At 71.7% G+C, this 57,671-nt stretch carries 45 protein-coding genes and 2 pseudogenes (1 of these 47 running past the window's edge); 25 read left to right on the plus strand and 22 right to left on the minus strand.

Translation table 11 applies throughout. From position 1 onward, the window contains the following. Positions 1–349 precede the first annotated feature (349 nt). Positions 350–967, minus strand: a complete 618-nt coding sequence (locus ABZU53_RS13710) for a DUF4126 domain-containing protein (protein ID WP_355066038.1) — start codon at positions 965–967, stop codon at positions 350–352. Between the two features lie 71 nt (positions 968–1,038). On the opposite strand from ABZU53_RS13710, the gene nucS reads away from it, so the two are divergent. After that, the gene (gene nucS, locus ABZU53_RS13715; RefSeq protein ID WP_039908963.1) at positions 1,039–1,698 is read left to right on the plus strand and encodes an endonuclease NucS; all 660 of its coding nucleotides are present in this window, start codon (positions 1,039–1,041) and stop codon (positions 1,696–1,698) included. Between the two features lie 4 nt (positions 1,699–1,702). Here the strand turns inward: nucS and ABZU53_RS13720 are convergent, their stop codons facing one another. Next, the gene (locus ABZU53_RS13720; protein WP_354856936.1) at positions 1,703–2,362 is read right to left on the minus strand and encodes a class I SAM-dependent methyltransferase; all 660 of its coding nucleotides are present in this window, start codon (positions 2,360–2,362) and stop codon (positions 1,703–1,705) included. Positions 2,363–2,441: 79 nt separating this feature from the next. After that, a complete protein-coding gene (locus ABZU53_RS13725; protein ID WP_355066040.1) occupies positions 2,442–3,938 on the minus strand; it encodes an aldehyde dehydrogenase family protein in 1,497 nt (498 codons plus the stop codon). 256 nt (positions 3,939–4,194) lie between these two features. Between ABZU53_RS13725 and ABZU53_RS13730 the strand changes: the two genes are divergently transcribed. The 6 genes and pseudogenes from ABZU53_RS13730 to ABZU53_RS13755 all read left to right on the plus strand — a co-directional run bounded on the left by ABZU53_RS13730 (position 4,195) and on the right by ABZU53_RS13755 (position 9,876). Next, positions 4,195–4,611 (plus strand): FHA domain-containing protein, encoded by a 417-nt coding sequence (locus ABZU53_RS13730; protein ID WP_354856940.1) that lies wholly within the window; start codon positions 4,195–4,197, stop codon positions 4,609–4,611. 106 nt (positions 4,612–4,717) lie between these two features. Continuing rightward, a complete protein-coding gene (locus ABZU53_RS13735; protein WP_355066042.1) occupies positions 4,718–5,803 on the plus strand; it encodes an alpha/beta hydrolase in 1,086 nt (361 codons plus the stop codon). Between the two features lie 125 nt (positions 5,804–5,928). Then, complete coding sequence (locus ABZU53_RS13740) at positions 5,929–7,719, plus strand: 3-hydroxybutyryl-CoA dehydrogenase (protein ID WP_355066044.1); 1,791 nt, start codon at positions 5,929–5,931, stop codon at positions 7,717–7,719. Between the two features lie 40 nt (positions 7,720–7,759). Continuing rightward, a pseudogene (locus ABZU53_RS13745) lies at positions 7,760–7,990 on the plus strand (sigma factor); the annotation flags it as partial. A gap of 694 nt (positions 7,991–8,684) precedes the next feature. Further along, positions 8,685–9,008: a hypothetical protein gene (locus ABZU53_RS13750; RefSeq protein ID WP_231640156.1), complete on the plus strand. Its 324-nt coding sequence runs from the start codon at positions 8,685–8,687 to the stop codon at positions 9,006–9,008. A gap of 70 nt (positions 9,009–9,078) precedes the next feature. Then, positions 9,079–9,876: an alpha/beta hydrolase gene (locus tag ABZU53_RS13755; protein ID WP_354856948.1), complete on the plus strand. Its 798-nt coding sequence runs from the start codon at positions 9,079–9,081 to the stop codon at positions 9,874–9,876. Positions 9,877–9,879: 3 nt separating this feature from the next. Here the strand turns inward: ABZU53_RS13755 and ABZU53_RS13760 are convergent, their stop codons facing one another. The 3 genes from ABZU53_RS13760 to ABZU53_RS13770 form a co-directional block, all read right to left on the minus strand. After that, complete coding sequence (locus tag ABZU53_RS13760) at positions 9,880–10,974, minus strand: AI-2E family transporter (RefSeq protein ID WP_355066211.1); 1,095 nt, start codon at positions 10,972–10,974, stop codon at positions 9,880–9,882. Positions 10,975–11,124: 150 nt separating this feature from the next. Beyond that, a complete protein-coding gene (locus ABZU53_RS13765; protein ID WP_354856950.1) occupies positions 11,125–11,313 on the minus strand; it encodes a DUF397 domain-containing protein in 189 nt (62 codons plus the stop codon). Further along, the gene (locus ABZU53_RS13770) at positions 11,304–12,113 is read right to left on the minus strand and encodes a helix-turn-helix transcriptional regulator (RefSeq protein WP_354856951.1); all 810 of its coding nucleotides are present in this window, start codon (positions 12,111–12,113) and stop codon (positions 11,304–11,306) included. Before ABZU53_RS13770 ends, ABZU53_RS13765 begins: the two co-directional genes overlap by 10 nt. 304 nt (positions 12,114–12,417) lie before the next feature. Here ABZU53_RS13770 and ABZU53_RS13775 point away from each other — a divergent pair, with 304 nt between their 5' ends. After that, positions 12,418–12,729: a hypothetical protein gene (locus tag ABZU53_RS13775; protein ID WP_355066213.1), complete on the plus strand. Its 312-nt coding sequence runs from the start codon at positions 12,418–12,420 to the stop codon at positions 12,727–12,729. An 89-nt stretch (positions 12,730–12,818) separates the two neighbouring features. On the opposite strand, the gene ABZU53_RS13780 is transcribed toward ABZU53_RS13775, so the two are convergent. The 4 genes from ABZU53_RS13780 to mce form a co-directional block, all read right to left on the minus strand. Then, positions 12,819–15,050, minus strand: a complete 2,232-nt coding sequence (locus ABZU53_RS13780) for a hypothetical protein (RefSeq protein WP_355066046.1) — start codon at positions 15,048–15,050, stop codon at positions 12,819–12,821. A 177-nt stretch (positions 15,051–15,227) separates the two neighbouring features. After that, positions 15,228–16,490, minus strand: a complete 1,263-nt coding sequence (locus tag ABZU53_RS13785) for a cell division protein DivIVA (RefSeq protein ID WP_354856954.1) — start codon at positions 16,488–16,490, stop codon at positions 15,228–15,230. Positions 16,491–16,775: 285 nt separating this feature from the next. Further along, on the minus strand, positions 16,776–18,131 hold the full coding sequence (gene ccrA / locus ABZU53_RS13790) for a crotonyl-CoA carboxylase/reductase (RefSeq protein WP_354856955.1): 1,356 nt from the start codon (positions 18,129–18,131) through the stop codon (positions 16,776–16,778). Between the two features lie 404 nt (positions 18,132–18,535). Then, positions 18,536–19,009, minus strand: a complete 474-nt coding sequence (gene mce / locus ABZU53_RS13795; RefSeq protein WP_354856957.1) for a methylmalonyl-CoA epimerase — start codon at positions 19,007–19,009, stop codon at positions 18,536–18,538. A 62-nt stretch (positions 19,010–19,071) separates the two neighbouring features. Between mce and ABZU53_RS13800 the strand changes: the two genes are divergently transcribed. The 6 genes and pseudogenes from ABZU53_RS13800 to ABZU53_RS13825 form a co-directional block, all read left to right on the plus strand. Continuing rightward, positions 19,072–20,271: an acetyl-CoA C-acetyltransferase gene (locus ABZU53_RS13800; protein WP_355066048.1), complete on the plus strand. Its 1,200-nt coding sequence runs from the start codon at positions 19,072–19,074 to the stop codon at positions 20,269–20,271. Continuing rightward, entirely contained in the window at positions 20,268–21,272 is a 1,005-nt protein-coding gene (meaB, locus tag ABZU53_RS13805; RefSeq protein WP_354856960.1) for a methylmalonyl Co-A mutase-associated GTPase MeaB, read from the plus strand. The genes ABZU53_RS13800 and meaB overlap by 4 nt, the downstream gene beginning before the upstream one ends. A gap of 94 nt (positions 21,273–21,366) precedes the next feature. Continuing rightward, positions 21,367–21,777, plus strand: a complete 411-nt coding sequence (locus ABZU53_RS13810; protein ID WP_355066050.1) for an Asp23/Gls24 family envelope stress response protein — start codon at positions 21,367–21,369, stop codon at positions 21,775–21,777. A 95-nt stretch (positions 21,778–21,872) separates the two neighbouring features. Continuing rightward, positions 21,873–23,561 carry a methylmalonyl-CoA mutase family protein gene (locus ABZU53_RS13815; protein ID WP_355066052.1) on the plus strand — a complete coding sequence of 563 codons (1,689 nt, stop codon included), beginning with the start codon at positions 21,873–21,875 and terminating at the stop codon, positions 23,559–23,561. Positions 23,562–23,724: 163 nt separating this feature from the next. Next, complete coding sequence (locus ABZU53_RS13820; RefSeq protein ID WP_354856966.1) at positions 23,725–24,648, plus strand: tetratricopeptide repeat protein; 924 nt, start codon at positions 23,725–23,727, stop codon at positions 24,646–24,648. A gap of 85 nt (positions 24,649–24,733) precedes the next feature. Beyond that, positions 24,734–25,702, plus strand: a pseudogene (locus tag ABZU53_RS13825) (arginase family protein); the annotation flags it as partial. 571 nt (positions 25,703–26,273) lie between these two features. Here ABZU53_RS13825 and ABZU53_RS13830 read toward each other — a convergent pair. Next, entirely contained in the window at positions 26,274–28,238 is a 1,965-nt protein-coding gene (locus tag ABZU53_RS13830) for a penicillin-binding transpeptidase domain-containing protein (protein ID WP_355066054.1), read from the minus strand. 286 nt (positions 28,239–28,524) lie between these two features. Here ABZU53_RS13830 and ABZU53_RS13835 point away from each other — a divergent pair, with 286 nt between their 5' ends. Next, positions 28,525–33,606 carry an NAD-glutamate dehydrogenase gene (locus ABZU53_RS13835; protein WP_354856971.1) on the plus strand — a complete coding sequence of 1,694 codons (5,082 nt, stop codon included), beginning with the start codon at positions 28,525–28,527 and terminating at the stop codon, positions 33,604–33,606. Positions 33,607–33,679: 73 nt separating this feature from the next. Here the strand turns inward: ABZU53_RS13835 and ABZU53_RS13840 are convergent, their stop codons facing one another. Both ABZU53_RS13840 and ABZU53_RS13845 read right to left on the minus strand, forming a co-directional pair. Then, positions 33,680–34,387: a class F sortase gene (locus ABZU53_RS13840; RefSeq protein WP_355066056.1), complete on the minus strand. Its 708-nt coding sequence runs from the start codon at positions 34,385–34,387 to the stop codon at positions 33,680–33,682. 1 nt (position 34,388) lies between these two features. Further along, complete coding sequence (locus ABZU53_RS13845; RefSeq protein ID WP_355066057.1) at positions 34,389–35,807, minus strand: hypothetical protein; 1,419 nt, start codon at positions 35,805–35,807, stop codon at positions 34,389–34,391. Positions 35,808–36,397: 590 nt separating this feature from the next. Between ABZU53_RS13845 and ABZU53_RS13850 the strand changes: the two genes are divergently transcribed. Next, entirely contained in the window at positions 36,398–38,218 is a 1,821-nt protein-coding gene (locus ABZU53_RS13850) for a glycoside hydrolase family 6 protein (protein ID WP_355066059.1), read from the plus strand. Between the two features lie 122 nt (positions 38,219–38,340). Here ABZU53_RS13850 and ABZU53_RS13855 read toward each other — a convergent pair whose 3' ends face one another. From ABZU53_RS13855 to ABZU53_RS13875, 5 genes are all read right to left on the minus strand, one after another. After that, entirely contained in the window at positions 38,341–38,724 is a 384-nt protein-coding gene (locus ABZU53_RS13855) for a hypothetical protein (RefSeq protein ID WP_354856981.1), read from the minus strand. A gap of 118 nt (positions 38,725–38,842) precedes the next feature. Continuing rightward, positions 38,843–39,151, minus strand: coding sequence for a hypothetical protein (locus ABZU53_RS13860; RefSeq protein ID WP_355066061.1), 309 nt, complete (start codon positions 39,149–39,151; stop codon positions 38,843–38,845). A gap of 14 nt (positions 39,152–39,165) precedes the next feature. After that, positions 39,166–40,824, minus strand: a complete 1,659-nt coding sequence (locus ABZU53_RS13865) for a sodium:solute symporter family protein (protein ID WP_355066062.1) — start codon at positions 40,822–40,824, stop codon at positions 39,166–39,168. Between the two features lie 226 nt (positions 40,825–41,050). Further along, positions 41,051–42,178, minus strand: a complete 1,128-nt coding sequence (locus ABZU53_RS13870; protein ID WP_355066064.1) for a hypothetical protein — start codon at positions 42,176–42,178, stop codon at positions 41,051–41,053. An 11-nt stretch (positions 42,179–42,189) separates the two neighbouring features. Beyond that, complete coding sequence (locus ABZU53_RS13875; protein ID WP_354856988.1) at positions 42,190–42,789, minus strand: hypothetical protein; 600 nt, start codon at positions 42,787–42,789, stop codon at positions 42,190–42,192. A gap of 232 nt (positions 42,790–43,021) precedes the next feature. Here ABZU53_RS13875 and ABZU53_RS13880 point away from each other — a divergent pair, with 232 nt between their 5' ends. The 8 genes from ABZU53_RS13880 (at position 43,022) to ABZU53_RS13915 (ending at position 53,429) form a co-directional block, all read left to right on the plus strand. After that, entirely contained in the window at positions 43,022–44,512 is a 1,491-nt protein-coding gene (locus ABZU53_RS13880) for a catalase (RefSeq protein WP_354856990.1), read from the plus strand. Between the two features lie 243 nt (positions 44,513–44,755). Next, on the plus strand, positions 44,756–47,239 hold the full coding sequence (locus ABZU53_RS13885) for a nitrate- and nitrite sensing domain-containing protein (RefSeq protein ID WP_355066066.1): 2,484 nt from the start codon (positions 44,756–44,758) through the stop codon (positions 47,237–47,239). Continuing rightward, on the plus strand, positions 47,239–47,661 hold the full coding sequence (locus ABZU53_RS13890; protein ID WP_354856994.1) for a roadblock/LC7 domain-containing protein: 423 nt from the start codon (positions 47,239–47,241) through the stop codon (positions 47,659–47,661). Before ABZU53_RS13885 ends, ABZU53_RS13890 begins: the two co-directional genes overlap by 1 nt. After that, positions 47,651–48,040, plus strand: coding sequence for a DUF742 domain-containing protein (locus ABZU53_RS13895; protein ID WP_355066068.1), 390 nt, complete (start codon positions 47,651–47,653; stop codon positions 48,038–48,040). The genes ABZU53_RS13890 and ABZU53_RS13895 overlap by 11 nt, the downstream gene beginning before the upstream one ends. Then, positions 48,021–48,623 (plus strand): ATP/GTP-binding protein, encoded by a 603-nt coding sequence (locus tag ABZU53_RS13900; RefSeq protein WP_355066070.1) that lies wholly within the window; start codon positions 48,021–48,023, stop codon positions 48,621–48,623. Before ABZU53_RS13895 ends, ABZU53_RS13900 begins: the two co-directional genes overlap by 20 nt. 151 nt (positions 48,624–48,774) lie before the next feature. After that, positions 48,775–49,812 (plus strand): lactonase family protein, encoded by a 1,038-nt coding sequence (locus ABZU53_RS13905; RefSeq protein ID WP_355066072.1) that lies wholly within the window; start codon positions 48,775–48,777, stop codon positions 49,810–49,812. 164 nt (positions 49,813–49,976) lie between these two features. Continuing rightward, positions 49,977–51,731 carry a substrate-binding domain-containing protein gene (locus tag ABZU53_RS13910; protein ID WP_355066074.1) on the plus strand — a complete coding sequence of 585 codons (1,755 nt, stop codon included), beginning with the start codon at positions 49,977–49,979 and terminating at the stop codon, positions 51,729–51,731. Positions 51,732–51,944: 213 nt separating this feature from the next. Beyond that, on the plus strand, positions 51,945–53,429 hold the full coding sequence (locus ABZU53_RS13915; RefSeq protein ID WP_355066076.1) for a sugar transferase: 1,485 nt from the start codon (positions 51,945–51,947) through the stop codon (positions 53,427–53,429). A 10-nt stretch (positions 53,430–53,439) separates the two neighbouring features. Here the strand turns inward: ABZU53_RS13915 and ABZU53_RS13920 are convergent, their stop codons facing one another. Beyond that, on the minus strand, positions 53,440–54,570 hold the full coding sequence (locus ABZU53_RS13920) for a PP2C family protein-serine/threonine phosphatase (RefSeq protein WP_355066078.1): 1,131 nt from the start codon (positions 54,568–54,570) through the stop codon (positions 53,440–53,442). 96 nt (positions 54,571–54,666) lie between these two features. On the opposite strand from ABZU53_RS13920, the gene ABZU53_RS13925 reads away from it, so the two are divergent. Next, the gene (locus ABZU53_RS13925; protein WP_355066080.1) at positions 54,667–55,308 is read left to right on the plus strand and encodes a MarR family transcriptional regulator; all 642 of its coding nucleotides are present in this window, start codon (positions 54,667–54,669) and stop codon (positions 55,306–55,308) included. Between the two features lies 1 nt (position 55,309). Here the strand turns inward: ABZU53_RS13925 and ABZU53_RS13930 are convergent, their stop codons facing one another. The 3 genes from ABZU53_RS13930 to ABZU53_RS13940 all read right to left on the minus strand — a co-directional run. Beyond that, complete coding sequence (locus ABZU53_RS13930) at positions 55,310–55,795, minus strand: PP2C family protein-serine/threonine phosphatase (RefSeq protein WP_355066214.1); 486 nt, start codon at positions 55,793–55,795, stop codon at positions 55,310–55,312. Further along, positions 55,786–56,067, minus strand: a complete 282-nt coding sequence (locus ABZU53_RS13935; RefSeq protein ID WP_355066234.1) for a hypothetical protein — start codon at positions 56,065–56,067, stop codon at positions 55,786–55,788. The genes ABZU53_RS13930 and ABZU53_RS13935 overlap by 10 nt, the downstream gene beginning before the upstream one ends. Before the next feature lie 509 nt (positions 56,068–56,576). Continuing rightward, on the minus strand, positions 56,577–57,671 hold the 3' portion of the coding sequence (locus ABZU53_RS13940) for an ROK family transcriptional regulator (RefSeq protein ID WP_354857006.1). It continues 144 nt past the right edge of the window; 1,095 of the gene's 1,239 nt are visible here — the last part of the coding sequence; its start codon lies beyond the right edge, outside the window; it ends in the stop codon at positions 56,577–56,579.

Here is a 57,671-nt window from a genome sequence, read left to right on the forward strand (position 1 = left end):
ACCAACCCCGAGTACTCCACCACCGCGTTCCTCAAGGGCCTGCGTCAGGTTGACGGCTGGCAGGACATGCCCCTGACCCAGGCCGCGCAGACCGTACAGGTCTCCGCCTACCCGGACGCCTACGCCCAGTGGGAGCAGCAGGCCACCGACCTGGTCACCCAGCACTGGAACAGCTGACCCACCGCACGACCCGACCAATGGCCGGCACCCGAGAACGGGTGCCGGCCATTGTCATGCCCGCGAGATCTTGGACAGTTTCCGTCAGCTGCTGACGGAAACTGTCCAGGATCTGAAGGCGCGAGCGGGCGAGCGGAGCGGAGCCGGTGCGCCCCGCGAGGAAGGCCCCAGGTCAGACGCGGAAGCCGGCGGCGCGGGCCGCCTCGCGTTCCCGACGGCGTTCGGAGCGTCGACGGAAGAACCAGTAGATGAACACGACCAGGCCGACCAGGAAGGCGAGCACCAGCACCGGCAGGATGATCGCGACCAGGGAGACGACCACGCTTGTCGCGTCCTCGGCGGTGCTGGCGACCGGGGCGCCGAACCCGGCGGTGGTCGCGTTGATGACTGGCCGCGCGGCGGACTTGAGCAGGTGTACGCCGAAGGCGAGCAGGACGCCGGTGGCCACGGGCACCCACTGGTGGGAGGTGAAGAAACTCCCCGGGTCGCTGACGGTCACGGTCTCCGAGGACGAGCCCGCGCCGAAGGCGAGGCCGCCGGCGGTGGGCCGGACGACGGTCTGCACCACGTCGTTGATGTGGTCGACCACCGGCACCTTGTCCGCCACCATCTCGACGGCGAGCAGGACGGCCAGGATGACGATGACCCAGCCGTTGCCGAGCCACGTCCAACCGCTGGGCAGGTCGATCAGGTTGGTGTAACGACCGAGTAGACCGAGGATGAGCAGGGGTATGTAGGCGTTCAGCCCCGCTGAGGCGGCGAGGCCGGTGCCGGTGAGGACTTCGAACACGGTCTCAGCATCGCACCGACGCGCCAGTGCCGCTCGGTGGCGGTCGCCGGGTGCTCGGCTACCCTCGTCGGGTGCGGTTGGTCATTGCGAAGTGCTCGGTGGACTACGTCGGACGGCTCTCGGCTCACCTGCCGCCGGCCACCCGGCTGTTGATGGTGAAGGCGGACGGGTCGGTGTCCATCCATGCCGACGATCGTGCGTACAAGCCGCTGAACTGGATGAGCCCGCCGTGTCGGCTGGAGGAGGCCCCCGGCGTGTGGCGGGTGGTCAACAAGGCCGGCGAGGAGCTGCGGATCACCCTGGAGGAGGTCTTCCAGGACACCTCGTACGAGCTGGGTGTGGATCCCGGCCTGCGCAAGGACGGGGTCGAGGCGCACCTGCAGGAGTTGCTGGCGGCCAACCCGGGTGTGCTCGGCGAGGGGTACACGTTGGTGCGCCGCGAGTACATGACGGCGATCGGGCCGGTGGACCTGCTGTGCCGGGACGCCAACTCCGGCGCCGTCGCCGTCGAGATCAAGCGGCGTGGCGAGATCGACGGGGTGGAGCAGTTGACCCGCTATCTCGAACTGATGAACCGCGACCCGCTGCTCAGCCCGGTCACCGGCGTCTTCGCCGCCCAGGAGATCAAGCCGCAGGCCCGGGTGCTCGCCGCCGATCGGGGCATCCGGTGCGTGGTCGTCAACTACGACCGGCTGCGCGGCATCGAGAAGGACGAGCTGACCCTCTTCTGACCGCTCACGCCTCGGTTCGGACGGCGATCAGCGACTTCGGCAGGCCGGCCAACCGCTCGATGAGCATTCGCGAGTCGGGGAAGTAGTGGCGCATCTGCGAGCGGTCCAGCAGTTCGGTCCAGAGCACCTGGTGAATGGCGGCTTCGTGGCTGCGGGTCGGTTTGTGCCCGAGAGGCCAGCGGCGGGCGAGCGCGGTGCGCAGCCGGATCGGCAGGAACTGCATTCCGGGCGCGATCCAGTGCGGCTCGATGGGGAAGTAGCGGTAGGGCGTCTGCACCCAGTGGCGATCGGCCAGTGACCGGGCCGCGGCGGCGAACCGCAGCCGGCGTTCGTGCCCGCCGACGTGCTCCAGCACCGAGTTGGAGAAGACCAGGTCGTAGGCGCCGTTGGCGACATGGGGTGGCAGGTCGCAGGCGTCGGCCTGTTCGACGTGGGCCCATTCCGGCACCGCGGCGGGCGGCTGTTCCAGGTTGACCACTGTGACCCGGGCCGGTCGGACGGTGGCGCGGTGCCAGGTGCCGAGCCGGCCGCCGAGGTCGACGACATGCATGTCGCCGATCTCGGGAAAGGTGCGCGCCAGCCAGTCCGAACGACGACGCCGCTGCCGTGCGCTCCACGACTGGTCACTGTCGACAAGGCGGTGGCGCAATCGATTGTGGCCCATTTAACGCAATGTACCGCCGCGAGCACGATGCATAAACATGTGGATACGCTGATCAACGCCCAGATCGGTTATCCGACACTCATCTGCCGTACATCATCTTGATGGCCTTGATGAGGCGTGCCACGTCGGTCGGGGTGCGTTCGAAGGTCATCGACGGCAGCAGCGATCGTGCCCGGCGGCGGGTGATGGCCTTGGCGCGGCCGAACTCGCGCAGGCCGTCCTCGCCGTGGATCCGCCCGAAGCCGGAGTCGCCGACCCCACCGAACGGCAGCGTGGACATCCCGGCGAAGGTCAGGGTGGAGTTGATCGAAGCCATCCCCGAGCGCAGGCGCCGCGCGATGGACACCGCACGCTGCCGGCCGAAGACCGAACCCCCCAGGCCGTACGACAGGGCGTTGGCGCGGGCGACGGCCTCGTCGGCGTCGCGGACCCGGCTGATGGTCAGCGTCGGGCCGAAGGTCTCCTCGCGGACGGCGGGCGACTCCTCCGGGACGTCCACCAGCACGGTCGGATGCACGTACGGAGGTTGCACCGCATCCGGGCCGCCGAGCACGGCGCGACCGCCGGAGCTGACCGCGGCGTCGATGTGGCGGCGGATCACCTCGATCTGGCCGGGCATGGTGATGGGGCCGATGTCGGCGCCCTCCGGGCCCACGGTCAGCCGGCCGGCACGGGCGACGACCTTGTCGACGAAGGCGTCGAAGACCGCGTCGACGGCGTAGACCCGCTCGATGCCGATGCAGGTCTGGCCGGCGTTGGTCATGGCGCCCCAGACGCACGCCTCGGCGGCGGCGTCCAGGTTGGCGTCGCTGTCGACGATCATGGCGTCCTTGCCACCGCCCTCGATCAGCACCGGAGTCAGCGTCTCGGCGCAGGCGGCCATCACCTTCCGGGCGGTCGCGGTGGAGCCGGTGAAGGCCACCTTGTCGACCCCGGAGCGGCACAGCGCCGCGCCCACGTCACCGAGGCCGTGCACGGCGGTGAACACCGGCTGCTCGGGCACCACCTCGGCGAAGGTGTCCACCAGCCACTGGCCGACGGCGGGCGTGTACTCGCTGGGCTTGAACACCACGGCGTTGCCGGCGGCCAGGGCGTACGCGGCGGAGCCGATCGGGGTGAAGACCGGATAGTTCCACGGGCCGATCACAGCGACCACGCCGTGCGGCTGGTATTCCAGGTGCCCGGAGAACTCGGCGAGGATGAGCCGCGACCGCACCCGGCGCGGACCGAGCACCCGACCGGCGTTGCGCGCCGCCCAGTCGACGTGCTCGATCGCGGTGACGATCTCGACGATGGCGTCGGGGACCGGCTTGCCGCCCTCGACGTGCACCAGGTCGGCGAGCTGCTCGATCCGCTGGGCGAGCAGCGCGCGCCAGCGCAGCAGCCGTTGCCGGCGGCCGGTGAAGCCCAGGCCGGCCCACCACTCGCCGGCGGCGCGGGCCCGGTCGACGGCCTGCCGCACGTCGGCAGCGGTGGCGACGGGCAGGCGGCCCGCCTCGGCGCCGGTGGCCGGACTGGTGGAGACCAGCTGGTCCGCCTCGATGAGAGGGGTGCCGGGGACATGCACAGCCGTCATGGCGGAAGTCTAGACCCGAACATTACTCATCGGTAGGGCACGATTTCGGGTCGGCCGGACGGGAGTTGCCTCGGCCCGCCCGCTCGTTGATCAGTGCAGGTCAGGCGCTGGGTGCCGGAGGCCGGCCGCCCGAATCGTCGAACGGCGGGTGGCCGGGAGGTGACGAGGAGCTGACCGGCTGGTCGGTATTGACGATTACCGTCTGATGGCAGGCTGACGCGCGGAGTAACGGTGTGGGGTGGAGGGCTGACTGTCCATGGAGGAACATCCGGAACTGCTGCCGCTGTTGACGGTCGCTGGTGGGCCGATGCGCGGCGCGAGCTTTCGCCTTCGGGTCGAGCCGCAGGTGATCGGTCGGGCACCGACCGGTCACGTGGTCATCAACGACCCGCACCTGAGCCGCCGGCACGCCGAGGTGTGGCTGGCCCCGGAGGGTGCCTCGCTGCGTGACCTGGGCTCGACCAACGGCACCTGGCTCAACGACCGCCGGATCACCGAGGTGGAACGCCTCTCCGACGGCGACGTGATCCGGCTCGGTCGGACCGAGCTGCGCCTGTTCGACCCGGGGGTCGCCCACACGGATCCGGTCGGGCTCAGCTTCGGCCCGGCCCGGCGGGACATCCGCCCGACGCTGCCCCTGCCGTTGGCCACCCCGCCCACCGGCCGCCGCTGACCCGCGGCGAAGGCCCCTGCCGGGGTGTGGGCGGTGGTCCGCCACACCGGGCGGTGCCGCCGGGTGGCTGTCCAGCACCTGGACCGGCGGACAACGGCGTGGCAGCATGCCGCGGATGGAGAGCGAGCAGCGGATCGTGACGGCGAACGGCACGACCCAGGCGGTACGGGTGGCCGGCCCGCCGGACGGCACTCCGGTGCTGCTGATCCACGGCAACTGCTCGTCCTCGCTGTTCTGGGAACCGTTGCTCCGGCGGCTGCCGCCGACGCTGCGGGTCGTGGCCCCTGACCTGCGGGGGTACGGCGACTCCGCGACCGCTCCGGTGAACGCCACGCGGGGCCTGCGGGACTTCGCCGACGACATCGCCGCCCTGCTGGACGACCCGACGCTCTTCGCCAGCGCCAGCGCCAGCGGCAGTGGCCTGCCCGTGGTGGTCGGGCACTCCCTGGGCGGGGGAGTGGCGATGAGGTTGCTGGTCGACCATCCGCACCGGGTGGGCGCGCTGCTGCTGGCCGCGCCGGTGTCGCCGTACGGCTTCGGTGGCACGCGCGACCTGACCGGCACGCCGACCACCCCCGACTTCGCCGGTACCGGCGCCGGCACGGCCAACCCCGACTTCGTCGCGCGGCTCGCCGCGGGTGATCGCGACGCCGACGCGCCGGCCAGCCCGCGCGCGGTGCTGCGGGCCACCTACGTGGCCGATCCCGCCTCGCTGGGCGTCGACGAGGAGCTGCTGCTGGACAGCGTGCTGTCCACGGCGACCGGCGACGACAACTACCCCGGTACGGCGGTGCCCTCGGCGAACTGGCCGGGCACCGCGCCGGGGGAGCGCGGCGTGCTCAACGCGCTCGCCCCGACCTGGTTCCGGATCGCCGACGAGCTGGTGGCCGTCGCACCCAAGCCGCCGGTCACCTGGGTACGCGGGGACGCCGACGTGATCGTGTCGGACACGTCGCTGTTCGACCTGGCGTACCTGGGTTCGCTGGGTGTCGTGCCCGGCTGGCCGGGCGAGGAGTCCTGCCCGCCGCAGCCGATGGTCGGCCAGACCCGTGCGGTGCTGGAGCGGTACGCGGCGGCCGGCGGCGCGTACCGCGAGGTGGTGTTGCCCGGCTGCGGGCACAGCCCGCACCTGGAACGCCCGGCGGAGTTCGTCGCGGAGCTGCTCGCGCTGACCGGCGTGCCGGCCGTCTAGCGGCCCCTCGCGCCGTGGGTGAAATATGCCACGGCGTCTCGACAACCGAGCGTCACGTGGCAGACTCGCGCGCATAACCTTAGCGGCCGTTCAGTGGCCGTGCGGAGTGTCTGGGGAGGCCGATCGTGGCGCGCGAGTTCAGCACCGTGGGTGTGGTGGGGCTGGGCACCATGGGTGCCGGCATCGTCGAGGTCTTCGCCCGCAACGGCATCGACGTGCTCGCGGTCGAGATCTCCGAGTCGGCGCTGGAGCGCGGCCGGGCCACCCTCACCGGCTCCACCGATCGCGCCGTGGCCAAGGGCAAGCTCGCCGAGGCGGACCGGGACGCGCTGCACGAGCGGGTGCGCTTCGCGGTGGGGCTGGACGCCCTGCACTCCGTGGACCTGGTGATCGAGGCGGTGCCCGAGCACCTGGACCTCAAGCAGCGCATCTTCGCGGAGCTGGACCGGGTCTGCCGGCCGGACACCATTCTCGCCACCAACACCTCGTCGTTGAGCGTCACCGAGATCTCGGTCGCCACCACCCGGCCCAACCAGGTGATCGGCATCCACTTCTTCAACCCGGCGCCGGTGATGAAGCTGGTCGAGGTGGTCCGCACCGTCGTCACGTCGCCCGAGGTGGTCGCCGACGTCGAGGCGTTGTGCGCCCGGCTGGGCAAGGTCGACGTCACCATCAACGACCGGGCCGGCTTCATCGCCAACGCGCTGCTCTTCGGCTACCTCAACCACGCGGTCGGCATGTTCGAGTCGCACTACGCGACCCGGGAGGACATCGACGCGGCGATGAAGCTCGGCTGCGGCCTGCCGATGGGCCCGCTGGCGCTGATGGACCTGATCGGCCTGGACACCGCGTACGAGATCCTGGACACGATGTACCGCCGCGGCGGGCGGGACCGCCGGCACGCCCCCGTGCCGCTGCTCAAGCAGATGGTGACGGCGGGGCTGCTCGGCCGGAAGTCCGGTCGGGGTTTCTACACCTACCAGCGGCCGGGCTCCCCGGTCGTCGTACCGGACGAGGCGACGCCGCCGGCCACGGAGGCCGCGCTCGCCGACGGCGCGCGCGCGATCGCGAAGGTCGGTGTCGTCGGCTCCGGGACGATGGCCACCGGGATCATCGAGGTGTTCGCGAAGGCCGGCTACGAGGTCGTTTCGGTGACCCGGGGCGCGGAGAAGTCCGCGGCGGTCTGCGAGGCGGTGAAGACCTCGCTGAACAAGGGCGTGGTGCGCGGCAAGCTCGCCGAGTCCGACCGGGACGCCGCGCTCGGCCGGATCAGCTGGTCGGCCACGCTCGACCACCTCGCCGACGTCGACCTGGTGGTCGAGGCGGTCGTCGAGGAGTTGAGCGTGAAGAAGGCGCTCTTCGCCAGCCTCGACGAGATCTGCAAGCCGGGCGTGGTGCTGGCCACCACCACCTCGTCCCTGCCGGTGATCGACGTGGCGATGGCCACCCAGCGGCCGGCCGACGTGGTGGGCCTGCACTTCTTCAACCCGGCGCCGGTCATGCCGCTGGTCGAGGTGGTCCGGACCATCCGTACCTCCCCGGAGGCCACCGCCACCGCGCGGGCGGTCTGCGCCGCGCTGGGCAAGACCGGTGTGGTCTGCGGCGACCGGTCCGGGTTCATCGTCAACGCGCTGCTCTTCCCGTACCTGAACGACGCGGTGAAGATGCTGGAGGCCAGCTACTCCACCGCCGACGACATCGACCACGCCATGAAGCTGGGCTGCGGCTACCCGATGGGCCCGTTCGAGCTGCTCGACGTGGTGGGGCTGGACGTCTCGCTGGCCATCCAGCGGGAGCTGTATCTGGAGCTGCGCGAGCCGGGCTTCGCGCCCGCGCCGCTGCTGGAGCACCTGGTCACGGCCGGCTACCTGGGCCGCAAGACCCGCCGCGGCTTCCGCGACCACTCGCACCGCTGACCGGGTCAACGCCGGAGGGACCGGGCCGCGTCTACCGGATGTGACCTTCGAGGAGTACGTCTCCAGCCGCGGCCCAGCCCTCGTGCGGCTGGCGCGGTTGCTCACCGGTGACGAGCACCGGGCCGAGGACCTCACCCAGGAGGTGCTGTCCCGGGCGTACGTGCACTGGCGCAGGATCGCCCGCGCCGACCGGCCCGACGTGTACGTGCGCCGCATGCTCGTCAACGCCAACAACTCCTGGTGGCGTCGCCGGTCGAGCCGTGAATTGTCCACCAGCGTCTCGTTCGGCAACGTCCAGGTCGACGTGGCCGGGCCGGGGCCCCAGACCTTCGACGGCACGATCCACCCGACGAGCGATGGCGCGAGTGGCGTGGTCACGTCGTGGCGTCCCGCGCCGGGTCTGTACGCCCGTGCCGTCATCCTGGGAGGGGACCGCGCCGGGCTGGAGCAGGCGGTCCGGGCGCTGCGCTGGAACGAGGCCCGGTCGTGCGCCGTGCCGCTGCGGCTCGGCAGCCTGCCCGACCGCGCACCGATCACCTCCTGCTCGGTCGACGTCAGCTCATACCCGAGACTGGTCACCTCGGACTTCACCCTTGCGCGGGCGGCGACCCACGTCATGTTCGTGAACTACCGCTACGCGAGCGGGGCCGGCACCCGTACCGAGGGGAACCGGACCATCGCTGGCCGGCCCGCGAATCTCTCCGCGGACGGGACGACACTGGATCTTTTCGGCATCCGCAAGACGGTGGTGAGCGTGAACTTCGGCTGGCAGTGGGACGGCCCGCGGCCGACCGGCGTCGAGCCGGGCGCGACGAGCGGTTTCACCGAGGCGGACGCGACGACCGTGCTGGCGGGAGCGCGGGTCGTCGAGGACCCGACGCGGCCACAGAGTTGGAAGTGATCGCAGCCGTCGGACGGACCGGCCCGGGGGCTGGTCCGTCCGACGGACCGTACGCTTGGTGACTGTGAGCCCTCGTCGCAATCGCCCTCGCCGGGACGAGAACGCCAACCTGGACGCCGACCGCGTCCGGCAGGGTGTCGCCTCGGTGCAGCAGTGGACCGACGGCGCCTGGCAGGTACGCGGCATCGGGGCGGGCGCGTCGGTCAAGACGTACCGCTGCCCCGGTTGTGACCAGGAGATCCGACCCGGGGTGGCGCACCTCGTGGCCTGGCCCGCCGACGGCCTGGGTGACCTGACCGACCGCCGGCACTGGCACAGCGGGTGCTGGCGTGCCCGGGAGCGGCGCGGCCCGGCGGTGCAGCGCGGCCGGGGCACGCCGCGCTACTGAGCGAGCGACCTGGATCACCCTGATCGTGCCTGGGCGGGCGGCGGCGGTGAGTTCGCGACAGACTTGAGCGGTGAGCACAGCGATCCGCGCGTCGTCGATCCTGCCCGGCCGCCGGGAGGACATCGAGCTGCACACCGCCGACGGTCTGCGGCTGGTCGGCGAACTGGCCCTGCCGGCCGACCGGCCCCCGGTGGCCACCCTCGTCTGCCTGCACCCGCTGCCCACCCACGGCGGAATGATGGACAGCCACGTGTTCCGCAAGGCGGCGTGGCGGCTGCCCGCGCTGGCCGACGTGGCCGTGCTGCGGTTCAACACCCGGGGCACGAGCAGTGTGCGCGGCACCAGCGAGGGGGCCTTCGACGGCGCGGTGGGTGAGCGCTACGACGTGGCCGCCGCCATCGAGTACGCGGAGTTCGCCGAACTGCCCAACATCTGGCTGGTCGGCTGGTCGTTCGGCACCGACCTGGCCCTGAAGTACGGGTGCGACCCGGCGGTGGCCGGAGCGATCCTGCTATCCCCGCCGCTGCGGTTCTCGGCCCCGGACGATCTGGCGACCTGGGCCGACTCGGGTCGGCCGCTGGTGGCGCTGGTGCCCGAGTTCGACGACTACCTGCGCCCGGCCGAGGCGCGGGAGCGGTTCGCGGCGGTGCCGCAGGCCGAGGTGGTCGGGGTGCCCGGCGCGAAGCACCTCTGGGTCGGCGACGCGGAGACCGTGCTCGACGAGATCGTCAAGCGGGTCAACCCGGCGGCCGAGGTGCCGCTGCCGACGACCTGGGACGGGCCGATGGAGACCGGCGACGTCAGCGCGTACGCCGACCGAACGGTGGCCGCCTTCGCGGACACGCCCGTCCCCGGGCCGGCCGACTGACAGTCAACTCCGCTCCTGGCGGGGGAGCACCACCTCGCGCAGGATCAGTTGCAGCGCGGCCACCGTGGGGATGGCGATCAGCGCGCCCACCACGCCCAGCAGCGCCACCCCGAGCAGCGCGGCCAGCAGGGCGGCGACCTCGTTGACCTCCACCGAACGCCGCATCACCTTCGGGTAGATGAGGTAGTTCTCGATCTGCTGGTAGATCAGGAAGAAGACCGCGCAGGCGATGCCGGTGGGCAGGTCGGCGGCGAAACCGACAAGGCTCACGATCACCGCGCCCAGGGTCGCGCCGATCTGCGGGATCAGGTCGGTCACCGCGACGACCACGGCCAGCGCGAACGGGTACGGCAGCCCGACGATCAGCGCGAAGACGAAGGTGGTCGCGCCGGCCAGCACGGCGATGCTCAGCGCGCCGACCATGTAGGCGCCGACCTTCGCCAGGATCTCGTCGCCGATCAGCTGCACCCGCTCCCGCCGCGACCGGGGCACCACCGAGTAGCCCAGCGAGCGCAGCCGGTTGAAGTAGGCCAGGAAGTAGATGGTCAGCACCAGCACGGTCAACGTCCGGAACACCGTGCCGAAGATCAGTTGGGCGCCGCCGAGCACCCCGCCGAGCGCCCGGCCGATGGTGGCCGCGTTGGCCGCGCCCTGCACCCGCTCCACCACGTCGTACCGCTCCACCAGGTCATTGACCGTCGGATTGCGGCGCAGCTCGTCGAGCAGGCTCGGGATCTGGTCGATGAACTGCCCGGACTGCGTCACGATCGGCGGGACCAGCGCCACCACGCCCCCGCAGAGCAGCAGCACCACGGTCAACGCCACCACCGTCACCGCCAGGCCGTGGGGCACACCCCAGGTGCGTAGCCGCACCACCGCCGGGTTGAGGCCCACCGCGAGGAAGAGCGCGATCACCACCAGCACGAGGATGCCGCCGGCATTGCGAATCCCCAGATAGAGGGTGTACGCCAGCAGCACGCCCAGCGCGCCCGTGAAGCCGACCAGGAAGCTGCTGCGTCGCAGTGGACGCCCCGGCGTGCCGAACTTCCCGGACGGCACGGCAGGCGGCGCCTCCGGGTCGATCCCCGGTGCCGGCACCGGCACGGGAGGCGGCGTCTCGTCCGGCGGCGGCGTCTCGACCGGCAGTGGCGTTTCCGCCGGCGGTGGCGTTTCCGCTCGCGGGGGACCTGGGGTCACGTCCGGGTCGTCGCCGGACGGGTCGTGCTGCGGCACCAGGGACCTCCCGGCTCAGGCGGTGGGATGGCGGGCGGCGGCCACGAACGCCCGCCACGCGGCTGTCGCGAACACCAGCACCGCGCCGGACGGGTCCTTGCTGTCCCGCACCCCCACCAGTCCGGGCAGATTGTCCGCCACCTCGACGCACTCACTGTTACCGCTGCGAGTGGAGGTGCGCCAAACCGCGCCGCTCAGGTGCATGAATTCACTGCTTCCTTCATCAGGTCAATCGAGTGCCGATGAGAGAGCGCTTCGTTTCTCACCGTCTCCCATCGTGAGAGCAGCGTAGCTACGTCACCATCTCGGTCAACCACGACGCCGGCAAGCTGGTTTTCGAGGTTGCCGACCCAGCCACCGTCGGCGCCGCGCGCAAGCGTGAAGGGTCCGGACATCCCGACGTGCACTCCAACCTCGGCGGGAATGACGTGCACGCTGACCGGCGGGCGTTGGGCGTAGGTGATCAACTGGGTGAGTTGCTCGACCATGAGCCCACGCATGTGCTCAGCGGTGTGCCGCAGCGCGTGTTCGTCCACGACCGCGATGAGCTGCGGTGGGTCGGGTTGCGTGAGGATGGACTGGCGGTCCAGGCGCGCTTGCACGCGGCGTTCGACCTCGTCGTCGCTGAGCAGATCGTCGCAGCGGATCACCGCGCGGGCGTAGTTCTCGGTCTGCAGCAGACCCGGGACGAGCGTGGGCTGGAAGCAGCGCAGTTGGCGGGCGGTCCGCTCGGCGTCCAACCAGGGCCGGAACCAGCTCGGCAGGCCGTCGCGCTCGGCGAGCTTGAGCAGGTGCACGAGCAAGCCTCCGGTGGTCAGGACCTCGTCGGCGCGGGCCAGGAAGAGCCGGTCCAGCGGCCGTTGGCCCAGCTCCAGCGCGGACACCATCGAGCCGGAGTAGTGCACCAGCCGACCGAACTCCTCCTGACTCATCCCGGCGGCGGTCCGCAGCCGGCGCAGTTGGGCGCGGATCATATCGGCCGTCGGCGCGGCGTCGCCTTCCACAGTGCCTCCGCAGGTTGTTGGTGATCGCCACCGGTCGACCCGGCGGACCACGCCGTTACCCCAGTCACGCCGGCGGACACGACGATGCCTTCCGACCGTAGTGGTGTTCTCAGCAGACTGTCACGTACCCGGTCGCCGCTGTCGCCCCAACCGGCGGCGCGTCCGTTCTGAGTCAGTCGAGGAGGTATCGATGCCGCGCCTTCGCCGTTCCGGTCGGTCCGACCCCGTTCACCCGGTGCCGAGGTCGCCCGCCGGCTGCACGCCGTCGGGTTCCGGTCCACAGGAACGGGCCCGTACGTCCGGGCTGCCGCTGCCGCGGCTCGGGCCGTACCCCCTGTTTCCCCGAGCCTGCGGCGATCGGACGCCGCACACCCCGCTGCGGCCTCTGTGGTGCTGCCGGGCCGACGGCCGACCATGGCCCTGCGCGGACGCCCGGCTGCTGCTCAAGGCGGAGTTTGACGCGGACCCGGTGGCCCTGACCATCTACCTGGCCGGCCTCTACCATGAGGCGGCACACGACCTGTACCAGCTCAACCCCTACGACGGGCCGACGCCCCGGGAGTTGTTCGAACGGTTCGTCGCGTGGCGCCCGTTCCGCCGCCCGATCATCGACTAGACCCGGCCGACGCGCAGATCTTGGACAGTTTCCGTTCCTGTTGAACGGAAACTGTCCAAGATCTCGAAGCTCGGACGGGTGGGTGCCCGTCAGTCCTTCTCGATCGTGACCTTGCTGGGCTTGGCGCTGCGCTCGTCGGTGGTCGGCTTGCTGGGGCGCTTGCCGTTCTCACCGGTGCTGGTGATCTTCGTCGGCTTGGCGCCCCGGCCACCCTCGCCCGGAACGGCCGCCACGGTCGGTTCGCCGTCCACCCCGGCGCTGGCCGCGCCGCCGTCGACAGTGGTCACCGGCTCGGCCACCGGGCGGGCCGTGGACTGCTCGGACTCGCCGGCCGCGGCGGCCTTCGCCGGCTGCCGGGCGTCGTCGGGCTCGGCCTTGCGGCCGTTCGCCGTGCCGGCGGCGACCGGCACACCGGCGTCGTCGGGCTCGCTCTTGAGACCGTTCGCCGTGCCGGCGGCGACCGGCGCACCGGCGTGGTCCGGCTCGATCGTGAGGTCGCTCGCCGTGCCGGCGGCGACGGGCGCACCGGCGTCATCGTCACCGATACCCGACCCGGTGGCGGCCTCGCCGCCCGCCGGCGTGGTCGCGGCCGTCGGGTCGGGGCGGTCGTCCGTGGCCGGTGCGGTCGGGCCGTCGATCGGGCCGGTGGTGCTGCGCAACCGCACCTCGGCCATCTGCCGCTCGAGCTCGTCGGACTCCTGCCGCGCCTTCCAGGTCTCCTGCCGCAGGTCGGCGAGCTGCTGCTGGGCCTGCGCGATCTCCAACATCACGTGGGCGAGCTGCTGCCGGCCGGCGGCCGCCTCCTGCTGCGTCGCCGCCAGGTGCTGCTGCGTGGTCGCCAGGTGCTGCTGGGTCGTGGCCGCGTACTCCTCGAACTGGCGGCGCGAGGCCGCGACGTGCTCGTCGGCCTTGCGGCGCTTGTCACCCGCCTCGGTCGCGGCGCGGCTCAACAGCTCGGCCGACTCCGTCTCGGCGCGCTGGCGCAGGGCCGACGCGTCCCGCTCGGCCGCCTGACGGATCGCATCGGCGCCCTGCTCGATCTCGTTCTTGCGGGCGGTGTACTCGGTCTCCAGCTCGTTCTTGCGGGCTGTGAACTCGGATTCCAGCTCGGCGCTGCGCGCAGCCCAACCCGACTCCAGCTCCTGCTGGCGGTTGGCGAACGTGGACTCCAGCTCCTGCTTGCGGGACTCGTGCTGCTTGTCCAGCTCGTCGCGCCGCTTGGCGAACTCCTGCTCGGCGGTGGACCGTCGCTGGGCCAGCTCGCGGTCGGCCGCCTCGCGCCGCGAGTTGACCTCCTGCTCCACGCCGGCTCGCCAGGCGCCCAGCTCCTGCTGGGTCTGCGCCCGGGACTGCTGCACGTACGCCTCGGTCTCGCTGCGCATCCGCTGCACGTACGCCTCGGTCTCGGACCGACTGCGCTTGGCCGACTCGGACGCCTGCGTGGTCAGCCGCTCGGCCTCCTGCTGTGCCTTGGCGCGGGTGGCGCGGCCGGCCATCGACGCGTCGTCGATGATCTGCTTGGCCTCCTGCTGTGCCTTGGCGTGGGTCGCCCGGCCCGCCTCGGTCGCCGTGTCGGTGAGCCGCTTGGCCTCCTGCTGGGCCTTGGCGTGCACCTCCTTGGCCGCCTCGCGCAGCTCGCCGGCCTCCTGCCGGGCGGTGGTCAGCGCCTCGCGGGCCGCCTCGCGCAGCTTGGTGGCCTCCTGCTGTGCCCGGGTGTGGATCTCCTTGGCGGTGTCCCGCAGGTGGGTGGCCTCCTGCTGGGCCTTGGCCAGCTCGTCCTGTGCGGTCTTGCGCAGCTTCGCCGACTCGTCCTTGGCCGACCGCAGGGTCGCGTCCGCCTCCGCGCGGCGGGAGGCGCTGTGCCGCTCCTCCTCCTGGCGCCGGGCGGCGAGAGCGATCTCGAAGTCCTTCAACGCCCGCGCGGCCTGCTCGCGGGCCTCCTCGATGATGTGCTCGGCGGTGGCGCGACGGGCGTCGATCTCCTCGTTGGCCGCCGACAGGATCTGCTCGGCCTGCTCCTCGGCGAGGGTGAGGATCGACTCGACGCGGGGGCCCAGGTGCCGGAAGGAGGCCCGGTCCACCACGTTCATCTGCTTGCGGACCTGGGTCAGATCCCGTTGCAGCACCTCGACCTGGCCGGCGAGCTTGTGGATCTGTGTATAGGCCTGTTCCCGTTCGGCGGCGAGGGTCGCGATCTCGTGCTCGGCACGCGCGACGTACCGGTCAACCTGTTTCTTCTCGTACCCCCGCAGAGCGGACTCGAAGCTGGGCTCCGTGGTCACGTCCCCGCCGAGAGCGAACAGTTCCTCGCCGTGCGACATGCCCCCATCCTCACACGCATCGCCCCCTGCTGGGGCGATACGGACGCCCCTTGTGGGACCTACTTCACTCCGTGGCGAGGGTGCCACACCAAGGGTTGGGAAACGCACACGGCGCGAGGTCACACCGGTCACCCGGTGTCACCTCGCGCCGTCGATGCCCCGACCTGACGCCTCGCGTCAGCCGGCGGTCTCCGCGGTCACCCGCTCCTGCCCGCCGTCGGTCTTCTTCGCCTCCGGCTTGGCCGCCGGGGCAGCCGCCGCCGGCATGCCGGGCACGATGCCGGCGAGCCCGGAGAGCATCTGACCGAGCTGCGAGGTGACCGCGTCCTTCTGCCGGGTGAGGTCCTCGACCTCGCGGCGGGCGGCCTGCGTGGTCAGCTCGGCCTCGGTGCGCGCCTCGGTGAGCAGGCGCTGCGACTCGGCCTTGGCCTCGTTGAGCGTCTTCTCGGAGTGCGCCTTGGCCTTGTCGATCGTCTCGGCCGCGTTGCGCTCCGACTCGACCCGGCGGGCCTCGGCGCGCTGCTCGATCTCCTTGGCGCGCTCCTGCGCGGCCCGGGCGCGCTGCTCGGCCTCGCTGACCATCTTCTGGGTCTGCGCGACCTGGGCGGCGTGCCGCTCGGACTCCTCGCGCTCGGCCTTCTCGCGCCGCTCGGCCAGCTGCAGCTCCAGAGCCTGCAGGTCCTTGTCGCGCTTGTCCCGTGCGTCGGTGAGCAGCTTGGTCGCCTCGGCGCGCTTCTCCTCGGCCTCGCGGGCGGCCTTCGAGCGGTGCTGGGTGATCTCCCGCTCGGCGGTGGCCCGGAGGGTGGCCACCTCCCGCTCGACGGTGGACTTCAGCTCGGCCACCTCGTGCGCCGTCACCGTACGCAGCTGCTTGGTCTCGCGGTCGGCGTCGGCGCGCAGCGTGTCGGCCTCGCGGCGGGCCTGCACCCGGACCTCGGCGGCCTCGCGCTCGGCGGCGGTGCGCAGGTTGCCGGCCTCGCGCTCGGCGCTGGCCTTCATCGCGGCGGCCTCGGCGCGGGCCTTGTCCGTGATCTCCCGGGCCTCGAGGCGGGCGGCGGAGAGGATGCCCTCGGACTCGCGCTTGGCCTCGTTGCGGTGGTCGTTGGCCTGCTCCTCGGCGAGCCGGAGGATCTGCTCGACGCGGGTGCCGAGCCCGGAGAGGGTGGGCCGGCTGTTCTCTTCGAGCTGCTTGTTCGTGTCGGTGAGCTTCTGCTCCAGCGCACTCATGCGCTGCTCGGCCTGGCGGAGGCGACGCTGGGCGTCGTTCATCCGCTGCTCAGCCTCGGCACGGGCCTGCTCGGACTGGGTCAGCGCGGCGGTCATCCGGCCGATGAAGTCATCGACCTGGTGAGTGTTGTATCCGCGCAGGCCAACGGTGAAATCTGGCTGCGAGTTCGCGTTATCGAAGAACGCGAGAGGGGAGGACTGCTGCTGGGGCATTGGGACATACTGGCAGACGCCCCAGGGTGCTTCGCAAGAGCGGTGCGGAGCTTTCGTGTCCTCATTACATGGTCAACTGACCTGGCCGCCGAGGCCGGACCAATCGGCGATCTTGGCAGGTCCCGGGCGGGACGGGCGCCACGCAGCGTGACACGAAAAAGGGCCACGGGTGCGCCCCGTGGCCCTTTGTTCGATCCGGATGGGTTCCCGCTAATGGGGGTGGAAGAACAATGGCCGATCACCGCATTGGCCACCGGCTGCTCATCCGTCCGGCCGGTGGCCCGCTCAGTGCCCCCGGAACCGGTTGATCGCTTCCTCGTGCCGGGCCCGCAACTCCCCGTCACGGACGCCCAACCCGTCGGCGGGCGCGAGGCAGCGCACCCCGACCTTGCCCTGGTGCGCGTTGCGGTGGACCTCGTACGCGGCCTGACCGGTCTGCTCCAACGGGTAGGTACGCGACACCGTCGGGTGCACCTTGCCGAGCGCGACCAGGCGGTTGGCCTGCCACGCCTCGTGGTAGTTGGCGAAGTGGCTGCCCACGATCCGCTTCAGGTGCATCCACAGGTAGCGGTTGTCGTACTGGTGCTGGAACCCGCTGGTGGACGCGCAGGTGACGATGGTGCCGCCACGGCGGGCCACGTAGACGCTCGCGCCGAACGTCTCCCGTCCCGGGTGCTCGAAGACGATGTCCGGGTCCTCGCCCCCGGTCAGCTCGCGGATCCGCTCGCCGAAGCGCCGCCACTCGTCCTGGTCCTGGGTCTGCTCGTCCTTCCAGAACCGGAAGCCCTCGGCTGCCCGGTCGATGACCAGCTCCGCGCCCATCCGGCGGCACAGCTCGGCCTTCTCCGGCGAGGAGACCACGCAGACCGGGATCGCGCCCCCGTTGAGGGCCATCTGGGTGGCGTACCCGCCGAGGCCGCCGGAGGCACCCCAGATCAGCACCACGTCACCCTGCTTCATGTTGGCGCCGTGGTGTGAGACGAGCTGCCGGTACGCGGTGGAGTTGACCAGCCCGGGGCTGGCCGCCTCCTCCCAGCTCAGGTGCCGCGGCTTGGGCATCAGCTGGTTGGCCTTGACCACGGCCAGCTCGGCCAGGCCGCCGAAGTTCGTCTCGAAGCCCCAGATCCGCTGCTGCGGGTCGAGCATGGTGTCGTCGTGGCCGGCGGCGTCCTCCAGCTCGACGGAGAGGCAGTGCGCGACGACCTCGTCGCCGGCCGCCCACCGGGTCACCCCCGGGCCGGTACGCAGCACCACGCCGGCCGCGTCCGAGCCGACCACGTGGTACGGCAGGTCGTGCCGGCGGGTCAGCTCGGAGACCCGGCCGTAGCGCTGGAGGAACTTGAAGGTGGACACCGGCTCGAAGATGCTGGTCCACACCGTGTTGTAGTTGATCGCGCTGGCCATCACCGCGATCAGCGCCTCGCCCGGCGCCAGCTCCGGCGTCGGCACCTCCTGCACGTGCAGCGCCTTGCGAGGGTCCTTGTCCCGGGTGGCCATGCCGTCGAACATCCGGGCCTCCTCGGCGCGGACGACCACGCCTCGGTAACTCTCCGGCACGGGCAGTCCGGCGACGCCCGCCAGCTCGCGGTCCGGATCGTTCGATTCCTCCGCCGCCATGATCGCTTCGAGGATGTCCTGCACGGTGACCTCCGGTTCGTCCCCGCACCCGCACGGGCCGGGTGCTGCCATCGTCGGGGCCGATGGACACGACCACCATGTCGGCATTCGACACATCCGGCCCCGGTCGCGCTCCTGTGGGCCGGGACGTTACTGAACGGTAGCTAGGGCGGGAAGTCCTCTGTGAAAAACTGCATCCACCAATGCGTGAAGGTGCCCGGCCGCCCCGCCAACCACGCACAGACGTGCGCGCCCACCCCCCTGCCCCACCCACGACCCACTCCCTGACCCACCCCCTGCCCCATCCCCGGTGATCAAGAGGTTTGCGTCAATCCGCGGTTCGCAGATGACGCAAACCTCTTGATCACCGGGGATGGGCGGGGGTCGGTGGGCCGGGGTGGGCGGGTCGGTGGGCCGGGGTGGGCGGGTCAGTGGGTGGGGGCGGGTTCCACGAGTTCGATCAGGACGCCGCCGGCGTCCTTGGGGTGCACGAAGTTGATCCGGCTGTCGGCGGTGCCGCGGCGCGGGGCGTCGTAGAGCAGTCGTACGCCCCGCTCGCGCAGCGCCGCGCAGGCCACGTCGATGTCCGCCACGGTGTACGCGACCTGCTGCACGCCCGGCCCGTTGCGGTCGAGGAACTTCGCGATCGTCGACTCCGGGGTGAGCGGGGCCAGCAGTTGCACGCAGCCGCCCTCGGCGGTCGGCCCGACGGTCAGCATCGCTTCCCGTACGCCCTGCTCGGCGTTGGTCTCGGTGTGTACGCAGCGCATCCCGAAGGTCCGCTGGTAGAAGTCGATCGCGGCATCCAGGTCGGCGACGGCGATGCCGACGTGGTCAATCTTGCGAAGCCCGATGTCTGTGACGTAGTCCGCACCGGGCTCGACGGGGGAGTTCTCAGCCATGGCGCTAGTCTGGCCGAACAATCGTTAAGGCGTACAGCTCGGCACCCCCCTCGGAGGCAGGCATGGCTTCGGTGATCGTCAGCGGCGCGCGGACCCCGATGGGGCGGCTGCTGGGCAACCTCAAGGACCTCCCGGCCACCAAGCTCGGCGGGATCGCCATCAAGGCGGCCCTGGAGCGGGCCGGCGTCAGCCCGGACCAGGTCCAGTACGTGATCATGGGCCAGGTGCTCCAGGCGGGCGCCGGGCAGATCCCGGCCCGGCAGGCGGCGGTCGAGGCCGGCGTGCCGATGTCGGTGCCGGCGCTGACCATCAACAAGGTCTGCCTCTCCGGCCTGGACGCGATCGCCCTGGCCGACCAGCTCATCCGGGCCGGCGAGTTCGACATCGTGGTGGCCGGCGGCATGGAGTCGATGACCAACGCCCCGCACCTGCTGATGGGCCAGCGCACCGGCTACAAGTACGGCGACGTGGTGGTCAAGGACCACATGGCGCACGACGGGCTCAGCGACGCCTGGGACTGCTGCTCCATGGGCGAGTCGACCGAGCGGCTCGGCACGAAGCACGGCATCTCCCGCGAGGAGCAGGACGCCTTCGCCGCGGCCAGCCACCAGCGGGCCGCCGCCGCGCAGAAGAACGGCCACTTCGCCGAGGAGATCACCCCGGTGCTGATCCCGCAGCGCAAGGGTGACCCGCTGGTGATCAGCGACGACGAGGGCATCCGCCCGGACACCACCGTCGAGTCCCTGGCCAAGCTGCGTCCCGCCTTCGCCAAGGGCGGCACGATCACCGCCGGCAGCTCCTCGCCGATCTCCGACGGCGCCGCCGCCGTGGTCGTCATGAGCAAGGCCAAGGCCAACGAGCTGGGCCTGACCTGGCTGGCCGAGATCGGTGCCCACGGCAACGTCGCCGGCCCGGACAACTCCCTGCACTCGCAGCCGTCCAACGCGATCAACCACGCCCTGAAGAAGGGCGGCCTGAGCGTGCAGGACCTGGACCTCATCGAGATCAACGAGGCGTTCGCGCAGGTCGGCATCCAGTCCACCCGCGACCTCGGCATCAGCCCCGACAAGGTCAACGTCAACGGCGGCGCGATCGCGCTGGGCCACCCGATCGGCATGTCCGGTGCGCGTCTCGTCCTCACCCTCGCCCTGGAGCTGAAGCGGCGCGGCGGCGGCACCGGCGCGGCCGCTCTCTGCGGCGGCGGCGGCCAGGGCGACGCGCTGATCATCCACGTGCCGGGAAGCGCAGCGGCTGCACAGTGAGCGATGCGATCGAGGGCGTCCCGGCGGCGGCCACCACGTCCGTGCGCCGCAGCCGGGACGTGCCGCTGCTGGTCGAGCGGGCCCGCACCGGTGACCCCCGTGCGGTGGCCCGCCTGATCACCCTGGTGGAGAACGGCGACACCCTGCTGCCGGCGATCGCCGCCGCGTTGGCGCCGTACGCCGGGCAGGCCCAGGTCGTCGGGCTCACCGGCTCGCCGGGGGTGGGCAAGTCCACCACCACCAACGAGCTGGTCCGCGCGCTGCGGGCACGTGGGCACCGGGTCGGCGTGCTGGCGGTCGACCCGTCCAGCCCGTTCACCGGCGGGGCGATCCTCGGCGACCGGGTGCGTATGCAGGACCACGCCACCGATCCGGGCGTCTACATCCGGTCGATGTCCAGCCGGGGGCACCTCGGCGGGCTGGCGGCGGCGACACCGCAGGCGGTCCGCGTGCTGGAGGGCGCCGGCTGTGACGTGGTGCTGGTGGAGACCGTCGGCGTCGGGCAGGCCGAGGTGGAGGTCGCCTCGCTGGCCGACACCACGCTCGTGCTGCTCGCCCCCGGCATGGGTGACGCGATCCAGGCGGTCAAGGCCGGCATCCTGGAGATCGCCGACGTGTTCGTGGTCAACAAGGCCGACCGGGACGGCGTCGACGCCACCGTCCGCGACATCCAGGGCATGATCGCCCTGGGTGAGCGCGGCCCGGGGCAGTGGCGGCCTCAGGTGGTCCGGTCGGTCGCGGCCCGGGGCGAGGGCATCGACGACATCGCCGCCGCCATCGACAAGCACCGGGGCTGGCTGGTCGAGCACGGCGAGCTGCGCCGCCGCCAGGAGGCGCGGGCCGCCGCCGAGATCGAGGCCATCGCGCTCGGCGCCCTCCGCGCCAGGATCGGCTCACTGCGCGACGGTACGGAGCTGAGCACGCTCGCCGCCACGGTGGCCGAGGGTGGCCTCGACCCGTACGCGGCGGCGGACACCCTGCTCGCCCAGCTCGCCCGGTGACCGTCCACGCCGGACAGCCCTGCGCTGCCCGACCCTTGTAGGCTCGCACCGCCCCACGGCGGTGGGGTCGGCGTGAGGAGCAGGGGGAGTGGGCATGGATCACGAGGCGACCCAGGAGCTGAGCGCGACGACGGCGCCGGCCGGCGGCACGACGCAGGTCGCCGACGAGGTGATCGAGAAGATCGCCGTCGCTGCGGCTCGCGCGGTGCCCGGGGTTGCCGAGCTGGGCGGCGACGTCGCCCGGTTCTTCAACTCCGTCCTCGACCGGGTCGGGCTGGACCAGGTGGGCGACGCCCGGCGGGGCTGCTCGGCACACGTGACCGGCGACGCCGCCGTGGTCAACCTGGTGCTGGTGATCGAGGCCGGTCAGCCGGTGCCGGAGATCACCGGGCAGGTGCGGGCCCGGGTCACCGAGGCCGTCGAGGCGTACGGGCTGCGGGTCGACGAGGTCAACATCCGGGTGGACGACGTGGCGATGGGCGCTTCCGCCGCTCCCACGCTCTGACCTGGTTACTCGTCGGTACGAGCTTACTTAGCGATCGTTCAGGCCAGGGCTCTACACTCGACGTGCAGTCGAGGAACCGAGGAGGAGCCCTGCGCATGGACGCCGACGAGATCGACGCCGGACGGGCACGCTGGCAGGCCCGGTACGACTCCGCGCGCAAGCGGGACGCCGACTTCACCACGCTCTCCGGGATGCCGGTGGAGCCGGTCTACGGGCCGCCGGAGGGCAGCGCGTACCCGGGCTTCGAGCGGATCGGCTGGCCGGGCGAGTACCCGTACACCCGGGGTCTTCATCCAACCGGCTACCGCGGGCGGACCTGGACGATCCGGCAGTTCGCCGGCTTCGGCAACGCCCAGCAGACCAACGAGCGGTACAAGATGATCCTCGGCGCCGGCGGCGGCGGCCTGTCGGTCGCGTTCGACATGCCGACGCTGATGGGCCGCGACTCGGACGATCCGCAGGCGCTCGGCGAGGTCGGCCACTGCGGCGTCGCCATCGACACCGCCACCGACATGCAGGCGCTCTTCGACGGCATCGACCTGGCCGACGTCACCACCTCGATGACCATCTCCGGCCCGGCCGTGCCGGTGTTCTGCATGTACCTGGTGGCCGCCGAGCGGCAGGGCGCCGACCTGTCCAAGCTGGACGGCACGCTGCAGACCGACATCTTCAAGGAGTACATCGCGCAGAAGGAGTGGCTCTTCGACCCCGAGCCGCACCTGCGCCTGATCGGCGACCTGATGGAGTACTGCGCGGCGGAGATCCCGCGCTACAAGCCGCTGTCGGTCTCCGGCTACCACATCCGCGAGGCCGGCTCGACCGCCGCGCAGGAGCTGGCGTACACCCTGGCCGACGGTTTCGGCTACGTGGAGCTGGGCCTCTCGCGTGGCCTGGACGTGAACGTCTTCGCGCCGGGGCTGAGCTTCTTCTTCGACTCGCACCTCGACTTCTTCGAGGAGATCGCCAAGTTCCGCGCCGCCCGCCGGATCTGGGCCCGCTGGCTGCGTGACGTCTACGGCGCGACCAGCGAGAAGGCCCTCTGGCTGCGGTTCCACACACAGACCGCCGGGGTGTCGCTGACCGCTCAGCAGCCGGTCAACAACGTCGTACGCACCGCCGTCGAGGCGCTCGCGGCGGTGCTCGGCGGAACGAACTCGCTGCACACCAACGCGCTGGACGAGACCCTGGCGCTGCCCACCGACGAGTCCGCCGAGATCGCCCTGCGTACCCAGCAGGTGCTGATGGAGGAGACCGGGGTGGTCAACGTGGCCGACCCGCTCGGCGGCTCCTGGTACGTCGAGGCGCTGACCGACAAGATCGAGGCCGAGGCGGAGGAGATCTTCGCCCGGATCCGGCAGCTCGGCGGCGACGCGCCGCACCAGATCGGCCCGATGACCTCCGGCATCCTGCGCGGTATCGAGGACGGCTGGTTCACCGGGCACATCGCCGAGTCGGCATTCGTCTACCAGCAGGCCCTGGAGAAGGGCGACAAGAAGATCGTCGGGGTCAACTGCCACACCGGCACGGTCGCCAAGGAGCTGGAGATCCTGCGCATCTCGCACGAGGTGGAGCTGGAGCAGCGCCGGGTGCTCGCCGAGCGCAAGGCCGGACGCGACGACGCCGCGGTCAAGGCCGCGGTCGCCCGCATGGTCGAGGCCAGCCGCACCGACGAGAACATGATCCCCGCCATGCTCGACGCGGTCCGCGCCGAAGCGACCCTGGGCGAGATCTGCGACGCCCTCCGGGCCGAGTGGGGCACCTACCGCGAACCCGCCCGTTTCTGACCCATACCACCACCCCCGTCGATCGCGCGGTCGCTGCCGGACGGACGCCCCGTCTCGGCGGCGGAACTGCCCGATCGCCGGGGGTGGAATGGGGCGTGAGAGTCGCAACGTCGCAGTTGTGGGTGAGCCGGGATTCCGGGCTCGCGTGCGAGACTAGGTAACCATGAGCGACCCACGGATCACCTCGTCGATCTTCACCCGCGGCGCGGTCGACCTCAGCACGCTGCGCGGCCCCGCACCAGCCAGTACCCGCCCCGGCACACCCCCGCAGGGCGGCCCGTCCGCCGGCGTGCCCGGCGCGCAGACCGCCGGCGGCAACGCCGCCATCGTCGACGTCACCGAGGCGACCATCCAGGCCGATGTGCTCGAACGGTCGATGGCCATGCCCGTCATCGTCTTCTTCGGTGCGGCCGGCTTCCCGGAGAGCGACGAGTTCGCCCCGGTGCTGGAGCGGCTGGCCGCCGAGAGCGGTGGCACCTGGGTGCTCGCCCGGGTCGACGTGCAGGAAAACCCGCGGATCGCCCAGATGTTCCGGGTCCAGGGCATCCCCATGGTCTACGCGGTCGTCGGCGGCCAGCCGATCGACGCCTTCTCCGGTGTGGTGCCCGAGGCCCAACTTCGCCAGTGGATCCAGGCGGTGCTCAAGGCCGGTGGCGTGGCCGTCGCCGAACCGGAGGACCCGCGCCTCGACGAGGCGGACGACGCGCTCATGAGCGGCGACCTGGACGCGGCCGAGCAGGCGTACCGCAAGATCCTCGCCGACGCCCCGGCGGACGCCGCGGCCACGGCGGGCCTGGCCCAGGTCGGCGTGGCCCGCCGGGTGGCCGGCGCCGACCCGGCCACCGCGCTCGCCGCCGCCGAGAGCGCCCCCGACGACGTCGCGGCCCAACTGCTGGCCGCCGACATCGAGGTGCTCAGCGGCCTGGCCGAGCAGGCGTACGCCCGGCTCGTCGGCCTGGTCCGGCGGACCGCCGGTGAGGACCGTGAGACGGTCCGCCAGCACCTGGTGTCGCTGTTCTCCATCGCCGGCCCGGACGACCCGGCGGTCGCCTCGGCCCGACGGGCCCTGGCCAGCGCCCTGTTCTGAGTTCGCCGCACGGATCGTGAGTTCGTAGTACGCCAGCGCGGGCCGGCGTTTCGCCGGCCCGCCCGACCACCGAGGACGGGAGCTCATGATGCGCCGGATCGCCGTCCTCGACGCGCCGACAAATCTCGGCCTGCGACCGCCGACATCCACCTCCGTGCCGGGCTGCGCCAAGGCGCCCGGCGCGTTGCGCGACCACGACCTGCTGGCCCGGCTGCGGGCCCGCGACGCCGGCTGCGTCACCCCACCCCGGTACGACCCCGGCGACTGGCGGCCCGGTGACGGCGTGTGCCACGCCCGGGAGATCGCCGACTACTCCCTCGCCCTCGCCGAGCGGGTCGGCTCGATCATCGACCGGGGCGAGTTCCCGGTGGTGCTGGGCGGTGACTGCTCCGTGCTGCTCGGCTCCGCGCTGGCCATGCACCGCCTCGGTGAGGCGGTCGGCGGGCGGATCGGGCTGGTCTTCGTCGACGGGCACTCCGACTTCCGGCACCCCGGCAACGCCTCCTACGTCGGCGCGGCCGCCGGGGAGGACCTGGCCCTCGTCACCGGGCGCGGGCAGGCCGACCTGGCCGCGCTGGAGGGCCGTCGACCCTACTTCCGCGACATCGACGTGGTGGTGCTCGGCATCCGGGCGCAGGACGAGTACCGCCTCGACCTCCAGGCCGCGGGCATCACCACCCGACCGGTGCCGGCGCTGCGCGCCGAGGGCGCCGCCCGGACGGCCCAGTGGGCGCACGAGCAGCTCGCCGACTGCGCGGGCTACTGGGTGCACATCGACGTCGACGTGCTCGACCCGGCGGTGATGCCGGCCGTGGACGCCCCCGACCCGGGTGGCATCGCCTTCGCCGAGCTGGAGATCCTGCTCGCCGGCCTGGTCGACACCCCACACTGCCTCGGCGTCGAGTTGACCGTCTTCGACCCCGACTACGACCCGGACGGCTCGTACGCCGCCGAGATCGTCAACACCGTGGTCGCCGGCCTGGCCCCGGTCACCGCCCCGGAGGCGGTGCCACCCCGACTGCTGTCGCCCCGGCCCACGCCCTCCCCGCGGCGTGGCAACGGCCGGGCCGCGACCGCCAGCGAGCGGCTCGCCGGGCGTGATGGGCTCGATCGTGCCGCGCGCCTCGCCGGGCGCGACGGCCCCGATCGGGTCGACGAGCGCGGCGGCGACGACCTTTCCGATGGCGACGCCTCCGGCAGTCAGCCCCCGGGCGTCGGGTCTGCCGGCGTCGGTCCCTCCGGCGTCCGTTCGTCGATCGGCGCGGTGGCTGACGGTGCGGTGGCTGACGGCGTCGCGCCGGCGGTGGCGCCACCCGGCGCGGGCGGGCGGGCCCCAGCCGAGCCATCCGGCCTCGCGGCCCAGATCGCGGCCACGGTCGAGCGCGAACCGGTCGGTCCGCCCGCGTCGGCCGGCCCGGGTCTGCTCCGACGACCCTCCCCGCCGACGGAGACCCCGCCGGAGAGGCACGAAGCCGACTCCGCCTGATCCGGTCCCGGCCCACCTCGCCGCGATCCACCCCGGAATCAGCGAAACCGGGGTGTCCGGATGGCCTGGACACCCCGGTTTCCGCAGAACCGGGTGGATCACCGCTGGGCGCGGGTGGCGACCAGCGGCGTGCGGCGGGTCAGGTGGCGGGCAGGGCCCGGAGGAAGCGCTCGGCGATCGGGACGGCTGAGGCGGTGCTGGCCCCGCCCTTCTCCACGAACACGGCGAACGCGACGTCACCCCGCCAGCCGACGAACCAGGCGTGCGTGTGGGCCGGGTTGTCGTCGTACTCGGCGGTGCCGGTCTTGCCGTACACCTCGCCGCCCGGAACGTCCTTGAGCGCGCTCCCGGTGCCGGCGGTGACCACCTCGCGCATCATCGTCCGCAGCGCCGCGACGGACTCGGGCTTCAGCTGCTCGCCGGGCGGGGCCGGCTTGGCCGGCGCCGGGTCGACCAGCAGCTTCGGCTGCTCAAAGCGGCCCCGGGCGACGGCCGCGGTGGCGCCGGCCATGGCCAGGGGGCTGACCAGCGTGGTGCCCTGGCCGAACGACGCGGCGGCCTGCTCGGCCAGGCTGCCGCCGGTCGACACCTTGCCGGTGAAGGCGTCCGTGCCGAGATCCCACTGCCCCTCCAGGCCCAGCGAGCGGCCGGCGGCGGCCAGCCCGTCACCGCCGAGCTTCGGGGCCAACGAGGCGAAAGCCGTGTTGCAGGACTTGGCGAAGTCGGTGCGGAACGGCACCGAGCCCAACTCGAAGTTGTCCGAGTTCTTGAAGGACCGGCCATCGACGGTGAAGGTCTTCTTGCACTCCACCGGCCCGTCCAGGGTGACCGCGCCCCGGTCCAGCAGACCCAGCGCACTGACCATCTTGAACGTGGAGCCCGGCGGCACCTGGGCGGTGAAGGCCAGGTTCTCGCCGGCCGGCCCGGGACCGTTGGCGGCGGCGAGCACCGCGCCGTCCTTGATGCGTACCGCCACCAGGGCGGCTCGGCGCGGCTCCGCGCGCAGGGCTGCGTCGGCCGCGTTCTGGGTGGCCACGTCCAGGGTGGTCTTCAGCGCCTGACCGGGCTGCGGCTCCCGGTGGAACAGCTCGGTGCCGGTGGCTGCCAGCTTGCCGTCCTCGGCGGGCCGCTCGACGACGACCGTCAGACCGGGGGCGCCGCGCAGCCGCTCGTCGTAGCGACCCTGCAACCCGCCGTGCCCGACCAGGTCGCCGGTGACGTACCGGTCCGGGTGGGCGGCGAGGTCGTCGGCCTGCGCCGGGTCGACCGAGCCGAGCAGCGCGCGGGCGAACTCCCGGGTCGGCGCCAGGTCGAGCTTGTCGGAGACGAACTTGGTGCCGGGCAGGTCGTAGATCCGCGGCTTGATCTGCCGGTACGCGTCCTCGCGCAGGGTCACCACCTCGACGAGCGCGCCCGGGTCGGCCTCGGCCACCCGCTTCGGCAGGTCGGCCAGGTCGACGGCGGGCACCAGGGCCGGACGGATCGCCTTGAAGGCCGCGTCGAGATCCTTGACCAGCTTCTTGATGTCGGTGACCTGGTTCGGTTGCACACCCACCCGCACCACCGGGCGGGGCGCCACGATCGGCTTGCCGGCCGCGTCCAGCAGGCCCGCCCGGGGGCCGGTGTCGCGGCGCAGCCCCAGCCGGTCGCCCTTGGTGAGCTGCTCGTGGATCACCCGCGGCTCCCACATCACCTGCCACTGGTCGTCGTCGCCCTGGACGAGCCGCAGCTCCCGGTCGTACGTCCAGTGGGTCTGGCCCGGCAGGGGCCAGTCGACCCGGATCGTCGTGGTCGCGATGTTCTTGGTGATCTTCGGTTCGCCCTGCCGGGTCAGGGTGGGCGGGGTGGCCGCCAACTCGCCGGACAGCTCCTTGATCTCCTTGGCCACCTCGGCCGCCGGCACCTTGGCGCCGGTCGTGTCGACCATCGCGACCGCCTGCAGATCGCCACTGCGCCAGCCGGCGAGGAAGGCGTCGGCGCTGCGCTCCGGCCCGTCGTCGCCGGAGCACGCCGCCAGGACGCCAGCGGTGAGCAGGGTCGCAGTGAGCGCGGCGACCCGTCGGGCGCGATTCGGCCGGTGGGGCCGGGGGTAGGACAAGGTCATGAAGCGGTCCTTCCGGTCTCGGGCTGCCCTGCACGGTAGTACGCGAAGGGTGTCCCCAACGTCCCGTGTGGCGCTCGACGTGCGGAAAGACGGGCCGGGCCGGTGTGATGAACATCGCGGGGCGGGGTATCCCGCAACCGGCCAACCTCGGACCCGCAACGGGTGAAAGGACAAAGTCCGGATCCGGACGTCCGGCCAGTGGTCCGCCGACCAAGGCGCGAAACGGCAGGCCTACGCTGGGCGGCAGAGTGACCCACAACGCGGTGGGTCGAGGGGAGTGGCACCGATGGACCGGCGTCCGGCGATCAAACCGGAACCCGACCTCCGGCAGGATGACTCCGGCCGGGACGACGACAGCTTCGATTCGGCGACCGACGGGGACGGCTACGGCCGGCTCGACACGGGCGTCACGGGGCTGACCGGGTCGAGCATCGACACCATCTACGATCTGGGCCTGCCGACCGAGGCGTTGGCCGACGACGTGGAGGATGCCGAGCTCGACGAACCGGTCCCCAACGCGGAGCGCCTGGTGGCCCAGGCTGTCGCGCTCGCCGGGGACGACCACGACGCGGCGACCCTGGTCGGTCGCTTCTGGCGGTTCGCCCCGGACGAGGAGCTGGTCGGCTTCACGGCGGAGGAGATGCTCGACGCGGCCCGGGCGCACCGGGACCTGGCCCAGCAGCGGGTGCCCGGCGAGTTGAAGCTGCGGATCCACGAGCCGCACGCCGACCAGCACCACACCGTTGTCGAGATCGTCACCGACGACATGCCGTTCCTGGTCGACTCGGTGACCGCGCTGCTCAACTCGTACCACCTGGACGTGCACCTGCTGGTGCACCCGCTGGTGGTGGTCCGGCGCGAGCCGCTGGGCCGGCTCACCGAGGTCTCGGCGGACGTGGAGCCGGACGACGCGATCGCCGGCGACATCATCGAGAGCTGGATGCGGATCGAGATCGACCCGGTCCGGGACGCCGCCGAACGCGACCGGCTGCGCCGTGAGCTGCAACGGGTGCTCACCGACGTGCGGGAGGCCGTGGAGGACTGGCCGAAGATGCGTCAGCGTGCGCTCGCGCTCGCCGACGAGCTGGCCTCGGCCCGCACCTCGGACAACCGTCCGCCGGTGCCGGAGAAGGACATCACCGACTCGGTGGAGCTGCTGCGCTGGCTGGCGCACGACCACTTCACGTTCCTCGGCTACCGCGAGTACCGCCTGGTGGACGCCCCGGACGGGAACCCCGCCGACCAGGTGGACGGCAAGGCACTGGAGGCGGTGCTCGGCACCGGCCTGGGCATCCTGCGCTCGGACTCCCCGGAGGCCCGGTCGCTGTCGTCGATGACGCACGAGGCACACGAGAAGGTGCTGGAGAAGCGCCTGCTCATCATCACCAAGGCCAACTCGCGGGCCACCGTGCACCGCTCGGCGTACCTGGACTACATCGGGTTCAAGATCTTCAACTCCGAGGGCGAGGTCATCGGGGAGCGGCGCTTTTTGGGCCTGTTCTCCACCGCGGCATACCGGACCAGCGTCCGGGAGCTGCCGGTGGTGCGTCGTAAGGTCGCGGAGGTGCTCGACCGCTCCGGCCTGAGCCGGCGCAGCCACTCCGGCAAGGATCTGCTGCAGATCCTGGAGACCTACCCGCGCGACGAGCTGTTCCAGATCAAGACCGACGACCTGTACCACGCGGTGATCGGCGTGCTGCGGATGGCGGGCCGCCGGCAGCTGCGGGTGTTCCTGCGCCGCGACGCGTACGGGCGGTTCATCTCCTGCCTGATCTACCTTCCCCGGGACCGGTTCACCACCCAGAACCGGCTGCGCATGCAGGACATCCTGCTGCGTGAGCTGAACGGCGTCGGGGTGGATTACACGACCCGGGTCACCGAGTCGATGCTGGCTCGGGTGCACTTCATCGTCCGTACCGACCCGACCCGGCCGCCCGGCGACATCGACGCCGACCTGCTGGCCGAGGAGCTGGCCGACGCCACCCGGCTCTGGGACGACGACTACCGGCTGGTGCTGGAACGCAAGCTCGGCGACGAGCAGGCCAAGCACCTGTTCACCCGGTACGCCGACGCGTTCCCGGAGGGCTACAAGGACGGGCACACGCCGTACGAGGCGATGAAGGACCTGGCGAAGCTGGAGCTGCTGGAGGAGCCCGGCCAGCTGGAGATGCACCTGTTCCGCAAGCAGTTGGCACCTCGGCCCGGCACCCGGATGCCGGGGGCCGACCTGGCCGAGACGATGGACGTCCGGTTCAAGGTCTACCGGTACGGCGAGCCGATGATGCTCTCCGCGGTGCTGCCGGTGCTGCACTCGCTCGGCGTCCGCGTGGTCGACGAGCACCCGTACGAGGTGGACCGGATCGACGGTCGGGTCTACCTGTACGACTTCGGCCTCAGGCTGCCCGAGGGGCACCACGAGCTGTCCGAGGTACGCCCACACGTGGAGAACGCGTTCGCGGCGGCGTGGCGCGGCGAGGCCGAGGTGGACCGGTTCAACGAGCTGGTGCTGCGCGCCGGGCTGACCTGGCGGCAGGTGGTGGTGCTGCGGGCGTACGCGAAGTACCTGCGGCAGGCCGGCACGGTCTTCTCGCAGGACTACATGGAGCAGACCTTCATCGCGTACCCGAAGCTCGCCACCCTGTTGGTGGAGCTGTTCGAGACGCGCTTCGCGCCGGGCGAGCTGACCGCCGAGCAGCGGCAGCAGCGCAGCGGCGAGTTGGTGGAGACGATCCGAGGCGCGCTGGACGACGTGGCGAGCCTCGACCAGGACCGGATCCTGCGCTCGTACCTCACGCTGATCGAGGCGACGCTGCGGACCAGCTTCTACCAGAAGCCGGTCGGCGGGCGGCCGAAGGCGTACGTGGCGTTCAAGCTCGACCCGCAGGCCATCCCGGACCTGCCGGCGCCCCGGCCGAAGTTCGAGATCTTCGTCTACTCGCCCCGGTTCGAGGGCGTGCACCTGCGGTTCGGGCCGGTGGCCCGGGGCGGGTTGCGCTGGTCCGACCGTCGGGAGGACTTCCGGACCGAGGTGCTGGGCCTGGTCAAGGCGCAGATGGTGAAGAACACCGTGATCGTGCCGGTGGGTGCCAAGGGCGGCTTCGTGCTGAAGCAGAAGCCGGGCGACCGGGACGAGGCGGTCGCCTGCTACCAGGAGTTCGTCGGCGCGATGCTGGACGTCACCGACAACATCGTCAGCGGGCAGATCGTGCCGCCCGAGGACGTGGTCCGGCACGACGGCGACGACCCGTACCTCGTGGTGGCGGCGGACAAGGGGACGGCGACGTTCTCCGACATCGCCAACGAGATCTCCCTGGCGCACAACTTCTGGCTGGGCGACGCGTTCGCCTCCGGCGGTTCCGCCGGCTACGACCACAAGAAGATGGGCATCACCGCCCGGGGGGCGTGGGAGTCGGTCAAGCGGCACTTCCGCGAGCTGGGCCTGGACACCCAGACCCAGGACTTCACAGTCGTCGGCGTCGGCGACATGTCCGGGGACGTCTTCGGCAACGGGATGCTGCTCTCCGAGCACATCCGGCTGGTGGCCGCGTTCGACCACCGGCACATCTTCCTCGACCCCGATCCGGACGCGGCCACCTCGTACGCGGAGCGTCGTCGACTGTTCGACCTGCCCCGCTCGTCGTGGGAGGACTACAACCCCGAGCTGATCTCGGCCGGGGGCGGCATCGTCCCGCGTACCGCGAAGTCGATTCCGATCACGCCGCAGGTCCGGGCGGCGATCGGCCTCGACGACGACGTCACCCAGCTCTCGCCGCAGGAGCTGATGAAGGCGATCGTCACCGCTCCGGTGGACCTGTTCTGGAACGGCGGCATCGGCACGTACGTCAAGGCGTCCACCCAGACCAACGCCGAGGTGGGCGACAAGTCCAACGACGCGATCCGGGTGGACGGGCGCAGCCTGCGCTGCCGCGTGGCGGGCGAGGGCGGCAACCTGGGCTGGACCCAGCTCGGCCGGATCGAGTACGCGTTGACCGGTGGCCGCATCTACACCGACTTCATCGACAACGCGGCCGGCGTGGACACCTCCGACCACGAGGTGAACATCAAGATCCTGCTGAACACCGCGGTGGCCGACGGCGAGTTGACCACTGCCGAGCGGGACGAGCTGCTGGCCGGGATGACCGACGAGGTCGCGGAGCTGGTGCTGCGGGACAACTACGACCAGGCTCGGGCGATCAACAACGCCCAGGCCCAGGCCGCCTCGCTGCTCCCGGTGCACCGCCGGATGATCAACGAGCTGGAGCGGTCGGGCGGGTTGGACCGGGCGCTGGAGGCGTTGCCTCCGGACGAGGAGCTGGCGGTCCGCAGCGAGTCCGGACTGACCGCGCCGGAGTTCGCGGTGCTGCTCGCGTACGTGAAGATCGTCCTGGAACGGGAGATCCTCACCGAGGGGTTGGCCGACGAGGAGTGGACGACCGAGGTCCTGGTCAACTACTTCCCGACGCCGATGCGCGAGCGGTTCGCCGACCGGATGGGCCGGCACCGGCTGCGTCGGGACATCGTCACCACAGTGCTGGTCAACGAGGCGATCAACCGGGGCGGCATCTCGTTCGTCTTCCGGGTCGTCGAGGAGACCGCGGCCAGCGCGGCGGACGTGATCCGGGCGTACGTGGTGGTCAGCGAGGTGTTCGGCCTGCGGAACCTGTGGGACGCGGTGGAGGCGCTGGACAACAAGGTCGCGCCCGAGTTGCAGACCAGTGTCTACCTGGACACCCGCCGGCTGCTCGACCGGGCGGTGCGCTGGCTGGTCACCAACCGGCGCTCGCCGATCGACGTGCCGACCGAGATCTCCCGGCTGCGCGACGGGGTGGCCCGGCTCCTGCCGGGGCTGGAGGAGCTGTTCTACGGCGGCGAGCGGCAGGCCATCGAGGCGCACATCGACTCGATGACCGACCGTGGGCTGCCCCGCGAGCTGGCGGAGCAGGCGACCCGGCTGATGTACAGCTTCGGCCTGCTGGACGTCGTGGAGACCGCGACCCGCAGCGGACGGGACGTCAGCGAGGTGGCCTCGGTCTACTTCGTGCTCTCCGACCTGTTCCGGGTGGACTCGCTGCTGTCGAAGATCTCCCTGCTGCCACGCGAGGACCGCTGGCAGACCCTCGCGCGGATGGCGCTGCGCTACGACCTGTACGCCGCGCTGGCCGCGCTCACGGCGGAGGTGCTCGACTCCACCCCGGAGGATCAGCCGCCGCACGAGCGGGTGCAGCAGTGGGAGCAGTCGAACGCCACGTCGATCCACCGGGCCCGCCGGGCGATGGGGGAGTTCGACGAGTCGCGGGCGGATCTCGCAGCCCTGTCCGTGCTGCTGCGCCAGATCCGCACCCTGGTGCGAACCTCCGCCGCGGCCTGATTCGGTACGCCGGACGCGGTCCGGCCGATCGGGTAACCCCGACCGGCCGGGCCGCGTCCGTGTACGTCCTGCCTCACGCCGCCAGGGTGGCGAAGACGACCACGTTGTCCTGGTAGCTCTTGGCCGCCTCGTCGAACTGGCCGCCGCAGGTGACCACCCGCAGGCCGGGCCGGTCGTTCGGCCCGTACACCAGCTCGGTGGGGAAGGACGTCTTCGGGTACGCCTTCACCGAGTCGACCCGGAACGTCGCCGGCTGGCCGTCCGCCCGCTGCACCGTGATCGTGTCGCCGGGCACGAGAGAGCCGAGGTCGAAGAACACGGCCGGGCCGAGCTTCGCCGAGTCCACGTGCCCGACGATGACCGCGTTGCCGGTCTCACCGGGGCTCGGGCCCGGCTCGTACCAGCCAGCCTGGTCGGCCTGCTCCAACGGGGGGACCTGCACGGTGCCGTCCGGGTTGGTGCCGAGCGACATGATCGTCGCGTTGACGCCGATGCGGGGGATCTCGATGGTGCTCGGGGCAGCCCGGTTCAGCCCGACGGGAATGTCGCCCTGCGCGGCGTGCTCCCCATCGTCCGGCGCCGTGGCGTCGTTCCCGGTGACCGCCGGCCCGGGGACCTCGGGGCCGGCCTGGGCGAGCGGCTGCGGAGGGCGGGGAGCGGGCCCGGTCTGCAACGAGGCGCCGATCATGCCGGCGCCGATCATGGCCAGGGTGACGACGACGGCCGCGCCGGCGGCGCGCCACGGTCTCCCGTGACGGCCGCCGGCCCGTGTCGCCGTCACGTCAGACGAGGGAACCATCGGTCCGCCGACGACGCATCAGCACGATCCCGCCCAGCGCGGCAGCGCCGAGCAGGCTCGCGCCACCGGTGGCCAGACCACGGTCGGTGCCGGTGCTGACGCCGCCGTCACCGCCGTCGACCCCACCGTGGGGCAGCACGACCAGTTCGCCCTCGCCGCACGAGCCCTTGAGCTCGTAGCGACCCGGCCGGGCGTCCTTGTCGACCTTGGCCTCGCCGTAGTACACGAACTCGCGCTCGTGCTCCCAGCCGTCCTCGCCCTTGCCGTGGTCGCGGCCCTTGTCGGAGCCGTACTCGTCGTCCGAGCCGTATTCGTGGCCCTTGGACTCCCAGCCCTTGTCCGAGCCGTACTCCTCGTCGGAGCCGTACTCGCGGCCCTTGTCGGAGCCGTACTCCTCGTCGGAGCCGTACTCGCGGCCCTTGGACTCCCAGCCCTTGTCCGAGCCGTACTCGTCGTCGGAGCCGTACTCGTGGCCCTTGTCGGAGCCGTACTCGTGGCCCTTGTCGGAGCTGTACTCGCGGCCCTTGTCGGAGCCGTACTCGTCGTCGGAGCCGTACTCGTTGCCCTTGGACTCCCAGTCCTTCTTGTCTTCGTCCTTGGACTCCGAGTCCTTCTTGTCCTTGTCCTTGGACTCCGAGTCCTTCTTGTCCTTGTCCTTGGAGTCCCAGTCCTTCTTGTCTTCGTCCTTGGACTCCGAGTCCTTCTTGTCCTTGTCCTTGGACTCCCAGTCCTTCTTGTCGCGGCTGTCGTCCGCGTCCTGGCCGTGCTCCTCGCCCGTCCAGTCCTTGCTGTCCTCGTCGCGGGAGGCGTCGGCGGCAGCGCCGCCGCCCTGGCCACCGGGCTGGGCGTCATCGGCGGACGGCTGCGACTCGTCGTCGCCGTGCTCGTCCTTGCCGTTCTCGTCCTTGCCCTCGTGGTCCTTGCCCTTGTCGTCCTTGCCGTGCTCGTCCTTGCCCTGCTCGTCCTTGCCCTGCTCGTCCTTGCCCTGCTCGTCCTTGCCGTGCTCGTCCTTGCCCTGCTCGTCCTTGCCCTCGTGGTCCTTGCCCTTGTCGTCCTTGCCGTGCTCGTCCTTGCCGTGCTCGTCCTTGCCCTTGTCGTCGTGGTCGTAGGAGTCCTCCTCCTCGCTCCACTCGCCGCGGTCCTCGCCCCGGTCGTCCCGTACCGGCTTGAGCTTGACCTTGCCGGTGACCTTGGACCACACGAACGCGTGCTCCTGCCGATCCGGGCAGATCTCGAGGAGCTTGACCTCGTCGCCGGCCTTCACGACGTGCGGCTTGGCGAAGACCTTGCCGTCGTCGTCGTGGTGCCCGTCAGCGAACGCGATCCCCGGCGCGAACACCAGGAGCGACGCGCCGCCGAGTGCGGCGCCCGCAACGACCTTCCCGAGCATCTTCTTAGCCATGACCTGCGTCACTCCATCCCTGTTGTCCTGAGCTCGGCGACAACCGAGCTAAGACCGACGTTAGACCGTTTCATGACTTATCAAGTGAAAGATTCGTGTTCTCACCTTTACTAATAGTAAGTAGCAAAGGAGTGCTACGGGGCTTTCGCGGCCCGTAGTGCCGTCTCGGGTCCCGCAGGACCTTGCGTACGCACCGCGCTGTTGCCGACCCGCAGTGCTCGACCCGCGGCGGTCATCCCGGTAACGGACGGCAGGTGCCGCTCGCGCTGCTCGGGGGTATCGTCCGAGTCGAGGGCAGGCCGCGCATCGAGCCATTGCCATGGAAGCGCTCCCATGCAAGAATCGGCGCACGCGGTTCGGGGAGCCACACCGCGCAGGCAGGTCGTCGAGGGCATCCGGTTCGCCGGACGACAACCGGCCGCCGAGCGGTCGGTGTCGCGCCGGCCAATCACCACCAACCACCACCGCCCGTCCGGGTCGGGCACCCCCCAATGAATCCCGTGGCGCCGGAGGCCGTCCGTGCAGGACGCCCGCCGGGCCGTCTCGCCGGGCCGTACGCGAGCCCGGTCTCGCCCAAGGAGATCAGTGGCATGAATGTGTGGAGAAGGCTGTCCGGCCCACGCCGGACCCTCGCGCTCGCAGGCGCGGGCGTTCTGGTCGCCGGCGGGCTGGTGACAATCCCGGTCACCGCGGCGCAGGCCGCGACGCAGTGCGACATCGCGTACACGACCAATGACTGGCAGGGCGGCTTCACCGCCAACATCACCATCAAGAACCTCGGCGACCCGGTCAACGGTTGGACGCTCGGCTGGACCTTCCCCAACTCCAGCCAGCGGGTGCAGCAGGGCTGGTCGGCCACCTACACCCAGTCCGGCAGCCAGGTCACCGCCCGGAGCTTGTCCTACAACGGCACCCTCGCCAATGGTGCGTCGACGAACATCGGGTTCAACGGCGCGTGGAGCGGCAGCAACCCGAAGCCGACCTCGTTCACCCTGAACGGTGTGGTCTGCAACGGTGGCACCGGTAACCCGACCACCCCGCCGCCGACCACGGCCCCGCCCACCACGGCCCCGCCGACCACGGCGCCCCCGACCACGGCGCCGCCGACCACGGCCCCGCCCACCACGGCCCCGCCGACCACGACTCCGCCGGGCACCAAGGTCGACAACCCGTACGCCGGTGTGCGCGGGTACGTGAACCCGGAGTGGAAGGCCAAGGCGGATGCCGAGCCGGGTGGAAGCCGGGTCTCGAACAACCCCACCGCCGTCTGGCTGGACCGGATCGCCGCCATCAACGGCACTCCGAACAGCAGCTCGAACGGCGCGTTCGGGGTGCGGGAGCACCTGGACGAGGCGCTGCGCCAGGGCGCCGGCTACATCCAGTTCGTGATCTACAACCTGCCCGGCCGGGACTGCTCGGCGCTCGCCTCCAACGGTGAGCTGGGCCCGAACGACCTGCCCCGGTACAAGGCCGAGTACATCGACCCGATCGCCGCGATCCAGAGCGACTCGAAGTACCGGAACCTGCGGATCATCAACGTCATCGAGATCGACTCGCTGCCGAACCTGGTGACCAACACGTCCGGTCAGGCCGGCGGCACGGTCATGTGTGACACGGTCAAGGCCAACGGCGCGTACGTGAACGGCGTCGGCTACGCCCTCGCCAAGCTGGGCGCGATCGGCAACGTCTACAACTACATCGACGCCGGGCACCACGGCTGGCTCGGTTGGGACAGCAACTTCGGCCCGACCGCCGACATCCTGAAGACCGCCGCGGTCGCCTCCGGCAGCACGGTCAACAACGTGCACGGCTTCATCACCAACACCGCGAACTACTCGGCGCTCGTGGAGCCGTACTTCAAGATCACCGACACCGTGAACGGCCAGACGGTGCGGCAGTCCAAGTGGGTCGACTGGAACTTCTACGTCGACGAGCTGTCCTTCGCCCAGGCGTTCCGTACCAAGCTGATCTCGGTCGGCTTCAACTCCAACATCGGCATGCTGATCGACACCTCCCGCAACGGCTGGGGCGGCGCCAACCGGCCCACCGGACCGGGCGCGACCACCAGCGTGGACACGTACGTCAACGGTGGTCGGATCGACCGCCGGGCCCACGCCGGCAACTGGTGCAACCAGGCCGGTGCCGGTCTCGGTGAGCGGCCCCGGGCGAACCCGGCCACGGGTATCGACGCCTACGTCTGGGTGAAGCCCCCGGGTGAGTCGGACGGCTCCAGCAAGGAGATCCCGAACAACGAGGGCAAGGGCTTCGACCGGATGTGCGACCCGACGTACGGCGGCAACGCCCGCAACGGCAACAGCCCGACCGGCGCCCTGCCGGACGCGCCGATCTCCGGTGCGTGGTTCTCGGCTCAGTTCCAGGAGCTGATGCGCAACGCGTACCCGGCTCTCTGATCGGGTAGCTCACGCGCCAACCCGCCGCCGGCAGTAGGTGAGGCACTGCCGGCGGCAGGTTTCCCGGGGTCCCCGGTCCGACCAGTACGGTCGGGCCGGGGACCCCCCTTTGTCCGCCCCGGTCAGGGCACGATGCGCTCGATCGCCGCGCGGCCCTGCTCGGCCAGGTCGCGACGGGCCTTGTCCAGGTTCTCCGGCGTGAGGTCCTGCCCGCGGGCCATCACCAGGTCCTCCGGCTCCCAGGGCTGCTCGGCCCCGGTCCGGATGTTGTCGCCGCCCGCGCCGGTGCCCGTTCCGGTGGCGCCGGTGCCGGCGGCGTACGGGTCGCCGATCAGGTCGTCGGTGTCCGGAGCGAGGTCCGCCGGCCGATCGCGGGGCTCGGTGAAGGTCGGCGTGTCACGGTCGGGCCCGCCTCCGGTCCGCAGCTGCGGGACGGTGCTGTCGTCGTCCACCGCAGCGGCCGTTTGCGGGCTCTCCTCCAGCGGTCGGCGGTCGCGATCGGTCATGGTGCTGCCTCCTGTGTCCGACACGTTGCCTGATCCCCCTCGCGTACCCCGTGCGCGAGAGCCCATGCGCGACGCCGGCGCCGTCCGTGTGGACGGCGCCGGCGCGGCGGGCATGAGGTCAGCTGTCGGGCTGCTGCTCGTTCGGGGTCGGCGCCTCGGCCGGGCGCAGCCACTGCCAGAGCAGCATGAGCAGGCCGAAGGCGAGCATCGCGAGCCCGGCCCACAGGTTGATGCGGACACCCTCGGCCTTGTCGATCTCGGCCCGGCTGTCGAAGACGCCGATCAGCGTCACGATGATCCCGTACGCCACGAAGAGGCCACCGATCACCCGACGGATGTCGAACAGTCGGGCGGCGGCGGAGCGGCGCTCCTCGGCCTGCGTCTCGTCGATCAACGGGTCCTGCGCCGGCTGGCCGTCGTTGCTCATCTGCCGACTCCTTTCTAGAAGACCGGGATGTAGAAGAGGGCGGCGAGCGCGACCGCGATCACGCCCAGCAGCACGGGGGAGCGGTACCAGACGGCGTCCCCGGCGAGCACGTCGCCCTTCAGGTCGACGCCGCCCATGCCGTAGACCAGCCCGCGCAGCTCCTCGTCGCGCTTGGGTGCGGTGAGCGGGGTGAGGATCGCGGCGACCACCGCCACGGTGACGAACGCGATGCCGGCGCCCCAGAAGCTCTCCTCCAGGTCGGAGTTGAAGTCGATCACGCCGCCCTTGTAGAGCAGGTAGGTCGCCAGCGACGCCAGCGTGCCGAGCAGCAGCGACCAGAAACCGGCCAGCGCGCTCATCCGCTTCCAGAACATGCCGATGATGAACGTGGCGAACAGCGGCGCGTTGAACAGCGAGAAGAGCGCCTGGATGTAGTTCATGATGTTGCTGAACCCGGACGCGATGAACGCCGTCCCGATGCCGATCACCACGGCGGCGACCGTCGCCCACCGACCGATGCGCAGGTAGTACTCGTCGGACCGGCCGCGGCGGACGTACGCCTGCCAGATGTCGTAGGTGAAGACGGTGTTGAAGCCGCTCACGTTGGCCGCCATGCCGGCCATGAACGACGCGAGCAGGCCGGTGACCGCCACCCCGAGCACGCCGTTGGGCAGCAGGTCCCGCATGAGCAGCGGAATGGCGTTGTTGTACTGCAGGTCGCCCTTGTCCGCGCCGAGCCCCTTCACCGTCACGAGGGCGACGAGGCCGGGGATGATCGTGACCAGGGGGATGAACAGCTTCGGGTACGCGGCGATGATCGGCGTACGCCGGGCGGCGCTCATGTTCTTCGCCGACAGCGCGCGCTGCACCTCGGCGAAGTTCGTCGTCCAGTAGCCGAACGAGAGCACGAAGCCGAGGCCGAACACGATGCCGATCCACTGCGCGCCGAGCGGGTTGTCGGTGCTGGCGGTGTCCTGCCAGGCGTGCAGACCCGCCTCGCCGAGCTTGGAGTCGCGGACCGCGTTCATCAGCCCGCTCACGCCGCCGACCTTGACCAGACCGATCACGGTGACCGGGATGAGGCCGGCCAGGATGACGAAGAACTGGAGCACCTCGTTGTAGATCGCCCCGGACAGGCCACCGATGGTGATGTACGCCAGCACGATCGCCGCGCCCACCACGATCGCGGTCCAGAGCGGCCAGCCGAGCAGCGCCTGCATGACCAGGGCCAGCGCGTAGAGGTTCACGCCGGCGATCAGCACCTGGGCGACGGCGAAGCTGAGCGCGTTCAGCAGGTGGGTCGGTCGGTTGAAGCGCAGCCGCAGGTACTCGGGCACGCTGCGGACCTTGGACCCGTAGTAGAAGGGCATCATCACGATGCCCAGGAAGACCATCGCCGGCACCGCGCCGATCCAGTAGTAGTGGACCGTCATGACGCCGTACTGGGCGCCGTTCGCCGCCATGCCGATGATCTCCAGCGCACCCAGGTTCGCGGAGACGAACGCGAGGCCGGTCACCCAGGCCGGCAGGGAGCGGCCGGAGAGGAAGAAGTCGACGCTGGTCCGGATCGCCCGCCGGGCGGCGAAGCCCACCCCGAGGACGGTGACGAAGTACAGCGCAAGGATCAGGTAGTCCAGCCCGTTCATATTGAGCCGCAGACCGCCGCCGTCCATCCCGTCACCCCTCGTCCCGACGTTGACACCGGATTCGATGCGCGCGCCCTATTACCCGCTACGCGAGGTTTCATGCCTGCACGTCCGCTCCGCTGCGTTCGCGCCCGCTCGGGTGGCTTGGCCTTCGGCGTGCGACTGGCCGGTCTCGAGCGCTCAGCCGCCACCCCTCAGGACGCCGAGGGGCGCCCCGGCCGGCAGGCCGGAGCGCCCCGTCGATCGAGTCGCCTCAGCGACCCAGTACGCGGTCCAGGAAGTCCCGGTAGTTGCGGACGGCCATCCGCAGCTGCTCGGTGTCCGCCGAGCCGGCGTCCTGCCACCCGCCCAGGGTGTTCTTCTGCGCGGCCAGTGCCGAGGCGAGAGCCTGGATGGCCTCCTCCACGAGGGCCTGCGCCTCACCGGCTGCGGCGTGCGGATCGTCGACGAAACGCAGCTGCACGTCCCGCCAGCGGTCCCGGAATCCCTGTGCGGTGTCCCCGTCGAGGAGCGTGGCCGGTTCGGCGGCGACTGTCGAACCGGCGGGCCGCGACGTCCCGGCGGATTCCAGGGAGGCGCCGGCCGCCCCGGTGGTGACCGGTTCGGCGTCGGCGTCCGGGTCGACCATCTCCGGAGACGCGCTGCCGTAGCCGGCCGCGCCCGCGGTCGCCGCGTCGGGATCGCCGGCCCAGTCGGTCAGGTCGCCGCGCCGCTCGGCCGCACCGTCCGTGCTGTCCGCGGCGACGACGGTGCGCGCGGAGGTCTCGGTGTCCGCGCGCCGGCCGTCGCCGTCCAGGTCGGCGTCCTCGTCGGTCGCCGGTGCGGCGTCCCGGTCGGTCTCCGGAACGCCGTCGCGGCGGTGCAGTTCGGCGGTGGGGTCGGCGCGCAGACCCTCCCGCTCGCCGTCCTCGGCGCCGTCGCCCGGCTGGGCGGTCCGCTCGGCCCGCGGATCCGGCTGGTCCTGCGGGTTCGGGCTCGCCAGTGCGGACGCCGCCACCGCGTCGGCCACCGTGGTGGCGCCGAAGGCGGTCGGGAGCGGCCCCGGCTCGTGGAAGCCACCCTCGTCGTCGGGCCGGTTCCGGCGGTCGGTGTCGTCGGCCCGGTCGTCGTCGGCCCACTCGTCGTCGGTCCGGTCGTCGTCGGCCCGGTCCTGGAACGCTCCCGGGTCGGTGCCGTTAGCCCGCTCGTGGTCGGTGGCCGGGTCGTGGTCAGTCGCCCGCTCGTCGTCGGTGGTCGGATCGTCGAAGGTGCCCCGGTCGTCCAGGGCGTCCTCGGGTACGTCCGAGCGGGCGGCCCGGTCGCCGGTCGGCGGCACCGGCACCGGTGCGGACCGGACAGCCTCCGGATGGTCGTTGCTCACCTGCTGCTCTTCGTGGCGCATCGGTGGCCTCCTCAGCGGCTCGTGGCGTCGTGCGGAGTGTCCGGGTGGGAACCCTGTTCGGTCGTGCGCTGACCGACCGGCTCCTCGCCGAGCAGGTCGGCGAAGAGAGCCCGGTAGTGCACGACCGCCTGGCGCAGCTCCTCGGTGCTCGCCTCGCCCCGGGAGTTGCGGAGGTGGATCTCGTGCGCGTCCCGGTAGTTGGTCAGCGTGCGGGCGTGCTCGACGGAGAGGTGGGCGATCTGGTCGGAGAAGTCCCCGGTCGGATAGCCCTGCTCCTCGATGAGCCGGGTGACCAGTTCGTCCGCGTCCCCCACGGTCTCGCCCGGCGAGTCGATGAAGCGGATCTGGAGCTCTTCCCAGGCGGCGGCGTAACGGGCCCGCGACTCCGGGCTGAGCGGGGTGAGCGTGAGCTCGGCGTGCCGGCGTTCCCGGTCGCGCAGCTCGCGCTCCGCGGCGGACCGGCTGTCCTGCTCCTGCACCACCCGGTCGTACTCCGGCCCGAACCGGCTGCGCAGCGCGCGGCGACGGCCGATCGTCCGGACGGCCACGGCGAGCGCCGCGACGATCACCAGCACGACGAGCACGATGACGATTATCTGCGTGGGCGACATGGGCTCCTCCTTCGTCACCTGGTATTCCCTCCGCGTACTGATCGCCAATCCCGATCCGAGGCACTTTCCTCACCGGTCCTGGTCGGGTGTCGCCACAATTCGAGGCGAAAATTTGACTCATTCCAGATAACGCGCTTGGGTGGGTGGTGTCCGCCGTACGCCCCGCGAGCGACCCGGCCCGGCCACCCCGGGACCGGTCAGGCCCGCCGCACCACGCATCCGGAGGAGACCGATGAGCGACCCGCAGGCCGACAGGCCGACCCTCACCACCCGCCAGGGTCACCCCGTGCACAACAACCAGCAGCAACGGACGGTCGGCTCACGCGGGCCAGCCACGCTGGAGAACTACCACTTCCTGGAGAAGATCAGCCACTTCGACCGGGAGCGCATCCCGGAGCGGGTGGTGCACGCGCGCGGCTTCGTCGCGCACGGTGAGTTCGAGGCGTACGGGACGATCGGCGACGTGCCGGCGGCCACGTACACCCGGGCCAAGCTGTTCCAGACCAGGGGCGCGAAGACCCCGGTCACCATCCGCTTCTCCACCGTCATCGGTGGCCGGGACTCCTCCGAGGCCGCCCGCGACCCGCGCGGCTTCGCGGTCAAGTTCCGCACCCAGGACGGCAACTGGGACCTGGTCGGCAACAACCTCCAGGTCTTCTTCATCCGCGACGCGATCAAGTTCCCCGACGTGATCCACTCGCTGAAGCCCGACCCGGTGACCTTCCGCCAGGAGCCGAACCGCATCTTCGACTTCATGTCCAACACGCCCGAGTCGATGCACATGCTGACCTGGCTCTTCTCCCCGTACGGCATCCCGCGGAACTACCGCACCATGCGCGGGTCCGGCGTGAACACCTACCGTTTCGTGAACGCCCAGGGCGAGGGCGTGCTGGTCAAGTTCCACTGGCTGACCCAGCAGGGCGAGCACAACCTGACCCAGGCCGAGGCGGATGCGATTCAGGCCACCGAGCTGGGCCACGCCTCGAAGGACCTGTACGAGGCGATCGAGCGCGGTGAGTACCCGCAGTGGGAGCTCAACGTGCAGATCATGAGCGACGACGAGCATCCCGAGCTGGACTTCGACCCGCTCGACGACACCAAGATCTGGCCGGAGGAGCAGTTCCCCTACCTGCCGGTCGGCATGATGACGCTCAACCGCAACATCACCGACCACCACAACGAGAACGAGCAGATCGCCTTCGGCACCGGCGTGCTGGTCGACGGGATCGACTTCTCCGACGACAAGATGCTCGTCGGGCGCACCTTCTCCTACTCGGACACCCAGCGCTACCGGGTCGGCCCGAACTATCTCCAACTCCCGGTGAACCGGCCGCGCGAGGACGTCCAGGTCAGCACCAACCAGGGCGGCGGCCAGATGTCGTACGGGGTGGACAACCGTGGTGGCAACCCGCACATCAACTTCGAGCCGTCCTCGGTGGCCGGTCTCCAGGAGGCCGACGAGTCCTACCGGGAGTACCGGCCCTTCGTCTCGGGGCACGTCATGAAGGCCCCGATCGAGCGGCAGGACAACTACGCGCAGGCCGGCCGGCGCTTCCGCGAGATGACGGACGCCGAGCGCGACGACCTGGTGCACAACCTGACCACGCTGCTGGCCCAGTGTGACAAGCACATCCAGGAGAAGATGGTCTGGCACTTCAGCCAGTGCGACGCGAGCTACGGCCGCCGCGTCGCCGAAGGGCTCGGCATCGCCGACCACGTCTGATCCGTACCGCGCCGGCACGAGCGCCCCACCCGTCACCGGTGGGGCGCTCGTCGTGCCGGGGCGCAGGCGCATTCCGCAGCGTCGATGTCGGCGCGACAGGCGGTAGTGCAACCGGGCGCGATTACGTATCCTGCCCAAGGCGCCCGCGCCGGTGCCCGGCCTGACGGCCGGGTGCGCGACCGGCGAGCGCGTTGCCCGGCGGTGCCGGCGCCCCTCCTGCCACCCCTGTACGGGCGAGGTCTGATGAGAACCCGCGACTGGCCGATCCGCTCGAAGCTGACCGCGTTGGTCGTCGCCCCGGTGACCGCGCTCCTCGCGCTGTGGATCTTCGCGACGACGTTGACGTTCGGCCCCGCCCTGAACCTGCTCTCCGCGCGCACTTTGCTGTACGACCTGGGCCGCCCCGGCGAGGTGGTCGTCACCGAGCTGCAACGCGAGCGTCGACTGTCGGTGGTGCAGCTCGCCGGCACCACCGAGCTGCCCGCCCTGGCCGAGCAGCGCCAGCGTACGGATCGGGCGGTCGCCGAGCTGCGTCGCCGGGTCGACGGGGAGGAGTTGCGCGACGCCGCCGACGATTTGTTGGAGGACCGGGTCGACCGGCTGGTCACCGCCCTGGCGGCGTTGCCGACCGGACGGGACTTCATCGACGACGGCATGATGGACCGCGCCGGGGCCCTCGGCCTCTACAGCGGCATGGTCTCGGCAGCCTTCCAGGCGTTCTCCGCGATGGCGAATCTGAACGATCCGGCCATCAACCGACAGGCGCTGGCCCTCACCACGCTGGGCCGTTCCCGGGAGCTGCTCGGCCAGACCGACGCCATGCTGGCCGGTGTGCTGACCGCCGGGAAGTTCGCCGAGGGGGAGCACGCCCTGCTCGTGCAGGCCATCGGCAACCAGCGGTGGCTCACTGAGAGCGCGGTGGCCGACCTGCCCGAGGCCGGGCGCACCGCGTACCAGCGACTGACCGAGAGCCCGGCGTTCACCAGCCTGCGCGCGATGCAGGACGCGTTGATCGGGGCCAACGGGTCCGGTCGGCCACCGGTGGACGCGGCGTCGTGGCAGACCAGCCACGACGAGGTACAGCAGCAGTTGCGCGACTTCGAGCTGGCCGAGGCCGACGGGCTCACCGACCGTTCGGTGCCGATGGCCGTCGGGATCCTGGTCCGGCTGGCCGCCGCCGGTGTGCTCGGGCTCGCCGCCGTGGTGGTCTCGGTGCTGGTGGCACTGCGGGTCGGCCGCACGTTGGTCCGGCGACTCAGCGGGGTCCGTACCGCCGCCCTGGAGCTGGCCGAGCACCGGCTGCCGGACGTGGTGACCCGACTGCGCCGCGGCGAGCAGGTCGACGTCGCCCGGGAGGCGCCACCCCTGGAGTACGGCAACGACGAGATCGGCGAGGTCGGGCGGGCCTTCACCGAGGTGCAGCGCACCGCCGTCCAGGCCGCCGTGGACGAGGTCACCCTGCGCCGAGGGCTCAACGAGGTGTTCCTCAACATCGCCCGGCGCAGCCAGGGCCTGGTGCACCGGCAGCTGCACCTGCTGGACCGGATGGAGCGTCGCGCCGAGGACCCGGACGAGCTGGCCCAACTGTTCCAGGTGGACCACCTGGCCACCCGGCTCCGCCGGCACGCCGAGGACCTGGTCATTCTCGCCGGTTCCGCGCCGGGCCGAGGGTGGCGCAACCCGGTCGCGATGGTCGACCTGGTGCGCGGGGCGATCAGCGAGGTCGAGGCGTACGACCGGGTGGACATCACCAGCGTGCAGCCCGTCGGCGTGCTGGGTCGGGCGGTCGGCGACATCATCCACCTGCTCGCCGAGCTGGTCGAGAACGCCACCGCCTTCTCCCCGCCGGACACCCGGGTGACCATCAGCGGGGAGCAGGTCGCCAACGGGTACGTCCTGGAGGTCACCGACCAGGGGCTGGGGATGTCCGCCGCCGCGCTGGAGAGCGCCGACACCCGGCTGGCCAGCTCGCCCGAGTTCGACCCGGCGCAGAGTGCCCGACTCGGCCTGTTCGTGGTGGCCCGGCTGGCGGCCCGGCACGCCGTCCGCGTACGGCTGCGGCCCTCCGAGGCGGGCGGCGTCACCGCCGTGGTGCTGGTCCCCACCGACCTGGTCACCACCGAGCCGCCGGCCGGCCCCGACCCGGCCACGCTGGCCGCCACCGCGGGCGACCGGCGTCTGGCCCGACCTGTGCGCCGAGGCGCGGTGCCCCGGCCCCGCGCCGGCCGTACCAGCCCAGCCGTGGCCGCGACCGCCACCGATGACCTGCCCACTCTCGCCCTACCCACGGGCCCGACGCCCGACCGCCCGTCCGCCGACGGACCGGGCGCCGGTGGGGCGGGCGCGGACGCGCCGGGCGCCAACGGCGAGTCGTCCTCCGACGGGACGACTGACGACCTGGAGGGGCTGCCCCGCCGGGTGCGACGGCGTACCCCCACCGCCCTGCCCCGGTCCACCGTCACCGACGCGCCGACGCCACGTTCGCCGGAGGAGGTACGCCGGGTGATGGCGGCTCTCCAGGCCGGCACCGCACGCGGCCGGGCCACCGTCGTCGCCCCGGGCTCGGCCGCTCGGCGCGGTGCGCCCGGCACGACCGCTCCGGCGAACCGCGCGGGCACGACTCCGGCTGTGGCAGGCCCAGCTGTGGCAGGCCCGGCTGTGGCAGGCCCGGCTCCGGCGCCTCCGACGGCCTCCGAACCTCCGACCGCGACTGAGAGGGACGCCTAGTGCGGCAAACGACGAAGCAGAGCGCCAGCCTCGACTGGTTGCTCGACGAGTTGGTGCAACGGGTACCGGCCGCCCGGGAGGCGGTGGTGCTCTCCGCCGACGGGCTGCTGCTCGGCGCCTCGGCCGAGCTGGAGCGCTCCGACGCCGAGCACCTCTGCGCGCTCGCCGCCGGCTTCTCCAGCCTGGCCCGGGGCGCGAGCCGGCACGTGGACGGCGGTCCGGTCCGGCAGACGGTGGTGGAGATGGAGTCGGCGTACCTCTTCGTCACCGCTGCCGGGCAGGGTGCCTGCCTGGCCGTGGTGAGCGACGCCGACGCGGACATCGGCCTGGTCGCGTACGAGATGGCGATGCTGGTCATTCGCGTGGGGGAGAACCTCACCGCCGCCGCCCGACCGGTGACGGATGCCGGTGATGCGGGCTGAGCCGCCCGGCCCCCAGCACGAGTGGCTGGACGGCGACGCGGGCCCGGTGGTCCGCCCGTACACGCTCACCGGCGGCCGGGTGCGCTCGGCCGCCGACGGGTTCGACCTGGTCGCGTTCGTGCTGGCCGGCTCGGACCTCGACCTGGCGGCTCACCCGCAGCTGCCGCCGGAGCACCGGCGGCTGATCACGTTGGCAGGTCGCCCGGTGTCGGTGGCCGAGCTGGCGGCCGAGCTGGACCTCGCGGTCGGCGTGATCCGGGTGCTGCTCGGTGACCTCCTCGCTCAGGGGCTGGTCGCGGTGCACGAGCCGCCGGCCGGCAGCGACCTTCCCGACGACGACATCCTCAAGGCGGTGGTCAGTGGACTCCGTGCGCTATGACCAGGCGGGCACCTCGGTCACCGTCCCGCTGGCACTGAAGATCCTCATCGCCGGGGGCTTCGGTGCCGGCAAGACGACGCTGGTGAGCGCGTTGAGCGAGGTTCGACCGTTGCAGACCGAGGAGGTGCTGACCGACGCCGGCGTGGGCACCGACGATATCTCCGGGGTGGAGGGCAAGTCGACCACCACGGTGGCGATGGACTTCGGCCGGATCACCATCAACGACGACCTTCAGGTGTACCTGTTCGGCACCCCCGGCCAGGACCGGTTCTGGTTCCTCTGGGACGAGTTGGCCTTCGGCGCCCTCGGCGCGGTGGTGCTCGCCGACACGCGGCGGCTGGCCGACTGCTTCCCCTCGATCGACTACTTCGAGCAGCGTGGCATCCCGTTCGTGGTGGGCGTGAACTGCTTCGAGGACACCCGTCGGTTCGACCTGGAGACCGTACGCCGGGCGCTCGACCTGGATCCGGACGTGCCGATGGTGCTCTGCGACGCCCGGGACCGGCAGTCCGGCAAGCTGGTGTTGATCTCCCTGGTCGAGCACGTGGCCCGGCAGCGCGGTGAGCCGGTGCCGGCCGCCTGACCCGGCCCCGCCGCGCGGGCGGGCGGCCTGGCGTCGGCCCGCCGACGCGGAATCGGCGGGCCGATCCGGTCCTCGGAAAGCCGGTTAGCGGGTCGGCTTCGTGGGCAGCTCTGGTTGGATCTACTCCAGGATGCCGGCAAAGGGGTGCAGCGTGACTGGTCAGGGCGAGATCGTCCACATCGGGGGTTACACCGCGCAGAGCGGAGGGCGGGGCAGCGGCATCGTCGCCGCCCATCGGGACCCGGCCACCGGGACGCTGACCCCCCTCGGCACGGTGGCGGTCACGCCGTCACCGTCGTTCCTCGTGCGGCACCCCACCCGTCCGGTGCTCTATGCGGTGAACGAGCTGACCGACGGGGAGGTCAGCGCCTGGCAGGTCGGGCCGGACGGCGCGCTGGACGCGCTCGGCAGTCGGTCGACCGGCGGCGCCGAGCCCTGTCACCTGGCGGTGCTGCCCGACGGTGACCACCTGGTGGCGGCCAACTACGGCGGCGGCAGCGTCGCGGTCTTCCCACTCGACGCGCAGGGCGTGCCCGGCGAGCGCACCGATCTGGTGGTGCACGAGGGGCACGGCCCCGACCCGGAACGCCAGGACCGGGCGCACGCCCACATGGTCTCCCCGGGCCGGGGCCGGGGGCCGCTGCTCGCGGTGGACCTCGGCACCGACTCGGTCTACCGATACGACCTGGACGGCGCGAGCGGGCGGCTGGTGCCGCGCGGTCCGCGGATGCGGACGGTGCCCGGCACCGGGCCCCGGCACCTGGCCCGCCATCCCGACGGCCGGCGCTGCTATCTGGTCGGCGAGCTGGACGCCTCGGTCACCGCGTACGAGGTGACCGACGACGGGGCACTGCACCAGCGTGGCCGGGTCGAGGCGAGTGAGCGAGCGGGCCACGTCCAGCCGTCGGAGGTCGCGGTCGACCCGGACGGCCGTTTCCTCTACGTCGCCAACCGCGGGGTCGGCACCATCGCTGTCTTCGACCTGGCCGGTGAGCTGCCCGATCTGGTGGCCGAAGTGGACACCGGCGGTGAGTGGCCGCGACACTTCGCCCTCATCGGGGAGCACCTGTACGTGGCCGACGAGCGGGCGGACATGGTGCGGGCCTTCCGGCGGGACGCGAGCACCGGCATCCCGGCCCCGGTCGGCGAGCCCGTCCCGGTGGCGAGCCCGACCTGCGTGCTGCCGTGAGTCGGTCGGCGGCGGGACCGGACGTGAGAGGAAAACCGGTTTGGCAACGCCGTGGGGCCGCCTCGTCACACTCTGTTGCTAATTGGTGATCAACTGTTTCTCCTGCGTAACTTTAGTCCGAACGGATGTGGCAGAGACGGCACCTAATACGCAAGATGGTCAGCGTGTCAGCAGGCCGCCATCGCATGCGTACAAAACTTCATCTAGCAGCCGCCGCCGCGACGGCGACGGTTCTCGTCGTCACCACCGGCGTCTGGTTCGGCTATAAGGAGCTGGTCCAGCCCAGCTGTTCGGGAGAGATCCGACTCGCCGTGGCGGTCGCCTCCGAGCTGGCGCCCGCCGTGGACGCCGCCGCGTCCCAGTGGGTCAAGGACGGCGCCGCGGTCGGCCCCACCTGCATCCGGGTGGACGTCTCGGCGTCCGACCCGGTCGACGTGGCCGCCGTGGTGGCCGCGAAGCACGGTGCCGTGCTGGCCGGCGTCGGCCAGGCCAGCGGCACGGCGGTCACTCCGGACGTCTGGGTACCGGACTCCTCGACCTGGCTGCTGCGACTGAAGAAGGACGCCACGGCGTTCGCGCCGACCAACGGCGCCTCCATCGCGCGCAGCCCCGTCGTCGTGGCGATGCCCGAGCCGGTGGCCACGCGGCTGGGCTGGCCCAACGCCAAGTTCACCTGGGCCGATCTGCTCAAGCAGGTCAACAGCAGCAAGCCGCTGCGTACCGGCATCGTCGAGCCGACCCGGGACGCGGCCGGCCTGTCCGGCCTGCTCTCGCTGACCACGGCCGCCAGCGGTGCCGGCGGGGACGCCCAGCGCAACACCGTCGGCGCGCTGCGGGCGCTGGCCACGGGTCGCTCCTCGCTCCGCAACGACCTGCTGGCCCGCTTCCCGACCGCCACGGACCCGACGTCCATCGCGAGCGCGCTCGGTGCGGCGGCGCTCTCCGAAGAAGACGTGATCGCCTACAACAGCAAGAAGCCCCCGGTGCCGCTCGCCGCGCTCTACATGGAGCCGGCCCCGATGCCGCTGGACTATCCGTACGCGGTGCTGCCCGGCATCGAGCCGACCAAGGCGGCGGCGGCAAAGGTGCTGTTCGAGCTGCTCACCGCCCCGAAGTTCCGCGACCGGCTGGCGGCGCAGTCGCTGCGCGGTCCGGACGGCAACTGGGGTGCCGGCTTCAACGCGCCGCAGGGCGCCCCGAGCCCGGCCGGCGGCGCGTCGACCGCCCCGGCGGCCGGCGGCACCGCGGCGGGCGGCCTGGACCCGGCCGCGATACAGCGTGTCGTCTCCAGCTGGTCGATCGCCACCCAGTCGGGTCGGATGCTCGCCGTCATCGACGTCTCCGGCTCGATGAAGGACCTGGTGCCCAGCGCAAACAACCGCAGCCGGGAGGAGGTCACCGTGGACGCGGCCCGCCGCGGCCTGGGACTCTTCGACGACTCCTGGTCCATCGGCCTGTGGACCTTCTCCACCAAGCTGGTCGGCAACCGGGACTACCGGCAACTGGTCCCGATCGGGCCGCTCTCCGGCCAGCGGGCGCAGTTGGAGGGGGCACTCGCCACCATCAAGCCGTCCAGCGGTGACACCGGCCTCTACGACACCATGCTGGCCGCGTACCAGGCGGTGCAGGAGGACTGGCAGCCCGGCCGGGTCAACTCCATCGTGCTGTTCACCGACGGCAAGAACGAGGACGACAACGGCCTCAGCCAGGGGCAACTGCTCGCCAAGCTCAAGCAGGTCGCGGACCCGGAGCGGCCCGTGCAGGTCATCATGATCGGTATCGGCGAGGGCGTCAGCAAGACCGAGTTGGAGTCGATCACCAAGGTGACCGGTGGCGACGTCTTCGTCACCAAGGACCCGAACGAGATCGGCAGCATCTTCCTCACCGCCATCGCGCGCCGCCCCCCGGCGCCGCGCTGACCGGCCGCACAGCAGGAGAAACCCGCCGTACCGCGTCAGCGGTACGGCGGGTTCCTTTTATGGCCGCAGGGTTGAAGAAAAGTGACGGCAATACGTCGGAAGCAATCGGCAGTCATAGTTATCAAGGCAGGATGTCGACGTGTCCCGGCATCGTCCGTCCGCCTCCGGTCCGACTCGTCGGCCGGGGCCGTCCTGAGCAGAGTGGGAGGGCCGGTGACCGCGGCGACACTGTTGACCCCCGCCAGCACCTCGGCGACGCCGGAGGGCCCGCCGGGCGGGCTGGTGGCCCGCGCCGACGAACGGTCCTACGTCCGGGTCCTGGTCGTGCTGGACACCACAATCCTCATCATCGCGCTGCTCGTCGGGTACGTCGGCCGGTTCGGGGACGAGGAGCCGGTCGGCTCCAAGATTCCGTACGTGCTGGTGGCGCCGGGGTTGGTCCTGGCCTGGCTGATCTCCCTCAAGGCGCTCGGTTGCTACGACGACCGGGTCGTCGGCTACGGGGCGGACGAGTACCGGCGGGTCAGCTCGGCGAGCCTGCGGTTGGCCGGCGCGATCGCCATCGCCGGCTACATCGCCGACGTCGGCGTCTCCCGTGGTTTCCTCGGCATCTCGTTCGCGGTCGGCACGGTCGGGCTGGAGGTGACCCGGTTCGTCGCGCGCAAACGCCTGCACCGGGCCCGCTCGAAGGGCACCGGCTGGTCCCGCAAGGTGCTCGTGGTCGGCGACACCGCACACGTCCTGGAGTTGGTGCACACCCTGCGCCGGGAGCCGTACGCCGGCTATCAGGTGGTCGGCGCGTGCATCCCCGACGCGCTGCTCGCGCCGGTCGCCCAGCGGCTCGGTGACGTGCCGGTGGTGGGATCGTTCCGGGGCATCCCGGAGGCCGCCACCGCGATCGGCGCGGACACGGTCGCGGTGACCGCCTCCGGTGAGCTGACGGCGGCCCGACTGCGTCGGCTCGGCTGGCAGCTGGAGGGGACCGGCGTCGACCTCGTCGTGGCGCCCGCGCTGACCGATGTGGCCGGCCCACGGATCCACACCCGTCCGGTCGCCGGGCTGCCCCTGATCCACGTCGAGGCGCCCGAGTTCCGTGGTGCGCGCAAGCTGGTCAAGGGGTTCGTCGACCGGTCGGCGTCCTCGCTGGCGTTGGCGCTGCTGCTGCCGCTGATCGCGGTCATCGCGTTGGCCATCAAACTGGACAGCCGGGGGCCGGTGCTCTTCCGGCAGGTCCGGGTGGGTCGGGGCGGCCAGGAGTTCGGCGTGTTCAAGTTCCGGACGATGGTGGTCAACGCCGACGCGCTGCTCACCGAGCTGGCGACCCGCAACGAGACCGACGGCCTGATGTTCAAGATGCGCGACGACCCTCGGGTGACCCGGGTCGGCCGGCTGCTGCGCAAGTGGTCGCTGGACGAGCTGCCGCAGCTGGTCAACGTGCTGCTGGGCCAGATGAGCCTGGTCGGGCCGCGTCCGCCGCTGCCCTCGGAGGTGGCCCGCTACGACGGTGACGTGGCCCGGCGGCTGCTGGTGAAGCCCGGCATGACCGGGCTGTGGCAGGTCAGCGGCCGATCCGACCTGAGTTGGGAGGACGGCATCCGACTCGATCTCTACTACGTGGAGAACTGGTCGCTCGCCGCCGACCTCACCATCCTCTGGAAGACCGCCGGCGCGGTGCTGAACAGCCGCGGCGCGTACTGACCGCCGCCGCTCACGCCTGCGGGCCGGTCCAGTCCAGGCAGACCACCACGGCATCGTCGACGAGGTCGCCGGCCACGAACGCGCGCAGGTCACCGATCAGCGACCGCACGGCGTCCAGTGGCTCCATCGGGCCCGTCCGGCGCAGGAACCGGTCCAGTGCCGTCTCGCCGTAGCGCACGTTCTTCCCGGTGGCCTCCACCACGCCGTCGCTGACCACGAAGAGCCGGTCGCCGCGTTCCAGCGTGAACGTCTGCTCGTGGTAGTCGGTCGCCTCGAACATGCCGAGCGGGAACTGCGCCTCCAGCGGCTGCTCGGTGACCTCTCCGCCCCGCAGCAGGACGAGCCGTGGCGAGCCGGCGTCCACCACGCTCATCGTCCCGGAGCGCAGGTCCAAATCCATCAACAGCACGGAGAGGTGCCGCTTGCCGCGGTACTCGTCGTAGATGGCCTGGTCGGCGAGGGCGGCCTGATCACCCAGGCCGAGGCCGGCCCGGCGGGCGTTGCGCAGCGCGTGGGTGGCCAGCGACGTGAGCAGGGACGCCGCGACGCCCTCACCGGTCCCGTTGACCGTGGAGAGCCAGAGCCGCTGCCCGTCGTCGGCCCAGTCGAAGCTGTCCCCCCGCACGGCGTACGCCGGCTCCAGCTGCCCGGCCAGGCTGAACGAGGGTCGGATCCGGCTGCGGCCGGGGAGCAGGTCCCACTGCATCTCCGCGGCCAGGGTGAGCCGCTGGCTGCGCCGCGCGACGCGGTAGACGTCGGTGCCGGCGGAGACGGCCGCCAGCTCGTGCGCGAGCGCGGTGGCGACGTCGGCCAGCTCGCCGAGCACTGCCGGGTCGTCGGCCACCGGCGCGAGACGCAGGACGCCCCGCCGTTCGCCGCGCATGCTGACCGGCACCCAGGCGGTGCCGTCGACCAGCAGGGGCACCTGGTGGTCGAAGGCCCGCCAGGCGGGGTGTCCGGCGTCCCGGATGGAGTCACCCTCGGTGAGTGGCAACAGCTCCGAGAGGCGGTAGTCGACCTGGTACAGCTCCGCTTCGGTGATCCCGTACGCCTCTTCGAAGATCTTCCCGATGCTGCCCACGAGAAGGTCGGCGGGTGTCTCGTTCAGGGTACGACGTGCCCGATTGACCGGTTTACTCATCAGGCCTCCTTGATCAAAGCTCGACTACCAGTGGCTTCGGAGTAGTCTCGGGCCACCATGGCCGAAGAACACGGTCCACCGGACCCTGCGACGAGTATGGCTGCCGCGTTGGACGCGGCGGCGGGAGCCCTGCTGGGCGTATGGGATTCCGCCCGCGAGGCGACCCCCAGCCGGGTCTCCGGAGCCCAACTACGGGCTGTGATGGTGGTCGAGCAGCACGACGGGATCAACCTACGCCGGCTCGCCACCCGCCTGGACATGTTGCTCAGTTCCGCCAGCCGACTCTGCGACCGGTTGGTCGCGGCCGGCATGCTGGAGCGCGAGCCCGGTCGCTTCGACCGGCGGGAGATCTCCCTGCACCTCACCCCGGAGGCCCGTCGGCTCCTCGCGGAGCTGCGCGCCGACCGGCAGAAGCGAATTGCCACAGTGCTGGCGGCGATGACTCCGGCGGGCCGTACCGCCCTGGTGAGCGGGATGCGGGAGTTCGACGAGGCCGCCCGCCGGCAGCAGGCGCGAAGCGGCTCGGCGCCGGATGACGGGGACCGGCCGCCTGGGCGAGACGACTGGCCGGACGACGCGGACCCGCGGGATCCGGACCGGCCCACCGGGCCGGCGAGGGCCTCGTCGAAGCGCCCGGAGCGGTCGACCCGAACGGTGTGGCAGACCGGCCCCGAGCGGGCGGTGGGCATGCCGCGCGAATGGCCCACCGGTGAGCCGCCGGTGGCCCGGACCGCCTGACTCAGGCCGGCGCCGACGCGCACACCGCCAGCACGGCGATGTCGTCGTGAGCCTGGCCGCCCAGCCACTCGTCCACCACCTGCAGCAGCCTGTCGACCAGCGCGGCCGGAGGCAGCCCGGCCGCTGCGGCCAGTGCGGCGCGCAGCCGGTGCGCGCCGAACTTTTCGGCGTGGACCGGGCCGCCGTTCGCCTCGGTCACCCCGTCGGTGTACGCGAGGAGCAGGTCGCCCGGGTCGAGGTGCACCCGGGCGTCGGCGAACCGGGCGTCGGCCAGTGCGCCGACCGGCATCCCGCCGACCGGAACCGGGACGACCGAACCGGCGGCGGTGACCAGCAGCGGCGCGGGGTGCCCGCCGCCGGCGATCCGGATGTTCACCCCCGCCGCCCCGCGCTCCAGTGACCCGAGCAGCAGGGTGGTGAGCTGGCTGCGCCGTGCGGCGTCGGGCGCGTCGAACAGGGTGCGGTTGAGCAGGTGGATCAGCTCCAGCGGTCGCTGCCGCCGGGCACGGTCGGCAGCTCCGGCGGGAGCAGGCTGGTCTGCAACACCCGGGCCAGGTGGGCCTGCTCGCCGTACAGCTCGGCGGCGGCCAGCGCCGCGCCGGCCCGCGCGGCGAACTCGCGGGCCAACTCGACGTCGCGTGGGTCGAAGCCGGCCCGGCCGGCACGGCGGACCAACAGCAGTGCACCGGCTGACCCCCCGGGACCGGGCATCGGGCTGACCAGCAGCGCGCCCGGCCGGCCGAACCCGGGTGGGAGCACGGCGCTCAGGTCCGCGGCCTCGGCGTCCCGCCAGCGGCTCGGCTCGGTGGGTACGCCGTCGACCGCCCCGCAGGTGCCGGCCGTGGTGCTCGGCGTCGAAGCTCTCGGTGCCGTCCCGCACGGCCCGGACCGGTGCCGCCACCGGGCACTCGGACAGCTCGACGTCCGCGACGATCTCCGGGAGCAGCTGGGCTGCCCGGGCGTTGACGAGGGTGACCCGGCCGGTCTCGTCGGTCGTCAGCACGGCCTCGGCGAGCCCGTCGAGCAGCTCGCGGGCCAGTGGCGAGTCGGCCGGCAGCGCACCGCCGCCGCGTTGGCGGGTCGGTGGTCGCGACGCCTGCCAGTCGCCGCCGACCGGACCTGCGATGCCGCCCCGTCGGGTCGTGGTCACCGCCCGACGCTGCCGGGCGTCCGACGACCTGTACGCATGCTGCTCCTGCGCTCCTCGCCTGCCGATAGTTGCTCGACGGCAAGCGTACCGAGCCGCACCGACGCACGCCCGGAGCGCGTCAGCCGGAGCGGTTCAGCCAGCCTGCGGGGCGGGCGACGATCCGCCGTACCACCGAGCCGGCCGCGCCCACGGCGGCGGCCTCCGGACCGAGGGTCGAGGGCCGGACCGTGACCGGTGACCAGGCGGCGGTGAGCACCCGGGCCGCGATCTCGGCGAGCACCGGCGGGCACAGCCAGGGCGCCAGCGGGGCGTACCCGCCGCCGAGCACCACGGTGTCCAGGTCCAGCAGGTTGACCACGCCGGCCACCGCCACCCCGAGTGCCGTACCGGCGTCGTGCAGCGCCCGTAGCGCGTCCGGGTCACCGGCCTCGGCCAGCTCGGCCAGTCGCGCCGTCGCGGTGTCCGCGGGAAGCTCCGCCCGTACCAGCCCGGCGCCGGCCACGATCGCCTCCTGACCGGCGTACTGCTCCAGGCAACCCTGCCCTCCGCAGCGGCACGGACGGCCCTCGGGGTGGACCGGGAGGTGGCCGATCTCGCCGCTCCAGCCGCGTACGCCGCGGAACAGCGCGCCGTCCAGGACGATCCCCGCGCCGATGCCGACCTCGCCGGAGATGTGCAGGAAGCTCGCCGGGCCGGGCGGCCGGGAGTGCAGCTCGCCGAGCGCCGCGAGGTTGGCCTCGTTGTCCACCACCAGGGCCGGGATGCCGGGCACCTGTTCGGTCAGGGGCGGGTGCCTGCTGAGCAGTTCGGGCACCGCGACGTCCCGCCAGCCGAGGTTCGGCGCGAGCCGGACCAGGCCGGCGTCGTCCACCAGGCCGGGTACGGCGAGCGCGGCTCCGGCCAGGGTGAGGCCCTGCCGGGCCGCGTCGGCGCGGGCCTGCCGGGCCAGGTCGACGAGGCGGGCCAGCGCGTCGGCGGGGGCGACCGGGCGCAGGTCGGCCCGGTGCACGGTGCGGTGCCGGACCTGGCCGGCGAGATCGACGACGCACACCGTCAGGTAGTCGACGTTGACCTCCAGGCCGAGCCCGGCCGGGCCCTGGTCGGCCAGGACCAGCCCCCGGGCCGGGCGGCCGGCGCCCGCCCGGGGCGCCGGGTCGGCCTCGCTGACCAGTTGGCCCGCGAGCAGGTCCTCGACCACCGCCGAGACGGTGGC

Source organism: Micromonospora sp. NPDC005194 (genome assembly GCF_040608335.1).
Lineage (GTDB): Bacteria > Actinomycetota > Actinomycetes > Mycobacteriales > Micromonosporaceae > Micromonospora.

What these genes read in the sequence shown, in the direction of transcription:
- ABZU53_RS13720 (WP_354856936.1), bottom strand. Translation starts at nt 2,362, where the DNA reads ATGGGCCACAATCGATTGCGCCACCGCCTTGTCGACAGTGACCAGTCG.
- ABZU53_RS13725 (WP_355066040.1), bottom strand. Translation starts at nt 3,938, where the DNA reads ATGACGGCTGTGCATGTCCCCGGCACCCCTCTCATCGAGGCGGACCAG.
- ABZU53_RS13730 (WP_354856940.1), top strand. Translation starts at nt 4,195, where the DNA reads ATGGAGGAACATCCGGAACTGCTGCCGCTGTTGACGGTCGCTGGTGGG.
- ABZU53_RS13735 (WP_355066042.1), top strand. Translation starts at nt 4,718, where the DNA reads ATGCCGCGGATGGAGAGCGAGCAGCGGATCGTGACGGCGAACGGCACG.
- ABZU53_RS13765 (WP_354856950.1), bottom strand. Translation starts at nt 11,313, where the DNA reads ATGCACCTGAGCGGCGCGGTTTGGCGCACCTCCACTCGCAGCGGTAAC.
- ABZU53_RS13780 (WP_355066046.1), bottom strand. Translation starts at nt 15,050, where the DNA reads ATGTCGCACGGCGAGGAACTGTTCGCTCTCGGCGGGGACGTGACCACG.
- ABZU53_RS13785 (WP_354856954.1), bottom strand. Translation starts at nt 16,490, where the DNA reads ATGCCCCAGCAGCAGTCCTCCCCTCTCGCGTTCTTCGATAACGCGAAC.
- mce (WP_354856957.1), bottom strand. Translation starts at nt 19,009, where the DNA reads ATGGCTGAGAACTCCCCCGTCGAGCCCGGTGCGGACTACGTCACAGAC.
- ABZU53_RS13800 (WP_355066048.1), top strand. Translation starts at nt 19,072, where the DNA reads ATGGCTTCGGTGATCGTCAGCGGCGCGCGGACCCCGATGGGGCGGCTG.
- ABZU53_RS13810 (WP_355066050.1), top strand. Translation starts at nt 21,367, where the DNA reads ATGGATCACGAGGCGACCCAGGAGCTGAGCGCGACGACGGCGCCGGCC.
- ABZU53_RS13815 (WP_355066052.1), top strand. Translation starts at nt 21,873, where the DNA reads ATGGACGCCGACGAGATCGACGCCGGACGGGCACGCTGGCAGGCCCGG.
- ABZU53_RS13820 (WP_354856966.1), top strand. Translation starts at nt 23,725, where the DNA reads ATGAGCGACCCACGGATCACCTCGTCGATCTTCACCCGCGGCGCGGTC.
- ABZU53_RS13830 (WP_355066054.1), bottom strand. Translation starts at nt 28,238, where the DNA reads ATGACCTTGTCCTACCCCCGGCCCCACCGGCCGAATCGCGCCCGACGG.
- ABZU53_RS13835 (WP_354856971.1), top strand. Translation starts at nt 28,525, where the DNA reads ATGGACCGGCGTCCGGCGATCAAACCGGAACCCGACCTCCGGCAGGAT.
- ABZU53_RS13845 (WP_355066057.1), bottom strand. Translation starts at nt 35,807, where the DNA reads ATGGCTAAGAAGATGCTCGGGAAGGTCGTTGCGGGCGCCGCACTCGGC.
- ABZU53_RS13850 (WP_355066059.1), top strand. Translation starts at nt 36,398, where the DNA reads ATGAATGTGTGGAGAAGGCTGTCCGGCCCACGCCGGACCCTCGCGCTC.
- ABZU53_RS13855 (WP_354856981.1), bottom strand. Translation starts at nt 38,724, where the DNA reads ATGACCGATCGCGACCGCCGACCGCTGGAGGAGAGCCCGCAAACGGCC.
- ABZU53_RS13860 (WP_355066061.1), bottom strand. Translation starts at nt 39,151, where the DNA reads ATGAGCAACGACGGCCAGCCGGCGCAGGACCCGTTGATCGACGAGACG.
- ABZU53_RS13865 (WP_355066062.1), bottom strand. Translation starts at nt 40,824, where the DNA reads ATGGACGGCGGCGGTCTGCGGCTCAATATGAACGGGCTGGACTACCTG.
- ABZU53_RS13870 (WP_355066064.1), bottom strand. Translation starts at nt 42,178, where the DNA reads ATGCGCCACGAAGAGCAGCAGGTGAGCAACGACCATCCGGAGGCTGTC.
- ABZU53_RS13875 (WP_354856988.1), bottom strand. Translation starts at nt 42,789, where the DNA reads ATGTCGCCCACGCAGATAATCGTCATCGTGCTCGTCGTGCTGGTGATC.
- ABZU53_RS13880 (WP_354856990.1), top strand. Translation starts at nt 43,022, where the DNA reads ATGAGCGACCCGCAGGCCGACAGGCCGACCCTCACCACCCGCCAGGGT.
- ABZU53_RS13885 (WP_355066066.1), top strand. Translation starts at nt 44,756, where the DNA reads ATGAGAACCCGCGACTGGCCGATCCGCTCGAAGCTGACCGCGTTGGTC.
- ABZU53_RS13895 (WP_355066068.1), top strand. Translation starts at nt 47,651, where the DNA reads ATGCGGGCTGAGCCGCCCGGCCCCCAGCACGAGTGGCTGGACGGCGAC.
- ABZU53_RS13920 (WP_355066078.1), bottom strand. Translation starts at nt 54,570, where the DNA reads ATGAGTAAACCGGTCAATCGGGCACGTCGTACCCTGAACGAGACACCC.
- ABZU53_RS13925 (WP_355066080.1), top strand. Translation starts at nt 54,667, where the DNA reads ATGGCTGCCGCGTTGGACGCGGCGGCGGGAGCCCTGCTGGGCGTATGG.